Genomic DNA, 56,904 nt, shown 5'->3' with positions numbered 1-56,904 from the left:
CCTGAGCGCACAGGAATATAGCAGTTTGCCCACGCTTACGGATATTTTCGCCATGCCGCTCGAATCGGACCTGCAACAAATGTTTATGACTGGGTTTGGCCTCCCCATGATTGCATACCTTGTCTCGTGGGCTTACGGGACACTTATCAACTGGTTTAAGCCGTCCTACGATGAAACCTTAGGCGATTAACCATAACTTAACCAAAATTTGGAGTTTTACCATGCCAAAACAACGCTTTACTGCAAAACAAGCAAAAATTGCCCTAGCCGTGGTTGCGATTGCTGCTTCCACCCCATCAATGGCAGTAGATGCCACTTTGGATTTTTCCGGCATTACCGGAGCCGTTAGCGCAGGAACGATTGTTACCGCTCTTACTGCCGTGGCCGCTATCAAAATCCTGCCCGGCTTCGCGCGTTGGGGCTACAACAAGGTTATCGGCTGGTTCCGCTAATCTCCCAACGCTTTACGCTTACACCTAGGGGGGAGGGGCTAGCACCTCCCCTTTCTAATTTTAATCTGACGGCCATAAAAAAATGATTTTCGACGCACTGTTTTTTATCCTCGGCGTATTTACAGCTTATGCTGCCATAGCAGGTTTTAAAAATGGCTAAATTGAAAGTTAATCTTTTATTGTCTTCCGCGATTGTTTACGCGCTCTTTTATTCGCAGCAAACTTATGCCGCCAATAAAGAGCAATCATGGGCGGATTGTATAGCGGCAAGGGATGAGTGGAACACTTTCACGGGTAGCCAACAGTCGTCTTGGTGTACCGAATCCTCATCTACTGCCCCCACGGGTTTTGTTACGCTTACTTACTACAACGGAATGCCTTCCAAGGATTTTTTTTACGATAAGCTCTGTGCTATACCCTCCGAAAAGTACATTCCAGATTTGCACATCTGCCGCGCTGACCCGCATTGTCAAGCACCTGAGGTTTTAGATAACGATACTTATCTTTGTCGTACCTTGCCAGCTTGTCAGGATGCGCCTGACAACAATGTCTGCGCCCCTAGCGGTACTGAGTGCGCGGGCGCGTCTATTGTCGTTAAAAACGTGGCCAACTGCACAACCGGAAGCACTGGCGATACAAGCGGCACGGGTGACACGGGCGCAACTGGCACAACGGGCGACACAGGCGGCGGTGGCGACTCTAGCAACACAGGCGACACGGGCGGCGGTGGTGTAACGGGTGGTACAGGCGACACGGGCGGCGGTGGTTCAAGCGGCACGGCTGATGGTACAGGCGGAACCGCTGGGGGTGGTAATACAGGTGGCGGCAGTTATACGGGCAACACTGGAGACACTGGCTACACTGGAAACACTGGAAACACTGGAGACACTGGCTACACTGGAAACACCGGAGATACTGGCTACACCGGAAACACTGGCGGCGATTGCGGAAACACTGGAGACACTGGCTACACAGGCAACACCGGAGACACTGGCTACACCGGAAACACTGGCGGTGATTGCGGCAACACGGGCAACACGGGCGACACTAGCAACACAGGTTGCACAGGCTCAAGCTGTGACACCACCCCCGGCAATCCTCAAGGCCAAACTTCTGGCCTCGGCGGTTTTGAGCCTGTGCCGTATACGCCCGGCTCTGGACCTGGTACATCAAGCCCGACAGGCGCGACATTTGAACCGCGCGAACTCGGCGGCTCCGGTGATACAGGCTTTGCTCCTTTTGAGCCGTTTATTGATCCGCCGGATGAAGAGCTGGGCAAGTGGTACACCCCAACCGATGATACTTATCAAGAAGTTATCGAACAAACAGCGGACGCAGTTTCTAGTAATCCTCTTTTCACTTTTTTACCTGATGCCTTTGGTGCTGAGATACCGGGCGGCGGTGAATGTCCAACGTGGACGCTCCCAGCCGTAATGGGCATGGATTCTTATGATATTGCCCCCCTTTGCGATAGCTTCTTTACCGCATTTTTCCCGATGGTCGCCGCCGTGCTGATTGGTTCGTCTGCCTTTATGGGGCTTCGCATCATCCTGATGGCTTTTGTAGGGTAGGGGGCATCACATGCAAGCTATAGTTGATACTATCGTAAACGCTTACGCGGCGGTAATGGTCTTTTTCAGCGATTTAGGCCACGGCCTGAAATCCTTCTTTGATGCGGTCATACAGTCCTTACTTAACGTCTGGCTGATGTTGTCGGACTACTATACCGCCGTCTGTAATTATTTTGGTGATTTTTTCCTTGCCCTTTGGGATACCCTTAAAAACCTTTATAACGCCTTTATTGATTTTTGGATTAAGGTTTTTTTGTGGTCAGGTACATTTTTTACAGCTATTGGCGAATCATTAAAAAACTTCGCGGCCACGCTTTGGGTTTACTTCGTCAATGTATTCAAGTCGCTTTGGTACGCGCTTATAGATTTGCCCTTGGCTCTCTTCAAGCTGCTTTTAGACCCGCTTTTGTGGATTTTAAATTGGGCGGCAACTTCTTGTAGCTATTGTTTAGGCCTCGGCTCCGGTGGCGGCAATGGTTCGTCGTCTTTGCCCTCGGCCTTAGCTTCGGCATGGGCTGGGCTATCCCCAACAATTCTTTACTTGATAAACGCCACTGGCGTTCAACAGTGTTTGCAGGTTTTAACCTGCGCCTTGGTGATCTGGGCGGCGGTGAAACAATTCAAACTTTTATGGAGTGTAATCTTCAAATGAGAAATAAAATCGGACTTTGCTTGATTGCAAAAAATGAGGCGGGCGTTATCGAGCGTTGCATCAAAAGCGTGTTGCCGCTGATAGATTATTGCTTGGTGGTTGATACTGGAAGCACGGACGGCACCCAAGGCGTAGTTATGGCTTATCTCTCTGAAATCGGCTTGCAAGGCGAAGTCATAGATGAACCATTTCAAGATTTTGCGTATAACCGCACCTTTGCCCTTGACCAACTCCGCGCACATACTGACATTGACTATTGCTTAATGATCGATTGCGATGAGCAGTTAATCTTCCAGCAAGGCTTTGATTTTCAGGCATTCAAAGACAGTCTTACACACGGCGCGTATCAAATCCAGACACGGCACGGCGGCTGCTACTACAACCGCCCCCAACTGTTCAGCAACCGACTGCCGTTTTATTTTAAATCGGTGCTGCATGAATATTTAGAGTGTCGGGAACCGCACAAGCGCGAACAGGCCGAAGGCTTTTACAATCTTTACGGCTTGGACGGTGCGAGATCGCGGGACCCAGGCAAATATAAAAAAGATGTCGCGGTCTTGCTCCAAGCCCTTGAAACCGAAACCGACCCCTTTTTGCGGTCGCGCTATACCTACTATCTAGCTAACTCTTACCGCGATTCCGGCCAACTCGCGCTTGCTATCCCGCGTTATATTGATCGCGCCATGATGGGCTACTGGATAGATGAGGTATATCTGTCCACACTCACCGCCGCACGGCTTAAAGATCGCTTGGGGCATCCCGCGCCCGAAGTCCTGCAAGGCTATCTTAAAGCTATCGACATATTGCCAAACCGCGCCGAAGCCTATTTAAACGCCATGCGCCTGTGCCGCAACAACTCAATGCACACCACCGCCTATTTACTTGGCAAACAAGCCCTCACGCTGTCAATGCCCCCAAAGGGCGCGCTATTTGTCGAGGTTGCAGCTTACCAATACGCAGTAGCCGATGAGCTGGCCGTTGCGGCCAACAACACCGGAAACTTTGCCGAAGCCGCCCAACTCTGCGCCGCCCTGCTCGCCTCCGAACATCTGCCATTGGAGTGGTGCGAAAGGGTAGGGGCTAACCATCGCTACGCCCTGTCTAAGTCTCCGGTGGCTGCCACATGCTGATTTTTCACGAAGGCCTCCCAGGCTCTGGCAAAAGTTATTCAGCGGCCATAGACCGGATCATCCCGGCTCTTAAAAAAGGCCGTAAGGTTTACGCCTACATTGAAGGCATCAATCACGAAAAATTTGCCGAAGTGACGGGCTTGGCGTTGCCGATTATCAAAACTTTGCTCTTTCAAATCGAAAAAGAGCAGGTGCCGACAATTTACGAGCATGTTGCAAATGACTCGCTCGTGATTATCGACGAATTGCAAGATTTTTTCCCCGTTGGTACCCGTACCCTTAGCAAGCCTTTGACTGAATTTGTCACCCAACACCGCCACCGCGGTATAGACATTATCGGTATGGGTCAGAACCACAAAGACTGCCATCAGCTTTGGAAGCGGCGGATAGACCAACTCGTAACCTTTACCAAGCGCGACGCGGTTGGCTTCCCCAATCAATACACCTTCAGGGTTTACAAGCAAGACCGCGACAAGTTTACTCTTTTGACTTCCGGCGGCGGCAAATATGACCCCAAGTATTTTGGTCTCTACAAAAGCCATTCTGACGGCGTGGACAACACCGCCACCTATTCGGATGACCGCGCTAACATCCTTAAATCTAAAGCGTTCCGCGTCTACCTGCCGCTGTTTCTCTGCATAGTCGCCTATGCCGTTTATTACCTGTCCGGCATTTTTACAGGCCGTACCCAATTTGTACCCGCCGCCAGCAAGCCCGCCCAGACCCTCCAGCCGTCAGGCCAACAGGCCAACTTTGCCAAACTCGACAAACCCGCCACTACCGATATAAAGCCCCCGCCACCACCAAACCAGCCCCCGCCCGTCGAGCGTACCCCACAAGCATGGATGCAGTCCAAGCTCGAAAAATACCGCGCTCGTTTGGTCGGATTGATCGAAAACAAAGACCGAACTAAGATGGTGGCTTGGGTCGAATTTGTGGACGATTCAAACCGCGTTTATGAGCGTTTCGACGTGCCGCAACTCCAAGCTTTTGGCTATACCGTCGAGCGCAAGGCTTACGGTCTCCTGCTTACCTACATGGGCAAACAATACCCCGTGACCGCTTTCCCGATTGATCGGACCAGGGGGGTAACGACCGCCAACGGCTCCGCACGTCCTCCTGCATCCGCCCAACTCGCCCCGCCCGTCCATTTTTAGGCGCGGTCGGACCGGCAATTAACGCGGTGCCGCCCTGTCTTGAGCCGTCCGGCGGCTTAACGTTACGAAAATCCGCCCAACTCCCGATCTGTCCACTTTTAGGCGCGGTCAGATCGGGAATTAAGGCGGTGCTGTCCTGTCTTGTGCTATCCGGCTGCTTAACGTTACGAAACTCCGGCCAGAATTAAGCGCAACAACGGCACGTCACGCACAGCAAGTGAAATCCGCTTGCATCATTATCGCACCCTATCTCAATCAACCCGCGCCAAGCGCACTTGCCATGATGTGCGCTAGCATCATCATAGTAGCGAAGCGGAACCGATTAAACACTAAAAGCGTAGTGTAACTAGCTTTTATCAACACCGTAAGGATTGGCCAACCTCGCTTGCCCGATTGTTCCGCTGACACTACAACCCCGCCAATTTGCCAATCCTTGCCCCCATTCAACCGCCCTTTTACAAGCGCGGAAAGCGCGACACGCAAGCTGTAAAAGGGCGCACACGCCCAAGGCCAAGGCCGACAGTGACGACACTTTCACCCGATAGACTCTTAGTGAGTTGTCGCGTTTTTTTTTCGCCGATGAGTGTGTTTTTTTGGCGGGAACTTTTTGTGACAATAGGCGGAAGGGGCGCGCCCCCCCGCGTGTTGGATTTTCTTGCAGAGTGAGTTTACAAGCTCTTAGCGTCTTTTTTTTGGGGTGAGGTTGGAAAATCCGGCCACTTTTTTCATTAATTAGCTGTTTGAGACAAGGATGTCGAGTTTGGCTAATTAATTAAAAACGGGGGCGAGATTTTCCCCGAACCCTAAAAAAAAGATGCTTAGAGATTGTACGATTGATGCGGAAAAGACAAGGCGCGGGGGGGCGCGCCCCTTTTGTTTATTGGCACCTGTGACTGCCAAAAAAATACGCGAAGAGGCGAAAAAAAAAGGATTTAGTTTTCCGTAATCTCCTAGCGGGTGGTGCCGTCACAGACGGCCTAGGACAGCACACGGCGCACGATTTCCCGTTCTGTCGGCATCTGCCGGACGTTCCACCTGATAATGGTTATACCTGCCGAACTTAAGGAAAGGTCTTTTTTAGCGTCCGCTTTTTTTCTGGATTCCCTTTGGTGGCTCCGGTCGTCCAATTCAATACATGCAACGATGTTGCTCCGTCCGTCACAGACGACAAAATCAACGCTCATCCTGTTGATTTTGTTGAACCACTCGTACTCGCTGTAGCCGTCTTTAACCCCAAGGATGCGCGATAGTTGCACTTGCGTAAAAATATGATGTCCGGGTAACGCCCTGCACAGCGAATTGTACAAGGCCACCTCAGGCTCTGACATCAATTGCCGGGCATAATAGGGCAGGTCGTCTTCGTCATAACGGTTTTTTGAATACTTGCTGCTCGATGGCCTTTTCTTTTTTTGGTCTTTCATGCCTTCGATGATGCCCGATATGACACCGATTACAATCATAAGCATGATGACGTTTTTTATCATGGGGATTTGCATTAGGTCTTGCATTTTTTAATACTCTGCGCTTGCCTGCGGGGCGGCTATTGTCCTTTTTACGCGGGTTATCCGTCAATATAAACCTACATTGGTAATTTTTCACATTTTGGCGGGGCAGGGCGGTGTCGTCGGTTGCCCAGCACCCTTTTGCCTGATAAACTGCCCTTAAACCAAACCTTTACCCAATACCTACCATGACAGCATTTGCTTTTGACACCCACGAATTTTTTAACGAACTTAAGCAGGCGGGTTTCAGCGAACAACAGGCTGAATCCATCACGCGCTTACAGCGTCGGTCTGCGGATGCGACCATCGGCTACCTGCGCAATGAACACGACTTGGACAAACTGGTTACCGCCAAGGACTTGGATGCCAGAATTAAGGAAACCGAGCTTAAAATGGAGTTGGTTCGTGCCGAGCTGAAACGCGACATTGAAACGGTCAGGAGAGAAATTTCCGAAACCAAAGCCGAACTGGTTCGCTGGGTGGTCGGTGTCGGCATCCTTCAGGTGGCCGTCATCACCGCGCTGATGCTCAAGGTCATTTCGCACGCTTAAGGCGGTGCTGCCTTCAACCGCCCCAAGCGTCCGCTTACCGTTACGGAATTAACCGGCTATTTGTCGCCCCTTTTCCGAAATATCACCACATTATTCTCTTCCGGCAGGGTCAGCGGCGGGCTTTTTTCGCCGTTTTCGACCCGGCTTTTCATCGCCAAGCAAACCCGCGACCTGTTCAGCTCCGCCACTTGGTAGATGTAGGGCAGGGCATACACTTCATAGTGCCAAATGTGTTGGCCGTTGTCCGCTTGGATATGGTCGGGCATCAGCCGGAACCCCCGCCAAGGCTTGCCCAAAAAATCCAACCGCCCGCTAAAAATTTGCAGGCACAAAAAAACCGCGCGTGGCGGTTTCCTTTTGTTTTCCTCCCATGCCTTGACGGTCTTCTCGCTGACTTCAAACAGCTTGGCGCATTCTTTGATGCTGTATCCGGATTCTTTTCTCCAGTCGGTAAAAGTCCAGTTGGGGTTTACTTGGGTTCCTCGTCTCATTTGCTAGCATCTCTCAAACCCCCAAGGGTAGTAGCCCGCCCCGTTTTTGCTTCCCCCTATAATTTAACATAATATGCATTATGCGAAGTCTTATAGTATCCAGAATAAACCGGGCTAAGCCGCCAATATGGTTTTTTTAGGTTTTCTGCTATAGTTAAAAATTCCTGACCCTTAGGACTGATTGACTGTTATGGCGACTTACGGGAACGATTTTTACAGTTGGACAGTGAACTTGACTTGGCTAATCTCATTGAGGAAATAGAAAGCCTGGGCAGATCGGAAAAGCGTGGGCTAGAAAGCCGTTTGACTGCCCTGCTCCTGCATTTGCTGAAATGGCAACACCAGCCTGTCCGCCGTAGCAGAAGCTGGGAGTTAAGCATAGACGAGCAACGGGTCAAATTTTTACGCGTGCTTAAGGACAACCCCGACCTTAAAAGCCAGCTTGATGAAGTATTAGCCAATGCTTATGAAATCTCAGTCATTAAAGCCGCAAAAGAAACCAGCTTGGATAAAAAGACCTTCCCCAGCGCTTGCCCTTGGGATTTGCCGACCATAACAAAGACTGATTTTTATCCAGAAGATTAATTATAAATAAAACAATTAGTTGATGAAAAAAGAAGTTACTGTGGAAAAATATTCACCTAAAAAAGTAGTGAAAAACTAACGGATTAAAATCAGTTGATTGCAGAAAAAAAGAGAATATAGGCAAAAACCATGTGATTGATTTAAAATGATGTTTCTCAAACTTTGGATTAAGAGTCCACTGGTTATAGCGTTGTGGACTCTGCGCCTGAGCTGAGAAAATATGTTAGGCGACGACCGGAAAAGCAAGGGCAAAAACGGGGCGGTCAAGGCGGGGAGGAAACCGGATGAACTGATAAAGTGAAAATACCAAAAATGGTACAAAAAGACAGTACGTCCCCACATCGTTGCAAACCGTTCGTATTTAAAGCCATAAAGGAGAGACATGACCAATCAAAATATTATTTATATAACGGGAATCATCGCCTTAGCACTTGTCGTCATAATTGCTATATGGCGAACAAGACTAGTCGATTTTACCCTCAATAAAAAAGGAACAAGACTTAAAGCCAATAAAGATAGCGAAAAAGACACCGTATCGGTGACCAAAATAACGCAAAGTGCCGTGGAAATTGAAAACCGAAAAGGACAGGATGTCCGCGTTGAAGATGTCAGCGACACATCCAATGTCAAAATTAAGTGACTGGTGGCTTAACTTGACCGGGGCAAAAAGCGGCGGAGAAAAAACCTCAATACAGGTGAAACAAGTAGCCGACAGCACGGTGGTCATCGTCAGCGGGTCAGAATCCAGCGTCAATATCACCAACATGTATCGTTCGACCGATTATCAATCGTTGTTCTCCGGGCTGGAAAAAGCTCGGGAACGCGTCAAAAAATACCCTGATGACCTGGAGTTAAGCCAAGACCTACAAGAAATGCAAAAAAAACTGGAAGATTTCAAACACGACGTACAGAAGCTTGCCAAGGACTTCAACAAAATCCCCATCAACACCGAACGGCAGAGACTGGCCAAGCAGCATTTTGACGCTGGCGACTACCAAGCCGCCCGGACAGTGTTGGATACCCGACAAACTGACCAAGAGCAAAAATCACTGCTCGACAAACAACGGTGCTTGCAAGGCGAACAGGCTGAAGTCAGCAACCAATTACAGGACAACGCCAACGAATACCTGTTGATGGCCAAACTGACCGCGATTGATTACAGCCTGCCCGACCGGATCGGACAAGCCAGCGGGTTTTATGAATCCGCCCTGCAATCGGCCAGAACACCTGAAAACATCTTCGAGTATGCCAAGTTTTTACAAGATAACAAACAATTCCACCCTGCGGAAGCTTTATATTTGGAGGCCTTGGAGCTATACCAGAATCTTGCGATAGATGACCCGACAGCTTATGAACCGAGTTTAGCGAAGACGCTGAACAATTTAGGAAATATATTTGGTAAATGCAACCGAAGGATAGAAGCCGAAGACATATACCGGAAAGCCTTAGAACTTTACCGGAAACTGGCTGAGTTTGATCCAATTACACACAAACCAAACATTGTGTACGTTTTGAACAATCTAGCTACAGTTGTCAATATTGACAAAAGCCGCCAAGCAGAAGCGGAAACTCTATATCGAGAAGCCTTAGCGATATGGCGGCTACTGGATAAAGCAGACCCAGATGACTATAAGTGCAAAATTGCGGGCATGTTGTGTAATCTAGCAGAATTAACCGGTGCCGATAACAATCGTCAAATGGAAACCGAAACACTCTACCACGAAGCCTTGAAGTTAAACCGGGAATTGGCCAAAACCGATCCAGCGGTCTATGAACCTGAATTAGCATGGACATTAAACAACTTTGGGGCTTTTCTTTCTAAAGAAAACAGTAACAAAGAGGAGGCAGAAGCTTTCTTACGGGAAGCATTGGAAATACGAAGACGGCTTACCAGTGCAAATCCAGCGGCGTACGAACCGGAACACGCAAATACTGTACTTAGATTAGGAATATTAGTTAGTTCGAATATCGAAAGAAGTAAAGAAGCCGAAGCCCTATATTGGGAAGCTTTGAAGCTTTATCGGAGACTGGCCGTAGGCAACCCAAGAGTTTATGAAGCAAATTTAGCAGGAACGCTATGCCATCTGGCGAAGTTAATCTCTAATGACATAGAACGCCATTCAAAATCGGAAGAGCTATACCATGAAGCCCTGGATATTTGGCGGCATTTGGACAAAGCTGATCGTGCAGCATATGGAAAAGATTTAGTTAACACGCTTCATCACTTAGGGTGTTTAATTGCAGTCAAAATTGAACGTAAAAAGGAATCCGAAATTTTTTTTATGGAAACTTTGGAACTTTCTAGGCAACTATTTGAAAATGCCCCATTGGTTTATTGCGATAATTTGATACATGTCCTAGGAAATATTGGTTTAAATTACTTATCAAACTGGCAAGATCCAAATACTGCGCAAAAGTATTTCCAAGAAATGGCAATATTGGCGATGCAGTATGCCCAGCACAAAGATAAAAGCGAAGCTCTAACTGATGTTACGCAGAGCCACTAGATATAGTTATAAATTTCGGTGTCGAAACGCTATATCTTGAGGAAAAAATCAGCTACTGCGTAACATCAGCCTCTAATATAAAAAAAAGACCTCACATAATAGGGACTATGCAAAAAAATCCTGTGGACTGATATTATCCGCAGGGTTTTTTCTACATAAGCCTTGGGGTGCATTATGCGAAGTCTTATAGTATCCAGGATAAACCGCGCTAAGCCGCTAATATGGGTTTTTTGGGAGTTAAAAATTCCTAATCCTTAGAACTGATTGACTGTTATGGCGACTTACGGGAACGATTTTTACAGTTGGACGCAGCAACAAGCCGCGTTGCTTAAATCGGGGCAATCAGGATTACCTTTTTTGTAAAAAGTGCTATTGTTTGTCGGCAATCCACAAAACACCTTCCCAAGCCTATAAAATCAATAAGGGGTAACAAGCTATGAAATTTACAAAAATCGTACTTTTTGCAGGCCTCATCTTACCTAGTTTAAACGTTTGCGCGGCGACACTAAAAGCGACTTATCAATTCAACAATACCTTACTGGCTCAAGAATCCACCGCCCCTGCCCTGACAGAAACCAATCCGCTCGGCTTAAACGGCTTTGAAGATGCCGTTGTTTTCAACCGCCCCCTGCGGGTTTTTCATTGGGATGGTGACACCACACCAAACCTACAAGCAGGTTTATCTTTGGATACCCGTGGCCTTATTCCGGCCAACAGTTATTCCGTAGAAATGGCGTTTGAGTTCAGTGACATATCGACTAATGGCTGGCGGCGGATTATTGATGTGCAAGACCGCACTTCGGATGATGGCTTTTATGTCGACAGTTCTGACCACCTCAATATCTTCCCTGAACAAGGCGGCGCGGCTTTAGTGCCGTTCAATACCTTCCATCATATCGTCTTAACGGTCAACACGGCAGGCACAGTGCAAGCCTATCTCGATGGCAAACAACAGCTTAACTTAGCCACCACCCAAATGAACCTCAATACCCCCCACAGGATCATGAATTTCTTTTTGGATAACACGCTGGGGGGTGGTCAAGGTGAGTTTTCAGATGGCCGGATTGCTTGGCTGCGGATCTATAAGGGGGATTTGAAAGCCGCTCAAGTCAAACAGCTTTACACCTCTGGCGTGTCAGTCAGCGGCAGTGCCATAGATTTGGGCGCTTATAACGTATCCTGCAACAATCTTACGTCAGACAAAACCGTTAGCATAAAAACGCGTAGCAAATTTGATTGTGAACAACAGGGTCTAGCCGTCAAACCAGCCGATAATGTGACGCTTATTGCCCAAGGCAGTAAAGCGGATGCCACTAAAACGGTAAAAGGCACAATACTGGGTTTTAGCAAATTCAATCTGCAATGTGACAACCTCACCACAGGTGCGGCCATCACTGTTCCCGATGTCAAAAGCAGTTGGGATTGCGAGAGCGCCGGGTTAAGCGTTACTGTCGGCGATACCGTAAAAGTGACGGTTCAAGGTAACGCGCATTAGTTGGATGAGTGAGCATTTTATCGGCGACGCGGTAGGGGCATTTGGCGGATAACGGCGACCTCACCCCCCTGCCCTGCCCGTGCCTTTGTAGCCCGATAATTAGGACAGTCAGGCGGTTAATATCACCATAAACGTTCAGCCTTTAAAAAATTTCCGGCCTAACCAATAGTCGACACTTAACCAGCCCGCACCGCTACAAAACAACGACGCGAGCATCAACAGATAGAGCAGCGGCAATTTGTAATTGCCATAACCTTTATCGGTAATCGCGTAGCCTTGCCACAGTTCCGCTAAGGTTTGCCAATGGGCGGGCCAGTGGACGGCGGCAATGGCGACCACGGTCAACACCATTAATGCCACACTAAAAAACCGCGTTGCCAGACCCAAAACCAGCGCCAAGGGACCTAACAGCTCCAAGCCCATCGCCATATTCCAACTAGCCTCGGCGGACAATAGGTTAAAGGGAAACGGAAAGCTCAGGTTAGCGAACCAATTCTCGCCATGGTATTTTTCTAACCCCGCTTCGGCAAATTCGTAGGCTAAGAGCAGGCGTAAAAAAATCGGCGCATAACCGCCAGTATGCTGGGTAAACCAACGGGACGGCACGGCTAACATAGATCGGGTTTGCGTTAATAAGCAGCGGCAATAGGTATCATCAGTGTTTGTATCAGGGGTCATGATAGCTCCTAAAGAGTAACAGGTGTCATAAAGGTTTGGCCTGCAAGCCTAAAAGGGTTTTACAGGCCAGCCTCCTTACAGCGGTTTATTTTTTCGCGCCGCCACAACTGCCTTCGGGCATTTTGTCCGTACCCATTTTACCTGCCCCGCATTTGCCTTCAGCGGCTTTATCGGTCGCTGCCGCCGCCGCAGCCTCAGCTTGCTTTTGGGCTTTTTCAGCGCCGCATTTACCTTCGCCACATTTGCCTTCTTTGGCTTTGTCGGTCGCTGCCGGAGCGGTTTCGGCCAGTACGGTGGCATGGCCCAATTCGCTCATGCCAAAAGGATTGCCGTCGGCATAAGCCATAGGGGCGGCGGTTAAGGCTGTAGCGATGATGCTGCCGAAAGTGAAGCGCAAGGTTTGTCTGTTCATGGTCAATTCTCATAAGTTACGTTAAAAGGTTATAGGAAACGCCGCTTGACTACACAATGGCCTTCCTGGTTTATCAGTCGTAAGGACAGCCAAAACCTTACACTTTTTTGAAAAAAAACTTTCGGCAAACGTAGGGTTTAGCCTGATAAGGCGGGCGGCAACACTAAGACTGGGTCTATGTGCTTATGACATTCATTGTATGTTGCCGGATAATTCTCTATGATTGCCGCTCTGTAAGGGGTAACGCCCATACCAGATCACACCGGCCTCTAATAGCGGCCTTCATAGCAACGCAGTATCAGGAGATAAGATGAAACTCATAACCGCAATCATTAAACCATTCAAGATGGACGATGTGCGTGAAGCATTATCGGAAATTGGCGTGGCTGGGGTCACCGCTACCGAAGTTAAGGGCTTTGGCCGTCAAAAAGGCCATACCGAATTGTATCGGGGAGCTGAGTATGTGGTTGATTTTTTGCCGAAAGTAAAGCTGGAAATTGCCGTGGCGGACGATGTCCTGGAAAAAGCCATTGATGCCATTGTCAAAGCGGCCAATACCGGCAAAATTGGGGACGGCAAAATCTTTGTAACCAGCCTTGAACAAGTCATCCGTATCAGAACGGGTGAAACTGGCGAAGATGCCATTTAAGGGCTGGTAAGGGATAGGCAATGTTTTTTAAAAATAATTATAAAAGCCTTTTAATAGGCTTATGTTTGCTGCCCGGGTTGGCGTGGGGGGATGGTATTAACCAAGCCAATACTGTGTGGGTGCTAACGTCAACCGCGTTAGTCTTATTTATGACGATCCCAGGCCTGTCGCTGTTTTACGCAGGCTTGGTGCGCAGTAAAAATGTCTTGTCGGTGTTAATGCAATGTTTTGCCATCACCTGCTTAGTGTCCATTTTATGGTTGGCGGGGGTCTATAGCTTTATTTTCAGTGACGGCGGCGAACTGCAAAAATTCATCGGCGGGGCATCCAAACTCTTCATTGCCGATATGGCACCGAATTCCCAAACGGGTGACATTCCAGAAACTGTTTTTTTCATGTTTCAAATGACTTTCGCCATTATCACCCCGGCGCTGATTGTCGGGGCGTTTGCCGAACGTATGAAATTTTCCGCAATGTTATGGTTTAGTGCCCTCTGGTTGGTGATCGTTTATATGCCGATTTGCCATTGGATGTGGGGTGGCGGTTGGTTGGCCGATCTGGGGGCGATGGATTTTGCCGGCGGCATTGTTATCCATGTCAATGCGGGTATTGCCGCGCTGGTGTCGGCGCTGGTGCTGGGCAACCGTAAAGGCTTCCCTAACACCGCCATGCCGCCTCACAACATGACGATGGTAGTCACAGGTGCAGGCATGTTATGGGTCGGTTGGTACGGCTTTAACGCGGGCAGTGCCTTAACGGCTGACGGTCGGGCGGGCATGGCGATGCTGGTTACCCATATCGGCGCCGCTTCCGGCGCGTTGACTTGGATGACTATAGAATGGCAACGCTTTGGCAAGCCTAGTGTGCTAGGTATTGTTACGGGTATGGTGGCGGGTTTGGGTACGATTACCCCAGCTTCCGGTTTTATCGGCCCGTTCGGAGCCTTGGTCATTGGCGTTACCGCAGGCGTGGTCTGTTTTTATGCTACCCAATACGTCAAACGGACGCTAAAAATTGACGACTCCTTAGACGTGTTTCCTGTCCACGGGGTCGGTGGTATCACAGGTTCTTTGTTGACCGGCGTATTTGCCGCCAGCAATTTTGGCGGTTTGGGGCTTAAGGATGGCGTTAGCATTATGCAGCAAGTCAGCGTCCAGGCACTCGCCATTATCGTGACGATTATTTGGAGCGGCTTGTTCAGTTACCTGATCTTAAAATTATTGGATAACTGGCTAGGCTTGCGGGTCAGTGCCGATGAAGAAGTGCAAGGTCTGGATACGTCCCTGCACGAAGAAACAGGATATCTTGATTTATAACGGGATAACTTTAGGCATTTGGGTAAAAAGCGGCACTTAAACCACTAGGTGCCGCTTTTTTGGTTATAATCGGTATCAATCCCTGTTGATACAAGCAATCGCCTATGACTAGCCGCCTTCTTATCTTAAGCCTAAAAGCCTTACTGCTTAGCCTCGGTGTCTTAGTCCTAACCGTTTTGTTGGGTTGGTACAGCTTGCCTAGGTTACTGATTGACCAACTGCCCACGTTTATTGGTCAGCACACGGGCAAAACGGTGTCATTGGCATCGGCAAGCCTGCAATTATCGCCGCTGACGCTACGGCTACAGGGTTTTGTCATGCAGGAAAAAAACGGCCAGCCTTTCCTCGCCTTTGATACCTTATCGATACAGCTGGAACCTTGGCAAACCTTACCGACAAAGGCCTTACACCTCAAAAGTATAGTGCTGTCAAAACCCACGCTGAACCTGAGCCGGGGCCAAGACGGCAAAGTCAATATCCCAGATTGGATAGCGGGCGACCCGCAGTCTAAAGCTGCCGATAGCCCGGTATTGCCTGTACAGATCGGCCAATTGTCAATCACCGACGGCACAGTCGTCTGGCATGATGCCCAAACGGCCAAGCCTTGGTCAGAAACTCTCCAATCCTTTCAGCTTAACATCAGCAACGTCAGCACCTATGCTATTAAACCAACAGCCTTTAAGCTAAGCCTTGCCTTACAGTCAGGCGGACAAATGGCTTGGGAGGGCAATTTCAACCTGAATCCGGCCAGTTCACAAGGCCAACTTAAAATAAACACGCTAAATGCCGCTAAGTTCTTGGCTTTGTTTGCTCCTAATAGTGGCATTACCATTAACGGCAACAGCTTCACTGCCGATTATCGGGCGACTTATAAACAGGATAAACTGGCCCTAAGCTTTCCTAAGGCTACTTTAACGTTAGACAATATAGGCTATAGCCAAGCCGGACAGGCGCTGAAAATAGCCGCACTTCGGCACGAAACTGCCTTAACCTTGGATTATGCGGCTGGGCAGTGGCAACTGGCCGCTAAAACGGCTAAAGTCCAAGCCGATAATATCCGTATCCAAGACCGGTTATTGGGTAATCTTAAACGCTTTACCGCCGAAGCCAGCTACCAAGTAAGCCAACAGAAAAACCATGTTAACGTCACTGTTGACCAAGGTGCCTTAACCCTCACGGACTGGCAAATCGCAGACCAGGCAACCCGTCTTGGCTTTTTTCCGACCATAAAGTTACAGGGATTGCAGGTCAATCTGGATAAGCGGCAAATCAGGGCTGATTCACTTAACATTACGCAGGGCGAACTCACTGCTTGGTTAAATGCCGACGGCAGCGGCAACTATCAGGCTTTCGCCCAGCCCGCCGCACCTGACACACCCGTCACGCCGCCGGAGACGCCTTGGCGTATTAGCATTGATACTATTGCCGTTGACAACGGCACCGTCAATTTTGAAGACCGCACCCTGCCCAAGCCGCTGGCTATGGCGCTAAGCCCCATTAACTTACAAGTGCAGGGATATGACAGTACCTCCAGCACCAGTTTGCCCTTTCAGCTAAGCATGGGGCTTAATCAGGGCTCGCTTGCCCTAAAAGGTACGCTGCTGTTAGCGCCGTTCATGGCCGATATGATGGTGGTTGCCGATAACCTCGACTTGGAAAAATTTCAACCCTATTATGACCAATTCATCCGCTTGGATGTGATTGATGGCATGTTGGATATCAACGGCAAACTGTCAATTAATCGGCTAGTACCACTAGACCTCCAATTCAGCGGTGATAGTGCCATAGAAGATCTGCTTATCCGCGACCAACGTGTCCATAAAGATTTTCTTAAATGGGAACGCCTGACACTCAAAACCATCGTGGCCGATGTCTTGAACCAACATTACACGGCTGGAGAGTTGACGCTTAATAAACCCTACGCACGGGTCACTATCAGAAAAGACAAAACGGTCAATTTTGCTAATCTGCTGATAGATCAGGCTACGCCGAAACGACTGCCGTTCGCCCAACCGCTACCCCCTCAAACTAAACCGTTTTATTTTAAACTCGGTAAAATCCAAATTATTGACGGCTCCTCGGATTTTACCGACTTATCGTTGCTGCTGCCGTTTTCTGCCCATATCAAAAGCTTGGATGGGGGGGCCAGCGGCGTGTCTTCCGACAAAACCAGTCAAGTCCAAGTTGTCCTGAAAGGGAATGCCTACGATTTGGCACCTGTCGACATTACCGGCAATATCAGCCCGTTTTTGGGTGAATACGATGTCAAAATCAATTTCAACGGCCTGCCCATGCCGTTGGTTTCTTCTTATATGGTGCAGTTTGCCGGGTACAAAGTGGAAAAAGGCAAAATGACCCTAGACCTCCATTACCGCATCGCCGATAAAAAATTGACCGCATTCAATCATTTTCTGATTGACCAATTCGAACTGGGTGAGCGGGTTGAAAACCCTGATGCCATTTCTTTACCGCTAAAATTGGCAGTGACCTTACTGAAAGACCGTAATGGTAAAATAAAAATGGACGTACCCATTTCCGGTGATCTGGATAACCCGCAGTTTAATATCGGTTCGATTGTCACCGAAGCGCTGGTTAATGCCATCGGTAAAGTCCTCAGTTCGCCGTTTAGCGCCTTCGCTTTGCTGACCAGCAACCCTAGCAACGATTTAAGCACCATTAGCTTTAAAGCGGGCAGCGCCACACTGGACAAACCTCAGCAAAGCAAATTAGACGATATCGCCAATGCTTTAAACAGTCGGCCTGAGTTAATGCTGGAAATAAAAGGCCTGACCCGGCAAGAGCAAGATTGGCCGGCCATCAGCGACGATGCGCTTTATGACCAGTTAAAAATCCGTCGGGCCACGGAAATTAACCAGAAGACCGCCCGGAAAATCCGCGCCGAATATGTCGAGTTGTCCGCAGAGGATTATCGGCGTTTATTAGCCGATATGTTTATCGAAAAATTCCCGCTCTTAGCGGAACGGTCTTTACTGGGTACGCCCCGCCTTAAGGCCGCAAATGGGGGGGATTTTTATGAGGCCGCCAAACAAAAGCTCCAAGCGATTATCAATCCTGAACAGGAACGCTTAAAAGAGCTCGCTAATGAACGCGCCCAGGCTATCGCCAAATATCTGGTGCAGCACGGCGGCATTACCCAAGACCACATTTATATTGTAGATTCGGTCGTCAATACGGATAAGGACAACAAGGACATTGCTAGCCTATTATCCTTAAAGACCTATTAAAACAAGGCTAAGCACTTGGTTTTCGGCTAAAATTAACCGTCAAAAAAACGGGGTTTTACAGATTGGCCGACAGGCGATAGCGGCAATTATTAGGCAGTTAGTGATTTTTATCACAATTGCTGTTTTTTTAAAGGCAACGCCATGTAAAATAGCCTATCTGAGATCCAAATTAACGTTTACCCACCCATTAATTATTAAAATTTCAAATCAGGCGCATAATTTTTGTGCATCCTCCGAAAAGGCTACTATACTTTTTGAGTCCATTCATTTTATGGTTAAGCCCTATAAATAAAACAGTTGGGTATTGTTATCTATGGATCACATTAATGGTCACTTTTAAGGATATGTTATGAAATGGTTTAGTCATAAACAGAATACTGTTTTGAGTATTGACATCAGTACGGCAGCGGTAAAAATGCTGGAATTAAGCCGTCAAGGCCCACGTTACCGGGTCGAAAGCTATGCAGTTGCCCCTTTGCCTAAAGATGCTGTCATTGATAAAAACGTCGCCAATGTCAACATGATTGCCGACACCATCAAAATTGCCTTAAAACAATCTGGCACAAAATTAAAGCAAGCTACCGTAGCCGTAGCAGGCTCTTCAGTCATGACCAAAATTATCCCCATGGACGCTTCCCTCAGTGAAGACGAAATGGAAGAGCAAATCATGATTGAAGCTGACCAATATGTGCCCTATTCCCTTGATGAGGTCAATTTTGATTTTGAAGTACAGGGGTTCAATGACAGCAACCCCGGTATGGTTGATGTCCTGCTGGCGGCTTCCAGACGGGAAAATGTCGACAACCGTGTCGAGGCATTGGCAAAGGCAGGCTTAAAAGCCCAAATCGTCGATGTTGAAGCTTTTGCTATGGAAAATGCCTTTACTTTATTGGTCGAACAGTTTGCCGATTCCATAGAAGGCCAAACTGTCGCTATTGCCGATATTGGCGCTACCATTACCACCCTCAACGTCCTGCATAGCAGCCGCAGTGTCTACACCCGCGAGCAAGGTTTTGGCGGCAAGCAACTGACCGAAGAAATCCAACGCCGTTACGGGCTGTCTTACGAAGAGGCGGGGCTGGCAAAACGTCATGGCGGCTTACCGGACAATTACACCACTGATGTCCTAGACCCCTTTAAACGCGCTATGCTCCAGCAAATCCAACGGTCTTTACAGTTTTTTGTCTCGTCAAGCGCCAACCGTAGTATTGACCGGATTATCTTGGCAGGCGGCTGCGCTTCAATACAAGGTGTCGACCAGCTTATTGAAAAAAACTTGGGGATACCTGTTTACATCGCCAACCCATTCCTGAACATGAAGCTATCCAACAAAGTAAAACCCCAGATTTTAAGCAATGATGCACCAGCAATGATGATTGCCTGTGGCTTGGCATTAAGGAGTTTTGACTAATGGCAAAAATCAACCTACTCCCTTGGCGCGAAGAACTGCGCAAACAGAAGAAACAGGAGTTTTTAAACGCCCTAGCCTTAGGTGTGCTGGTTGCCATTATGGTTCTGGCGGTTATTCATGGGTATTTTGAGGGTTTACAAACCCATCAAGAGTCCAGGAATAAATTACTGGAGGGTGAAATCAGTTTGCTGGACAAAAAAATTACCGATATTAAGGATATTGAAGAGAAAAAAAGCAAATTGTTGGCAAAAATAGACCTGCTCCAAAAGCTTCAGGAAAGCCGTCCTGAAATTGTGCATCTATTTGACGACATCCCGAAAGTCACCCCTGACGGCGTGTTCTTGACCAAATTCACCCAAACGGCCGCAGACTTGGCTTTTGAAGGCAAATCTCAGTCTAATGCCCGAGTTTCGGCGATGATGCGCAATATTGAAGCGTCGCAATGGATGAATACGCCGACTTTGACGATTATCAAAATACCCGATAAAGACAGCCAAGACCAATTGAGCGATTTTGCCTTACGCGCCAAACAAGGTAAAAAACCGCCGGAAAACCCTAATGGTGATAAAAATGCCCCCACTGCCAAGAAACGAGGTCAACGATGAACCTATCGGACATAAATTGGGATTTTAATGCCGTTGGGCAATGGCCTTGGCCGCTCAAAGCCGTCGCCGTCACCTTAACCAGTGTTGCTGTTTTGGGATTAGGGGTTTACCTGCACACCTTCGACCAAATCAAAGCCTTGGAGGCGGCCGAACATAAAGAACAGGATTTAAAAGACAGCTTTGAAATTAAACAGAAAAAAGCCGTCAATTTGCAAGATTACCAAAGCCAGCTCACCCAGATTGAAGCCGAATTGTTTGAAATGATCCGGCAAATGCCGACCAAAGATGAGTTGGCCAGCTTGTTGACTGACATTTCACAGACAGCGTTAGCCAGCGGCTTAGAAATTAGGCTGTTTAAGCCTGGGGCTCCTATCCACAGGGATTTTTACGCAGAGCTGCCGATCAGCATCGAAGTTATTGGCCAATATCAAGAATTGGGGCTGTTTGTCAGTGGTTTGGCCTCTTTGCCAAGAATTGTCACCCTGCACGATATTAGCATTATTCCTCAAGTCAGTAGCGGAAAGGACGGCAAGCCTTTATTAAAAAAAGACGATAAACCAATAAGGCCAACAGGTGAAATGGTTATGAAGGCTACCGTGAAAACCTACAACGAAAGCACTGCCGCCGCGCCTGCCCCCAAAGCAGCCGATGCTAAAAAAGGTAAAAAATGATGAAACAGAAGCTCTCAGCATTGACTGTCCGAAAACCGACAACACCGCTTTGTTATCTTTTTTGCCTGTTATTCATTTCGGGCTGTAGCGACACTGGCACTGGCGATTTGGAAAAGTATATCAGTAGCGTTAAAGCCAGACCCAAAGGTGCGATAGAAAAATTGCCGGAAATCAAAATGGTCGAACCTTTTCTATTTCCGGTAGATACCTTGCGCGACCCTTTTAAGCCGCTGGAAGAACCCGAACCCAGCCAAAATGAAGGCCCTTCAACAGGTAATGGTTTAAAACCCGATTTCAACCGCCGTAAAGAAGAATTGGAAGCTTTTCCATTGGACGGTTTAAAAATGGCCGGTACGGTGGTCATGAAAAACCAATTGTGGGGCTTAGTAAAAGCCAGCGATAAAACTATCCACCGTGTCCGGGTAGGTAACTATATGGGCAAGAATTTCGGCAAAATCATACGGATCAATGCCGATAAAATTGAACTGATGGAAATAGTGCCTGACAAGCCGGGTACTTGGCGCGAACAACAAACTTCCTTAACATTGATACAGTGATTTTGGGGACAAAGAATGAATAATATACAAGGTAGCATTATGTTGAAAATAGAGTGGTTGTTGGCTCAGATGAGCTTGGTCTTATTGCTATGTATCTTTCACATTTCCCCTGTTAAAGCCAGTGACTTGACCTTATCTGGGATCGATGTCGCCACCTTGGCGGGAGATAAATTGCAGATACAACTGAACATGAGCGAGGCCGCGGTTGAGCCGACCATTTTTCATACCGAGAATCCGGCGCGGATTGCCTTAGATTTTCCTAACACTAAAAATGGCTTGGGGAAAAAAATATTCCAGGTCAACCAAGGTACGGCAACCAACATTTACATCGCCGAAGCGGGTGATCGGGTGCGGGTTGTCCTTAACCTGCTCGAAGCCACACCTTTTGAAACCAAGGTGCTTGGCAATAAGGTATTTCTTACCCTGAACAAAAGCCTTTCAAATACCTCGGTAAACCGCAGTCCTGCTAAAGCGGGCTTATACCCGGCCAGCCTGCAAAAATCCACTGCCGCCACCAACAGCCTGATGCCTAAGCAAACCATCAGTGGTTTTGATTTTAAACGCGGCGAAAAAGGCGAAGGCCGTATCTTGATTTCTTTGGCCAACCCTAACACTATTGTTAATTCCAAAGAAGAATCAGGCAACGTTATCGTCAGTTTTGTTAATACCGAAGTGAACAGTAATTTGGCAAAACGTCTGGATGTGTCGGAATTTGCAACGCCGGTAAAGTTTATTGATACGGTAGCAAAAGGCACCCAAACAACCATGACAGTAACCATGCAGAATAATCTGTACGATTACTCTTTAGTGCAGTCTGACGGCCTATTGACGGTTGAATTTAGGCCATTAACTAACGAAGAAAAAGATGTCTTAGAAAAATCCCGGGTCAAATATACAGGTGAGCGTTTATCTTTAAACTTTCAAGACATTGAAGTGCGTAGCGTCATTGCCATCTTAGCCGAGTTTACCGGCCAAAACGTTGTCGCAGGCGATGATGTTACCGGTACCATTACTTTAAAGCTTGATGATGTGCCTTGGGACGAGGCTTTAGATTTCGTCATGATGACTAAAGAACTGGGTAAATATGAAACCGGCAATGTCACTTTGGTTTCACCCCTCGATAAAATTAAAGACTACAAGAAAAAACAACAAGAAACCGAAGCTGTAGTTGAGCAGCTTGATCCTTTGATTACCGAATATATCTCAATCAATTATGCCAAAGCCGAGAATTTCAGAAACCTTTTGTATGGCTTTGATAGTGCGGCATTTAATAGCTGCGGTGTCAGGATGCGTGCCGGCGGTTCCGGTTTAAGCTCAAGCAGCAGTTCATCAACCTCGCAAACAACCCAACAAATGCCACAGCAGCAAATGCAACGGCAAGGCGCTCAGAATAACAATGCTAACAATACCCAAGCCGATGACAAATACCGCCTGCTCTCCGAGCGTGGCTCGGCAGTCGTCGATTCCCGCACTAATACCTTAATTGTCCGCGAAACTGCCAAACGCTTGGAAGAAATTAAAAAAATGATCCGCAAGCTTGACATCACCGTACGCCAAGTGATGATCGAATCAAGAATTGTTGTGGCCAGCAATTCTTTCGCTAAAGAACTGGGAGTCAAGTTTGGTACAGCTGGAGCGACACCAGGCAACTCAAACAATGGCGACACGGTTTTTGGTTTTGGCGGCAAAAATACTGCCGGTGCTCTGCCTACCAGCAGCAGCACCGGCACTTCGACCACCACCACGCCTGGTGGGGTTTATCTCGGTACACAAAGCTCGACTTCAAACATCCCTAACCAACTGGTCGACCTAGGCACAAGTGCCACGCCTTATGGTGCCTTAGGCATGACTTTAGTAAAGGGTGCCGATTATGTGTTGAACCTTGAATTATCGGCATTACAAGATGAAAAACGTGGCGAAATCCTGTCCAATCCCCGTGTTATGACCACTGACCGTTGCCAAGCCAATATCCAACAAGGTGTGGAAATTCCTTACCAAACGTCAAGCGCCAACTCAGGGGTTAACATACAATTTAAGGAAGCCGTGCTCAAGCTTGATGTGACCCCGCAAATCACGCCCAACGGCAGCATCATTATGGACTTGTTCATTTCTAAAGATGCCGTAGGCGATGTGGTTAATAATGTCCCCAGTATTGATACCCGCAACATCAGAACATTAGTTCGGGTCAATGACGGCGAAACGGTAGTCTTGGGGGGGATTTTTGAAGGCAGCACCACGAACAGCCTGAATAAGGTGCCGTTCTTTGCCGATTTGCCCGGTATCGGCTTTTTGTTTAAGCGGACTAACAATACGGATTCGAAGCAAGAATTGTTAATTTTTGTCACCCCTAAGGTAATGAAAGATGACATTGTCAGCAACTGAGGCCTTCTAGTTACCGTAAAAAGGGGGCATAATGCCCCCTTTTTATTATAATAGCGGCTAGGACAGACAATCTGTCCGAAATCCGCTGCAACAAGCTCTTTTTAACCATTCCCAAACTCTGGGAAATCAGACCAGCAAGGTATTTTGATGACGAAATCAGAAAATATATATTTAGTTGGCCTCATGGGTGCCGGAAAAACGACAATAGGCCGCCAACTCGCCAAAGCCTTGGCAGTGCCTTTTTATGACAGCGACAAAGCCATTGAAGAAAGGACAGGTGTGGACATCCCCACCATCTTTGAATTTGAGGGCGAAGAAGGTTTTCGGGATAGGGAGCAAAAAATGCTTCAAGAACTGACCAAAATGCAAGGCATCGTGCTGGCCACGGGCGGCGGGGTCATTCTCCGCGAAGAAAACCGCAACCTGTTAATAAAAAATGGCTTTATTGTCTATTTACAATGCTCTATAGAACGTATTTTAGAGCGTACCCGGCGTGACACCCAACGGCCTTTACTCAAAACCGAAAATCCGAGGGAACGCATAGAGACCTTATTTGTCCAACGCGAACCGTTATACTTGGCCTGTGCCGACTATAAAATCGACACGGGCATCATGCAGAGCAAAGAAGTCGTCGAGCATATCCTGACCGCTTACCGCGCCATCAACCATTAACCGCAATGAAAAATTTACTTGTTGAATTAGGTGACCGTAGTTACCCGATTTATATAGGCTCCGGCCTGTTACAGCAACCGGAACTGCTGCAAAAACACATTAGCTCCAAACAAGTGCTGGTGGTCACCAATAGCACGGTCGCTCCCCTCTACTTGGCAACGGTGGTCAACAATTTAGCCGGGCACACGGTGGCTCAAGTCATTTTACCCGATGGCGAGCAATACAAAACCTTAGAGCAAGTCAACACGATTTTCGATGTTCTATTGGCGGAAAAATTTAGCCGCAATGCCACCTTAATCGCTTTAGGTGGCGGAGTGATTGGCGACATGGGCGGATTTGCCGCCGCCTGTTACCAGCGCGGCATCGCTTTTTTGCAAATACCGACCACCTTATTGGCGCAAGTCGACTCTTCGGTCGGTGGCAAAACCGGGGTTAACCATCCGCTGGGTAAAAACATGATCGGAGCGTTTTATCAGCCACAATGCGTGATTGCCGATGCCGACGTGTTGGATACCCTAAATGACCGAGAACTGTCCGCTGGCCTTGCCGAAGTGATCAAATACGGTCTAATCCGTGATCTGGCCTTCTTTGAGTGGTTGGAAGCCAATATTGGCCGCTTAGCGGCAAGGGATAAGACGGCCTTGGCTTATGCCATTGAACAATCTTGCCTTAACAAAGCCGCCATTGTTGCCGAAGATGAAACCGAGACCGGGGTGCGTGCCACCTTAAACTTAGGCCACACCTTCGGCCATGCTATAGAAACGGGTATGGGGTATGGCACTTATCTGCACGGCGAAGCTGTGGCAATCGGCACTTGCCAAGCAGCTGACCTGTCCAGACGCAAAGGCTGGTTGTCCGAAGCCGATGTGGCGCGGATTATCGCCCTGTTTACCGCCGCAAACCTGCCTGTGACCCCACCCGCACAATTGGCCAGCGAACGTTTTGTGGAATTGATGACGGTTGACAAAAAAAATGTCGACGGCAAAATCCGCCTGATCTTGTTACAGCGGATTGGTGCCGCCACCTTACCCGACTATGTTGACCAAGCCTTGCTCGAAGAGACCTTAAACCACTATGGCAGATAGTGATAACCTGGGCGGTCTGGCACTGTCAGCAAAAAACGAAGCGGCTTATCCAGATGATTATTTCTTACTGACCTCAGAACGGTCGGCAAAATTGGATTTGTTAATCCACTTGCTGACCCATCTTAGCTCGTCTATCGTCATTTGCGGGCCTAAAGGCATTGGCAAGACCACCTTGCTCAAGGCCTTGCAGCAGCGGCTTGCCGCTTGGAATTACTGTGTCCTGACGGCAAGCCCTGAGCAGGATATGGCAAGCCTGAACGCGGCATTAGCAGCCTCCGCCAGCACCGCACCTACCCTCTTGGTTATGGACAATGCGGGCAGCCTGACACCCGGCTTTATCGCCGCCATTCTGCGGGAGTTTGCCGACCATCGCCAATTACGGGTGATTTTTGCCCTGACACCGGACGAACTGTATCTAAAAAACAGCTCTGATAGTTTAATCAGCGAATGCTCGGTGATCGAAATCCCGCCCTTGTCAGAAAAACAATGCGGCGAATTTCTCCAGTATTTGGCAGCCCGCCCGGACCGTCGTGTAGCCCCGCAGCATCTCAATGATACGGTTACTGCCAGCATGTACCGCAATACCCACGGCATTCCGGGCAATATCATCGCTGCCCTGCCCAGCGTTAACCGCCGTCCCCAACAGGATAAGACCTTAATCTTGCTCATTGCAGCGGTGCTGTTGCTGGTCGCTATCACCTTGGGGGTGCAATGGCTGAGCCAAACCAACCGCCTTACCTTCAGCCATCCTACGGAACCTAACCAGACAACACCTTAACTGACGTTACGCAGTAACGCACTTTACTCCCGTTTGCCGCGCCGAGCATCGCAGGTTTTGTCGGGATCAGCCCGAATACCCATAGGGCATAAAGGGGCGCGGCAGGGATGCCGCGCGTCGGCAAGTGGGCAGGAGCCCACTTTGCCGACCCCCGACAAAACCGAGAAGCGCAGGATCAAGCGGCAATCGGGCCGCCTTTTCTTTGGATACTTTCTTTTCGACTGCATGGATGCAGGAGGTAGAGCAATGCAGGAGCAATTGCCGAGACGGAGCAAAAGAAAGTATCTCGCCTTCGGGTGCGAGAACCCGATTAAAAAAATCGTCGCGGTAGCGACTCATTATTGTTTTTTTAAATTGCAGAATATGTCTGCTTAACATCAATTAAATAATTGTTACAATAGCCGCTTATTTCTTAACCTAAGGCGACACCTCATGTCAGAACAAGAAGAGCAAGCAGAGCAAATTGACGAACAGTTTTACCGCCGTGCCGATGCCATCATCCAGTTAGCGAATGAACAGCTTAAAGACAGCGAACGTGGCAAAGTCTGCGCATCGGTAATGTTCGCTTCGGCACGTTTTACGGCTTGGGTCAACGCCTGTGATGCCCAATCCAGCGAACTGATGGCGGGGCACCGCGACCAAGCCATCGCCTATTTTGTCGAACAGTACCGCCTGATGCTCGAACACCATATCGACGATTATACCGCCAATTTCGACAAGTACATGGGTGGGGCAGGCAGCCAACACTAACGGTAACGGGGGTATGGAAAGTTGCCGCCCCATACCCCTAGCCGACGGTTTTAGCCCGCCAACGCACAGCTAACATCGGCAACAATAACACCGACAACATGCCGGCACTCACCAAAATAGCGGCCCTATCCGGCGGCATCACCCCCGAAGACACGCCGATTTCACTGATGATGACAATCAGCGGCAACCCGGTCGCCGAGTATAAAGCGAAAGGCACTTTTTCCTCTGTCTTCAGCTCTTTCTTATACAACAACACCGGCACACCCCGGACAACAACCAACAAAACTAACAACAACGCCACTTGCAGTGGGGCAAGCGGGGCTGACCATAAGGCGCTGACTTCAAACTTCATACCGGCGACAATAAAAAAAATCGGTATCAGAAAACCATAACCGATCGCATCCAACTTCTGCCGCAACACGTCGCCGCCCGCCCCTTTTATCGCCATGCCGACAATAATCCCCGCCGTAAAAGCCCCTATGACGATATTGAGGCCAAATTTTGCGGCCAAGGCGACAAACAAAATTTGCAGCAATAGGCAAATCCTGACCGGAAGCTGGCCGCTGCTCTGCATCGTCCGCTTGAGCAGTTCCAGCACGCGTGACGAACGGGCCTTGAGGGCGATATGTGCCGCACCGAAGGCAATAATGACAAACGACACCATGAACAGCGTATGCACAGCCGTACTGTGGGTGGGGATCAACAGCATCGAAATGACCACCAAAGGCCCGAACTCGCCCACAGCGGCGGCGGCAACCATATAAGTGCCGAATTCGCTATGCAATTCGCCCCGGTCACGGAGGATAGGGGCCAGCACCCCTAAAGCGGTCGTCGATAACGCGACGGCGGCCAGAAAGGGCGGGGTCTGGAGTAAACCGATACTGCTGAAAAAGACCATACAAACCAAAGCCACCGATAGCGATAACAGCCAACCGCCGACCGCTAACGACAAGGGCCGACCACGAATCTTATCGAAGTCAATTTCAAGCCCGACCATAAACAGCAAAAAAGTCAGTCCCAGTTCCCCCAACGTACCGACCATGCCATCCGGGTCTGCCAAATCAAAAACATGCGGGCCGATCAATATGCCCAAGACCACTTCAAAAACAATGACAGGTACGCGGATATTGCGCGGCAATTCGCTGAGCAGCGGTGCCAGCACCGCCACAAAGGCAATCAAGAGCAATTCGGCGGGATAACTTTCCATAGGTGGCTCCAGAGTTGTTTATAATAGATGGCTGTTATTACAGATTGATTTTTATAGATTTAGTTCTATCCCTAGGACGTTTAGGTTAAAGCCGATTAGCCGAGTCATTGCTTCGGGGTCTCCTGCTTTAACGCCCGCCGCATCAACGCCTCATAAATTGGCTCAATCCCCAGCACATCGGCAATACTGTACGCCGCAAAACAGGCCACAAATAACGGCAACACCAGCGTATAGCTGCCCGTCATTTCCATGACCAGCACCATAGCCGTTAACGGCACTTTTATCGCCCCGGTAAAAAAAGCCGCCATCCCGGCAGCGGCAAACGCTGCCGGAACAACGCCCAACCCAGGCACCAGCAGTTGGACAATACCGCCGACCGCCACCCCCGAACACGAACTGCCGACCGTCACAACAAAGCGGACTACAAAAAATAAGGCGAGCGTATTGAATGCCAACGCCCTACCCGTCAGCAGACTGTCGATAAAATTTTGCCCGCCGCCTAATAATTCGGGTAGCCACCAAGCCACAGCGGCGACCAACATAGCCAACCCCCACCACCATAGCCAACGCAAACCGACAGGTAACTTGATCAGCATTTGCCCAGCCAGTAACGCCTTATTAAACAGCCCGCCCAATAGCCCTGCGACCAAGCCCACCGGCACAAAAGCCGCCAGCACATTTAAAGGTGGGGCTTGACTAAGGGTAATATGAAAACCTGGCCCCTGCCCAAGCCCCCAGCGATAAACCATATCGGCGCTAAAACAGGCAATGGCGGCGGCAAATAAGCCGGATGGTATACCGCGCAACCCTAAGTCCTCAAACGCAAACGCCAACCCTGCCAATGGGACATTAAACGTGGCGGCCAAACCCGCCCCGCCGCCCGCCGCCACCAAAACCGCTTGGTTTTTAACGGTAGCGTCCGGCCATAAATCACTGACACCTTGCCCCAGCGCCGCCCCGATATGTACCGACGGCCCGCCACGCCCCACCATAAAACCTGCGCTCGCCCCGATCAAGGTACTGGCGAATTTAATGGCCAGCACCCGCAACCAACGGAAAGTCCGATGGCCTTGCATGACCATTTTTACATGCGGGACACCGCTACTCGCCGCCTCAGGGGCAAACCGGAACACCAATCCGGCTGATAGGGCTAGGCTAGCCAACGCGGCAACCATAAGCCGATGTCAGGATAGTGATGCGCCAAACCAATGGCTTGGTTACGGATAGCTTCCCCATAAGCCAAGGCAAGCTGGAATCCGACCGAAACCAGCCCCGCCAACACCCCCAACACGAAAGCCGGCAAAATTAGGCACTGCCGCCGCTTTGCCCCCAATGATAGGGTATCTTCCCCATTAATTATCTGATTAGTAATCACTTCCTCCTCATAATCTGTACCTGGCCATTCCTACCCCCGAAACCGACAGGCCTAAGCCAAATACCTCACTGACGTTCGCAGTAACGTGCTTTATCCCCTTACCGAACACCGCAGATTTTGTCGGCATAAGCGCAAAGGGACGCGGCCAAGATAGACAGCACAGCGGCAGGTGTGCGCCAGAAAGCCGACCCTACCCAAACGCCACTTGACTATCCAACACTACTTGGCAACCGCACATCCCCCAACAGCAATATAGCGTTCACATTAAAAAATGTTTATACAAACATAAATAAACCCTAAACAGCGGCTTAGCAAAACGCATAGAACCATTTAAAAATAATCGCTTAATGACAATAAAAACCAACGGCTATAAGGGTCGTGATTACGCATCGGTCAGGCCACTTAAAAACGCCGCCGACACTTAGCCGTTTTTTTTCATAGCCCGCTTTTTTGGCGAAGGATTGATCGGCTGCATCGTCGCTTCATCATCTTTTATCGCCATTTCTTTCACCAACATATCAAGATGCTCATTAAGGGCCTTAAGGGCATTTTCCGGCAATGCAAATATTGCGTGCTGCAATATGCCCTGCGGCGGCGCAGGTGCCTTGGCCATTAACGCCTCACCCGCAGCGGTCAGTGTTACCGTAACGACCCGCTGGTCGGCACTGGCGCGCTCCTTCTGGATGAGTTTTTTCTTAGCCAATTTATCCAACAAATTACTGGCGGTAGAATGGTGTATGGACAAAACCTTAGCCAATTCCGTCACCCGCAGGCCCGGTTGTTTGGACAACTCCCACAGCATCCAGAGCTGGGCGCTACTCACCCCGCATTGCGTTTCCACCCACAACGAATGTTGCTGGGTAGCCTTAAAAATCAACCGGAACTGCTTAAGCACCTCATAAGACCATTGTTTGGGGTCATCTGGCAACGGGGCGGTTGTTGGGGCCGCCTCTGCCCCGGTATCACATTTCATTGTTAGCCATATCCAAAGCTTTATTATTTACCAATCGATTACAAGATATTTTTCGTAACCGGAAACAGCCAAAAACAGGGGCGACCTATAACAGATAGCTTAAAAAATAGAGCTATTGGTATTATTTATACCATCCAAACATTGTTTGCGCAAACATAATTTTTTAATTAAAATGCCCGGATAACTCGGAAAAAAGTAGCCGCATTGCTATATTTATCAATACCGTCTTTTGTATTGAGGATTGCATTCGTTACGGCTAGCACCGCCTATCCCTAGATAGCAAACGCTTTAAGCTTGGGGAAAGCCTTTCGGGAACTACCCACCAAGTAGGGGGAAAAGCATACCAACTTATCGTCTATTGCCATTTTATGCCCGCAAAAAACGATGCCCTGAATTTTCGGGCTTAATTTTAAAAAACTAGCCTGCTTAACTAAATCTTGCCTATTTTGAAATCTGTAGTTTTAAGCAATTCTTAAAGCGATGTAATTTAAAGGACAGCATCAGTTAATCCTCGCCTTCACTGCCTATTGATGCGCTATTGAAACTACTGATTTCAATATGAACGGGGTATAATGGGTAACGGTTCATTTTAAATTACCATGTCTCGCGGTAGCCCAGCCTGTAGGCCGGACAGCCCTTGAAATGAAAACAACAAAACCGAATTGGCATTCATTATGTTTATATTTGCAAAATATGTCCTTTACCCCTTATCAATAGCGAACAGCCAAGGAGAGATTATGTCCAATTCTGATGCCAGCGGCAGCATTACCACCATAATAGAAGATTATGCCGCATTGCTCCGCCAATTTGATGCGTTCAGCAAAAACGCCACCTCACAAAGCGAAGCCTTAGGCGCTATCTGCGTAGGCCAACCGAACCCCAGTTATGGCGAATTTAGCATCAAAATCGCCGGACATACGCTTTTTTTTACCCTAACCAGCTTTCTTGACAGCGATAAAAAGCTGATGGGTGCCGTGGAATGCTATCAAGAAAAAAAATACCCGCACCTTGAAAAAATAAAATTGGGCCGATTTACCTTCAACCCAAAGGGAGACACCAGCGAAAGGGAGCTTAGCCAAGATATCCAGCTTAGCATTGAAGAAGAAGCGGACGCGTTATACCTAATCCTCCCGTTTATCAAAAAAAGCTTGGCGTGAGCGATACCCGCCCAAAACGCGCACCATAAGGCCTAATGGTCCGGGTACCCTTTATACTAACAAACCCCGCACTATCATAAACTCCACGCTTATCTGACCCAGCCGAAAACTATCGCCGCCCTTCTTAACCTTTATAAAATGATTGACAGCCTTAGCAATAAGGGCTAAAAGTTATAAACTACTATCGGCCCGAAAGTGGTTTGTGGTACTCCGGTGACCCAATTAATTTAGTAAAAGTGGTGGCGGCAATGATGAGATTAGTGATGGAAGCCACGATGGTCATAGCCATTGTGTCAATTCTGGTGTTTTTGACAAAAATAAGCGCTAACGAGAAAACGCCTGCTAATACGGGGCGCGATGAAGACCTTATCGACCACGAAGGCGACCGGGAGACACCGGAAAATGATAGTGAAAAACCGTAGCTGGGCAAATAGCGGTGTTTATTTGGCATGAGTCTGTAAAAAAACAGAGGCATAACATAATTGACCCTCCGACACCTACTGAAAGTAGGTGGTTGTTAAGTTCCGCATAATCAAAGGAAAATCAAAAAGTCTAAAGCATTAAGCAACAGTTCAGCTTAGCTATGAGAAACTGGCTCCAACTTAATAACTTTTCAGCACAATTGATGTTTGAGCGAGGATTTTTAGCTATGAAAAAAATAGTAATAATCGGTTTTATAATGATGTGTGCCAGCGGCCCAGTAATGGCCTACGATGCGGTTGACGAAATGGCCTATAGGGAAATGGCCAACATTAACGCGCAAGAGCAAGCTAGCGTCATGCATGAAGTGAGGGAAGGTGATTTTAGGGCGGCCCAACAAATCATTCAGTATGACGAAGCCATGAAGAACGAGATACGCCGGGAAGAGGCTATGTATGACAGGGCTAGGGATATGAACCAATACAATTCTGGTTATTATGGCTCTCCTGGTTACTCTGGTTACTCCAACTCATCGGGCTACTCCGGCTCTCCTGGTTATTATGGACAGTATTGAAATCCGTAGCTTCAAGCCATTCTTAAGATGATGTGGCGCCCGTTAATCCGTTCGTGCCCCCTCTTCGACAGACTCCGCCACAAGGGTGGGGACTGGTGGCAGTCGGACAGTTAATTCTACTTGGCTTAATGGTATTGAGGCACGGCTTACACAATCACCGACAAACACAACACAAGCCCAATACTTAACCGCGCACAAACTTACCTCTACGCCAAGGTAAACCATACAACATCACCAGCCAAAACAGCGTACCGCTACCCAGCCCCATCAACACCCTCGGCATCATGCCAAACAGCGGGTTAGGCGAGACAAAGCCCTCGATAATGCCCGCCACCAGCAAAAACGGCGTGGCGGCCAGGAGAACTTTACCCGTATCGGTGCAAGTGGCCTGAAACGCCTGTAAGCGGCTGCGCGTACCCGGACGGATTAAAGCCTCGCCCAGTTGCAACCCCAAGCCCCCGGCGATGATGATAACGCTGAGCTCAACCACGCCATGGCCGATAATAAAAGCGAACAGCCGCCCGTCCAAGCCATAACTGGCGGCAAAAGCAAACGCGCCGCCCAGCATCAGGCCGTTAATGCCGATCATGTACAAGGTACCGACCCCATAAAAAACCCCCAAGCCAAAAGATAATAACGTCACACTGATATTATTGGCGGCGATGCCGACCGACAATAACGACGACGGCGCCACATTGAGCAAACCATCCGTCCACAAACGTCCGGCGTGGACTTCGCGGATCATCGCGGGCGAGGCAAACAGGTTAATCAGTTCCGGGTACGCGCTGACCAAGACCCAACCGACCAGCAAGGCGACGACAAACACCGCCAGCGAAGCGTATAAGGCCCTCTGCATCCGGCGCATCAGCAACGGCACGTCGATATGGTACAAATCCCCCAACCTACCCCAAAAATGGGGCGCGGGGCGGTACAGTTCCTCGTGAGTTTTTAAAAAAAGATTTTCCAAATAGCGGGTGATCAAGGCCGTTCCCTGTAGCCGCCGCGCCAGCGACAAGTCGTTCATCACGCCGCGATAGCCCACCAACAGCTCGCGGGCTTCAGCCAAAGGTTGTTCAGAGGGGCTTTGCTGAGGCTTAAGCTGGGCTTCCAAGGCATCCCAATGGACTTTACGCGCGGTCAACCAATGGGTCAGGGCTTGCTGGGATGTATCCATAGCTACCTCAAGAAGGGGGTAAAAGCTTTTCTAAGGCCTTTTTAAACGCCAGATCCGGCTTAGCGTCAGGCGGCGGCATCGGTTGGCCGATACGCGCCAGAAACTGCCCGGCAAAGCGTATCCGCACCTCGACCGACAAGCCATCCCAACGTTTAAGCAAATCCAGCAACAAGGCTTGGTCGTCGCCCGACAAATCAGACGACAACGCCAAGCGGGTCATTTGTTCCAAGGTTTTCGCCGGGAGGCGGTTGTCATAGACCAACACCAGATCAGCCGCCAAATCGCCGATCCGCACCTTATCGCGGGTAAAGGCCACCGCTAATAACCCCACCAAATAAATGCCGGGCAACGCATCAACCATCCGCAACACATTCCTGAGCAGAATAGCCCCGATGCTGGGGGTATGGCCGAGGTGGTTGACTAAACGTACCCCCGCCATACGTTTGCCGGGGGTACGGCCCGCCATCAGCACTTCCAGCACCGGATGATAGAGAAAATACAGGCAAAACGCCGGGAGAAGAACGATCAGTTGCCTTGACGACATCCAACCGTACCTAGGCAAGCTATGCAGTTGATCCAACAAAGATATTCCCCCACTCACCAACAGCACCCACGTCAAAGCCAACAAGAAGCGGATATGCAAATCAATGATAAAGGCATGGCTACGCGCCCCTAGTCCGGCAATGTCCAATTGATAGTCTAAGGCATCGGGCGACTGTACTTCTAAGCGGTTAAATAATCCAGCTTGCGGTTTGGGGGGTTGCTGCATAACTTATGCTTCTCATCATTAGGCCAGGCAGCCTTGTTTAAGGTTAAAAAATACGGCCCAGAGTGGAGTGCAATGGCTTTTAGCCATTGCACGATAGCGCGTACACAGACACTAAGCCGCAAGCAACCCTTCCGTCACGCCCCACCAATGCGCTCCCGATGGTTTTGATAATACGTCAATATCTGCTGATCTAACTGCTCAGGCACGGCGCTAATAATAGCCACCCCGGTGCGTTGCAGTTGTTGGCGGGTCAGGGCGCGGCCACGTTGGTACTCCAAGGTGGCGAAATGCCGATACGGGTCTTGCCAGTGGCGGGCGGGGAGGCTTAAGGCCGCACCGATGGTCGGGTCATCCAAACTCGCCACCAACACCTGATGCTTACCCGCCAATAACTGTGCGGCTTGCAGCAATTGCGCCGCCGCCCCAGGCTGCTCGATTTCTGTTAAAAACACCACTAAGCCGCGCCGCTTCAGCAGTTGCTTCACCGCCAACGCGGCATTTAAGGCATTACTGGTTTCGTTAGTCGCCGCCGCTTGTCCTAAAAGCTGGCGCACCTGTTTGACCGCCGCCCACCCGCCCGCCAAAGGGGTTTGCCCCAACGGCTGTTGCGCATAAACCAGACAAGCAATCCGGTCGCCCTGCAAGGCGGCAAACTCACTGAGTTTTGCCGCGACATTGACGCTGTGCTGCAAACGCCCTAAACGCCCACATTGGAGACGGCTACCGCGCCCGCAATCCACCACCACGACCATTTCCAAACGGTGTTCGCGGGTAAAACTGCGGACAATCGGCTTACCGCGCCGGGCAGTGGCCTTCCAATCCATACTGCGCAAGCTATCACCCTGCCGATAATCGCGCAACTCCAGCAACTCCACGCCGCTGCTGTGCGGCTGGCGGCTATAACGGTTGCCCGCGTCGCGCCGCCCAGCTAGGTTAGCGTGGGCAGTCAAACGCACAGGTTCCACGGTAAACGCCACGGCCTCAGTCAGCGGACGTGTCCACCAGCATAAGCCAAAGCCGCCCAGTTGCCGCACATACAAGCTACCCAACGCCGCCGCCCCCAACTGTGTCGGGGTGATGCTAAACACTCGGCTTTGTTGCTCATCGGCAGCAACACGCCATGCTTGCAAGGCGTTATCCGCCACCAGAGCGGTCGGATAATCGGCTTGGGTCTCTATCTGCAACACCCTAGCCGACGGGTTGGCGACGCTTAGCGTGTAATTGACCGGCTCACCTAAGGCGACCGTTTTAGGGATGTGCCGACTAATCACCAAACTTGGCGGCAAGCGTAACCGCTCCCAAACCAGCAACATCAACACCACTAAGGTCGGCCAACGCCAGACCCCTGCCCAAGGCTCACCCAACCAAATCCCCAACACCGCCACCGCGATAATCGCCGTGCCGATGATAAACGCCCAGCGGGATAAGGACATTAGCCCGCCGCCCCGCTACGCGGCACGGCAATCTGGCTATCCAATTCCTGATAGATTTGCAATGCCGTATACCCTTCCAGCATCGCCTCGGCGGTCGGCAACAACCGATGCCCGACCACCCACGGCGCGACGGTTTTAATATCATCCGGCAGTAGATAACTGCGCCCCTGCAAAGCCGCTTCAACGCGGGCGCAACGCATCACCGACAACGCCCCGCGCGTGGACAGCCCCAAGCTTAAACGCGGATGGTTGCGGCTAGCCGCCGCCACTTGCACAACATACTGGTATAACGACGTATCCACATGCACCGCCGCCGCTTCGGCGCGGGCTTGCGCCAACAGGCCGTCCGGCAACGCGCAGATAGTCGGCAACACCGCACCATGCCCGCCGCCCGGCTTATCGTAACGGCTCAGCACCGCCATTTCGGTGTCGGCATCAGGATAGCCCAGTAATAGACGGATTAAAAAACGGTCAAGCTGGGATTCCAACAGCGGATACACACCTTCAAAATCATAAGGGTTTTGCGCGGCAATCAGAAAAAACCCCGCCGCCAACGCATACGTTTGCCGATCAATGGTGACAAAATTCTCTTCCATCGCCTGCAATAAAGCCGATTGGGTTTTCGGCCCCGTACGGTTAATCTCATCGACCAACACCACTTGGTTAAACAAGGGCCCCGGAACAAAATCAAAACTGTTTTGGTGGCTGTTAAACACATGCAGTCCCGTCATATCGGTGGGCATCAAATCCGCCGTGCCTTGAATACGGCCAAAACTGCCGCCGATCAATTGCGCCAAGGCTTTTGCCAACAAGGTCTTACCCAAGCCCGGCACCCCTTCCAACAACACATGCCCGTTCGCCAACCAAGCAATCACCAGCCCATGCAAGGTATCGTCCATACCGAACACCACTTTGCCGAGTTCTTGCCGCAGGTGTTGCTCCAATTGTTGCGCCGCATTGCTAGTCATAAAGTCACTGTCCTGATGTAAGTAAGGGTATGGGTTAAGGGGATTAACGCTAGCCGCTGTCCGGCGTAGGCTTGCTTAAGGGCCGCCAATTGCCCGGCGCTGATCCGGCTATGTTGGCCTAACCAAGCGAGGGCAGCGGCCTCGTCGGGCAAATGGCGTTGCTGACACACATCTTGCAGCAAATGCTTGACCAACGCGTGCGCCAGTTGGCGCGGGGGCAAGCGGCGGGCGAAAAATTCCGCTGTGACAATGATAAAATCCTGTGCCGATAACGCGGGTGTACGGCTGCGCACCGGCGCTAAACGGTTGGTATAACCCAGTACATACAACAGCCACAGCAAGCCTAAGCAAAACAGGCTCTGATGCAAACGGCTGTCACTAAAAAAATGCTGGGGATCGTAAAGTGCCGAAAGGCCAAAATGGTAATCGTCAAACAACACCTGCCCGCCGGGGGCTAAGGTTTGGGCGAGCAGATGGTCGAATAACCGGGCATTATCGGCATGGTTAAGGAGACGGTTGCTGAATAAGTCCGGGATCAGCACTAACAGGATCTGCCCTTGTTCCGCACTGATTTGCCAAGCCACTGTCGTGTCTGTCCCTTGGAGGGTTAGTAGCCGTAACGCCAGATTATCTGAGCTGTCACTCGCCAATTGCCAAGGGCTCTCTAACAGAGAGGCCGCGATGTCCGCTTCCGCACCGTGCAGATCCGCCAACCACGGCACACCGGGCAGCGGCACTAGCGTCTGCGGCTTCAGCGCGGCACTGATAGCATCCCGCATTTGGTTCACAACGCCTTGAAAGGTTTCTGGCTTAGGTTTAGCAGATTCTGGCTTAACCGGCGGGGCTTTAGGTGGCAACGGCTCCGCAGGGGCGACGGGTGCATGGTCTGCGGCGTTGTCATCTTCATCCTCATCTGACTTAGCATCCTTGTGCCCTTCTCGAGCAAGCCGCCAATGCTGTAGTGATAACAGGCTGTTTATTTTGCAAAAACAGTCACGATACATCGACCAAGCGGGATACTGGTAAGCGGCCGCCATCACCAAGACCGTATTGCCTTTAGCCAGCCACTTAGCCAGAGCCGCCCATTCGGCGCGGGAGATGTCTTTGTGCGAAGGCAGGCTCATCAGCAATACATTACCACTAGCCGCCTGATCGGGATGCTGCAACAATGCCGTATAAGGCTGACGGAAACTGCTGCTAGGCACTTGCTCGCGCTGTAACCACACCAACAGCCCTTTCAGGCCGTCCCGTCCGCTGTCCTCCGTACTCGGTACGGAAATAAGTTGCTGCCTCTCAGACGGGGATAACAGAAAAACGACCGCGACCAAGGCCGCCACCGCCAAAGCGAAGGTAAACAAGCGATCTTTCATGATACCTGCTGAGCCAATAAGGCTTCGGCATCACGCCGATAAGCCGCCAAGATTTGCGCATCGGCGGCTTGTTGGCCGAACACAATCGGCTCGGCGGTGGCGACTAAAGCGGTAAACGCCGCCGGATTAACCCCACGGGTTGGCTTAAGATGGCGGAGCAGTTGCCGATACGTCAGCGTCGCATCACGCGGGATGGCTTCCCGCACCGCCAAGGCCTCCACCACCTGTGCCAATAAGGCGGCGATTTGCTGGGGCGGGCTTAAGCCGCCGAAATCCGAGGGGGCTGAAACTGCCGCCAACACCACGCCCGTTTGTTGGTCAGCTTTGCGCCGCCCACCCGACCAGCGGGCAAAAACCTCCGCCAGCCATAATTCATGCGATACCAAGCCTAACGTTACCAACACCAGCAACGCTATAAGGCCATAAAACAAATGCGCCAACGTTTCATCAGACAATGTCATGCCGTTCAACAGACCGCTAAACCACTGGAATTGGGTATCGTAATCTTTGCCTTTCAGGCTATCCAACCACTGTAAAAATCGTGTCCACCACTGCTTTCGGGCTTCTTCGGCACTGGGGTCAAAAATCCCCGCTAATATACCGTCAAGACCGCCCAGGTTAAGGGCAGTTGTACGCACAGGCTGTTCGGCTTTCGCCCAAAACTGCAATTGCCCCGCTTGCACACTATGGCTGTCGGCTTGCGCCACCACCAACGCTTGCCAAGGCTGTACCAATGCCGGACAGGCCAGCGTCAAATCCACAGGCTTACCCGACTGTGGCGGAACGGCATTTAAGCAGTCCCGCACCGCATCCGCGGCGTACCCTGGCATTGCCAAACAGCACAGGTACAAGAGCAACCAGCGCATTATCCAGCCAAACGCGCCGCCAAATCGGCACCGGATTTGCGCAGTTTCAGATCATGGAATTGGACGTAGATCACCGTCAAAAAAAACGGCGTAGAGGCAATGGAGAATAAATTAATGATGAGTTCAGCTATACCATCAATGCCAGCAAATTTAACAATAAAACCCAACGACCTCATTAAAATAAAATAAAACAGCGACAGCAACACCGTCGGCACTGTCAACCCCCCTGCTGTCCGCCACCAATTGCCTTTCACTAAGGCATAACTGGCTTTTAAAGATTCATAAGCCCTCTTAGCATCCAAAACAATAAAATTGACATAAAATAACAGCGATAAGCTCAGTATGATACCCGGCACCAGCAACAAGAGCGTTCCGACACCTAGGGACAACCTCAAAAGACCAGCCGGCACCAGCAACAAGAGCATTCCGATACCCACCGCCAACATATAGAGGAAAGTTGCCAACACGATGGATGGCGTTTTTCTGATACCCAGTTGCAAAGCCTCCATAAAGCTGTCTTGACGCTGATGGGCGGCATTATCCAAGCGATAAATAATCGCCGCATAACCTGCGGCAGAACACACGACCACTGCTACCATAATGCCGAAGAACCACGGAGCCACTTCAGCTAACGCCGCCGCACCGGCCATTCCGGGCAAGGTATGTTGTCTGATGAACCAGTTAAAGCCTAGGCTTAACAGCCCTAACACCGTGCTAAAACTAATCCATTTAGTAAAACTGGCGACATACAGCTTAATGCTGATGTCCAATATCTTGGCGAGACTCACCGGCTCGTCAGCTAAAATCTGCATAACACCTTCCCCCCTAAGTTAATGTTGGCGGCTATCCGCTGGGCAATAACGGCAACATCCGCACCGACAGCCACCTTAAGCATAGCCAATTTCCCGCAAATAACCAAGGTGCTTAGCAAAAAAACGTTTCCCACCCTACCCGCCGCCCCCAGTAAATCCGCCGCGTCAATCCGGCATTGCAGAAGCTAGCAGGGCAATAACGTCGGCACTATCCATTTGCACAATCTGTGCAATCGTCGCCACCGGCACGCCCGCCTGATGGGCGCTGAACACAATTGCCCGGCGGCTTTCAGCAATACCTTCTTGCTTGCCCAGCTCAATGCCTTCCTGCTTGCCCAGCTCAATACCCTCCTGCTTACCTTGCCGGATCGCCATATCCAAACTGGCCTGGACAATGACGATAAATTCGCTCTTGCGGTGTTGCAGTTCCAGCTCTTCGGGGCTTAGGTTGGCTTCGTTGGCTATCCCGAAGGCCTTTACCAAATCCCGCCCGCAGTTTTTTGGTATATCGTTCAGCTTAGCGGCATTTTTGATGAAATACAGCCAGTTGTCCCGCTCGGTCTCCAATTCCATCTCCGTTTTGTTAAACTTGGGCAACTCGATAAAGACCAGCTCAATATCATCGCAGTATTCGATGAAATCACGCTTTTCTAACAGCTTAAAGCAGTTCATCAGGCGCGGGCTATCGGGGAACATGACAAAATCGGTCAAGGTCAGGGCAATGACCGGATTCAACAAATGGTAGGCCTGGCCTTGAACCAGTTGCGCGGAATAGTTTTTTGCCGCATTGTACAATACCCGCTTCTCAAAACCGTCGTGGTTGAGGATCTGCATCTCAATAATGACGCGGGTGCCGTCGCTAAGCAACGCTTTGACATCGACAAAAGTGTCTTTCATGCCCTTGAGCATGGGGATGTTATACGGGTCGACAATGGTCAGGTCGGTAATACGCTTGCCATCGTCAAACGGGAGGACAGCGTTCAGAAAGCTCAATAAAATATCTTTCGAGCCTTCACTGCCGAAGACTTTCTTAAACGCAAAATCGGTGCGGATATCGAGAAAATTCATAAAGGACGCTAATAACGGGAAAATAAAACCATCGTCCTTAATGACCGAAAAGTCTTAGCCGAGGTTCCGCTAACGCCTCACCCTCAGGCGGCTTTTCTTAACAACACATCTAACCAAGCCGCAGGCAATATCCGTTTTAAAAACCCAAACAAATAGGTCGGGAAGGTGACGTAATAACGGATTTTTGGCCGCTTAGCTTCCAAAGCGTGGACGACTTTTGCCGCCACCGCCTCAGCAGGCAGGGTAAACGGGGCGGCGGGGCCTTGTTTTTGCAAACGTGCCGCCAGTGCCTGATAAGTGCCGTGGTGGTAACTCTGGCTAGGGTCGATATTGGCCTGATACAGCGCAAAGGCGTTTTTGCGGAAATCGCTGCGTATAGGCCCCGGCTCTATCAGCGCAATATGGATACCCGTACCGTGCAACTCCAAGCGCAAGGTATCGGCAAGGCCTTCCAAAGCAAACTTACTGGCATTGTAGGCACCGCGATAGGTCATGGCGACCAAGCCCAATACCGAGCTGTTATAAATGATACGGCCATAACCTTGGCGGCGCATCACCGGGATCAGCAAATTGGTCAGCTCTTGGGTGCCGAAGACGTTAGTTTCAAACTGCTGGCGCAACACCTCGCGCCCCAAATCCTCAACCGCCCCAGGCTGGCCAAACGCGGCATTATTAAACACCGCATCCAATCTGCCGTCCGTTAACGCCAACAGCTCGGCGACCGCCGACCGGATACTGGCACTGTCAGCCAAATCCAAGCGCAACGCAGTAAAGCCCTCCGCCGCCAACCGCGCCACATCGTCGGGTTTACGCGCCGTGGCGAAGACCCGATGACCGCGCTGTTTCAGCACTTGCGCGGTCGCGTAGCCGATACCGCTGGAACAGCCGGTAATCAGAACCGTTTTTGCCGTCACCATTATTTGCCCAGCTCTTGCTCGTTAAAATAAAAGGTTTTGGCGTTACTGCAATCGACCAGAAACACTAACGACTCTGGGCTGGATTTTTCATTCAGCTCCGACGATTCGACGCGGTTACACTGCCCGGTCGCCAAGGCTTTTTCCGCCGCCGCCCCGCGCAGCCGTTCAATATCGACTAAACGGCCTTCAAAACGCTTGACTAACGGCAACAAATTATCCACATCATAAGGCGGGATAGCATAAGCCGAAAAATCATGGGGACGGGCTTTAATCAGCACCTGGTTCTTTTTTCCCGCCTCGACAATCTGCTGTTTGCGCTGCACCGCTTGCTGGCGCTGAAGTTCGGCTTGCTCTTCGCGCTCTTGACGTTCCTTTATTTTTTGCAGATCAGATTTTTTCTCTGCATCCAGATCAATGCTGACACCCGTTTTCAGGTCAATCTGGATATTAGAGCCTGCCACACAGGGCGTGGAACGGTACACTTTATTGCCGCCAGAATCGGTACATTTATAGACCTCGGCCTCCGCATTAAAAGCCAAAAAGCCGGTTAATAGCAAGACTAAATATTTCATGTTCTCTCGGTTGGTTAGGGGTATTAGTTTTACTGCTATCTGCTTCAAGGCCTTTATACACCTGCCCGGGCTTATTCCACCGTCACCGATTTGGCAAGGTTTCTTGGCTGGTCAACATCCGTCCCCTTCAGTACCGCGACATGGTAGGCCAATAATTGCAAGGGTATGGTATAGAGTATAGGTGAAATTTCGTTATCCACCTGCGGCACTTTAATCATTTGCACAGCGCCGTTGACCGCCGGCACCAAAGTCTCGTCCATAAAGACAATCAACTGCCCGCCCCGCGCACTGACTTCTTCCATATTGGACTGAAGCTTTTCCAACAGGCTATTGTTAGGGGCAACGGTAATTACCGGCATATCGGCATCAATCAACGCCAAAGGCCCGTGTTTCAACTCGCCCGCCGGATAGGCTTCGGCATGGATATAAGAAATTTCCTTTAACTTTAACGCCCCTTCCATCGCTATCGGATAATGCGCCCCACGTCCTAAAAACAAGGCATTATTCTTTTCGGCAAACTGCTCGGACAATAACCGGATAGGGTCATTCAGACGCAATACCTTGTCGATTTTCTGCGGCAAACTGAACAACTGGGCGGTAATTTTTGCCTCCAACGCGGCATCCAATTGGAAACGCCGCCCCAACGCCATCACCAACAGCATCAGCGTGACCAGTTGGGTGGTAAAGGCTTTGGTTGAAGCCACACCGATTTCCGGACCTGCGCGGGTCATCAGCACCAGGTCGGACTCCCTGACCAAAGAGCTTTCCGGCACATTGCACAACGTTAAGGAATACTTCGCCCCGAGTTTTTTCGCTTCCTGCAAGGCCGCCAAGGTATCGGCAGTCTCGCCGGATTGGGAAATAGTCACCACCAACGTATCCGCCGCCAACATCGGCTTGCGATAACGAAATTCACTGGCGACCTCGACTTGGCAAGGTATCCGCGCCAACTCCTCAAACCAATACCGTGCCACCAAACCCGCATGATAACTGGTTCCGCACGCTAAAATCTGCACCGCCTTAACCTCGTCAAACATCTGCGCGGCATTATGGCCGAAAGCGCTTTCCTGCAAACGGTGATTGATGAAACGTCCCTCTAAGGTTTGCGCAATAGCGGTAGGCTGTTCGTAAATCTCCTTCAGCATATAATGCCGATACGCGCCCTTATCGACCGCATCGGGGCTGAGCAGGCTTTCCCTAATAGGCCGCTCGACACGCTGACCGTCAGCATTATAAATCTCTACCGAACCTATCCGCAACGCGGCAATATCACCCTCTTCCAGAAACATAAACCGCTGCGTCACCGGCAACAAAGCCGCGACATCGGATGCGATAAAATACTCGCCGATACCCACACCAATCACCAAAGGGCTGCCCTTACGGCAAGCAACCAGCACATCCGGCTCATCGGCGCTGATAATCCCCAAGGCATAAGCACCGGACAATTTTTGCACCGCTTGCCGAACCGCCGCAAGCAAATTGCCCGCCGTGCGCAAAGCCCCGAATACCTCATGGACAATGACCTCGGTATCGGTTTGCGAAGTAAATTCATAGCCTTGCGCCAATTGTTCGGCCTTCAGCACGGCATAGTTCTCAATAATACCGTTATGCACCACCGCCACCTTATCACCACTGGTATGGGGATGGGCATTAGCGGTGCTGGGTTTACCGTGGGTCGCCCACCGGGTATGGGCAATACCCAGCAAACCCGGCATCGGGTCGGCCTCCACCAACGCCGCCAAGCCCTGCACCTTACCCAGTTCGCGTTTACGGTGGAGCTCGCCGCCATTGACCACCGCCAACCCCGCCGAATCGTAGCCACGGTATTCTAAACGCCGCAAGCCTTCCAATAAAATAGGTACGACATTACGTTGGGCGATACCGCCGACTATTCCACACATACTTAACTCTCCTTTTTGCTTGGCCGTTGCCAACCAGGAACAGAAAATTGCTTACCCCTGCTTAAAGTCAATTGGCCTTCAGGGGCATCGCGGGTGATGGTCGAACCGGCACCGATGGTGGCATTTTTACCGATAGTGACCGGGGCGACCAATTGGCTGTCGGAACCGATAAACGCCCCGTCGCCGATGACCGTCTTAAACTTATTCGCACCATCATAATTACAAGTGATGGTGCCCGCACCAATATTGACCTTACTGCCGACACTGGTGTCGCCAATATAACTTAAATGATTGATCTTACTAGCTTCGGCAACTGATGATTTTTTTAGTTCAACAAAGTTACCAATATGCACATTATCGGCCAAAACCGTTTCTGGCCGCAACCGCGCATAAGGGCCGATACGGCTGCCCTGCCCTATGACCGCACCCTCCAGCACACAACAGCCAAAAATTTCAACATCATCGGCGATTTGGCAGTCCTTAATTTGGGTGTTCGGACCAATTTTAACACGGTTTCCGATACTGACCGCACCTTCCAAAATCACATTGACATCAATCTCAATGTCCTGCCCCAAGCTGACCACCGTGCCGCGCACATCAAAACGCTGCGGGTCGCGCAAAGTCACCCCTTGCGCCATCAGTTCTTCGGCTTGGCGCATCTGGAAAAACCGCTCCAATTGCGCCAACTGCATCCGGTTGTTCACCCCCAACACCTCTTCTTCCCTATCCGGCTGGCTAGTGACGATACGCACTCCCGCCGCCACCGCCATTTCGATAACATCGGTCAGATAATATTCCTGCTGGGCATTCTGGTTGGTCAACTGCCCCAACCAGGTTTGCAACTGCCCGCCACTGACCGCCATAATCCCGGTATTGACTTCACAGATAGCCTTTTCGGTCGCGTCGGCATCTTTTTCTTCAACAATTTTCAGCACTTGCCCGTCAACATCCCTGACAATCCGCCCGTAACCCGTCGCGTCCGCCAACGTGACCGTCAATAACGCCAAGGTTTGCGGACTGACATCCGCCAACAATTGCCGGACAGTCGCCAATTTTAACAACGGCACATCGCCGTATAAAATCAACACCGTATCATCCGCGCCGATAAACGGGCTGGCTTGCTGCACCGCATGGCCCGTGCCCCATTGCTGGTGCTGTCCGATCCAATTGACCCGGCAGTCCGCCAACGCCTGTTTGACCTGCTCCGCACCATGGCCAACGACAATATGGATGCTATTGTCCGCCACTTGGCTGCTCATATCATAGACATGCCGCAACAACGGCCTACCCGCAATGCCATGCAACACCTTAGGCAAATCCGAACGCATCCGCGTCCCCTTACCCGCCGCCAAAATAACCGTAGTGATTTTCATTTCCTATCCCGTTAAATAAAAAAGCCCGATAGCGCTTACACGTTACCGGGCTTTGATAAACTGTTTTAACATGATTGCTAAGGGTGACAATCAAGCATCAGTGTTCATAACTTATTCGCCACGCTTTCTCAGCCTGTCCAATGTCCGCAACTGCATGATAGCCTGCAACAATTGGGCATGGGCGGATTCATAATCGATCTTACCCGACCTGTCCGCCAACGCCTCTTCGGCCCTTGCCTTCGCTTCCATCGCCGCCGCCTCATCAATATCTTTCGCCCTGATGGCGGTATCCGCCAACACGGTGACCAGATGCGGCTGCACTTCCAGAATACCGCCGGAAATAAAGAACGGATACTGTTCCTTATCCGAGACCTTCACCCGCACTTCACCTGGGTTTAACTTAGTAATGAAAGGCGCGTGGCGCGGGGAAATACCTACTTCGCCTAATTCAGCAGGCGCAAAGAGCATTTCCGCCAAACCGGAAAAGATTTCCTTTTCTGCGCTTACGATGTCTACATGTACGGTCATGGTCATTGATTTTACCTAAACTGACATTAAGCTTTCATGGCCTTTGCTTTTTCCAACACTTCCTCAATGGTACCGACCATATAGAAAGCCTGTTCTGGAATCGCATCGAACTCGCCGTTAATAATGCCTTTAAAGCCCGCAATGGTATCTTTCAAAGACACATACTTACCCGGCGAACCGGTAAAGACTTCAGCAACAAAGAAAGGTTGTGACAAGAAACGTTGGATTTTACGCGCCCGGGCAACGGTTTGCTTGTCTTCTTCCGACAACTCATCCATACCCAAAATGGCGATAATATCACGCAACTCTTTATAGCGTTGCAAAATTCCTTGGACTTTACGCGCCACATCATAATGCTCCTGACCGATAACCAGCGGATCCAATTGGCGGCTGGTGGAGTCTAAAGGATCAATCGCCGGATAAATACCCAGCTCGGCAATTTGCCGTGACAATACCACCGTCGCGTCCAAATGCGCGAAAGTTGTCGCAGGTGACGGGTCAGTCAAGTCGTCGGCAGGTACATAAACCGCTTGGATAGACGTGATAGAACCTGTTTTGGTTGAGGTGATACGTTCTTGCAGAACGCCCATTTCCTCAGCCAAGGTCGGCTGATACCCTACCGCAGACGGCATACGGCCTAACAGCGCCGACACTTCGGTACCCGCCAAGGTATAACGGTAAATGTTATCGACGAAGAACAACACGTCGCGGCCTTCATCACGGAAATATTCCGCCATAGTCAGACCGGTCAACGCCACGCGCAATCTGTTGCCGGGCGGCTCGTTCATCTGACCGTAAACCAACGATACCTTGTCGATAACGTTAGAGTCAGTCATTTCATGGTAGAAGTCGTTACCTTCACGCGTACGTTCACCGACACCGGCGAACACCGAATAACCGCTGTGCTCGATAGCGATGTTACGGATCAATTCCATCATGTTAACGGTCTTGCCCACACCCGCACCACCGAACAGACCAACCTTACCGCCTTTGGAGAAAGGACAGATCAAATCGATAACCTTAATACCGGTTTCCAACAGCTCATTAGCCGCCGCCTGTTCCGCATAGCTCGGCGCTTCACGGTGGATACCCCATTTGACTTTTTCGCCGATAGGCCCCTTTTCGTCGATAGGCTCACCCAGAACGTTCATAATACGTCCTAAGGTCTCTTGACCGACTGGCACAGAAATAGGCGCGTTGGTATTGTTAACGGTCAGGCCACGACCCAAACCGTCGGTGGTACCCATAGCAATCGCCCGGACCACACCATCACCAATTTGTTGCTGGACTTCCAGCACCAAACCATTTCCTTCTACAATTAAAGCATCATAAACTTTGGGCAATTCTTCTCGTGAAAACTCCACGTCGACGACCGCACCAATAATCTGAACGATTTTACCCGAACTCATTAAGTTGTCCTCTTAGTTTTTTATCATTTTGCTAGGGCGTTAGGCAAGGTACGGGACCTTTAAGCCAAGCCGCCAATTCTGCCATCCCTTGCTTAGGCACTTGGGCATAACGATCCCCGCCCGTCGCTTTAAACGGCTGCGGCGCCGGCAACAATTTCGGAAATTTCCTGCGTAATGGCAGCCTGCCGGGCTTTGTTATAAACCAACTGAAGCTCTTTAATCAGCTTGCCCGCATTATCGGAAGCCCCTTTCATCGCCACCATTCTGGCGGCCTGTTCGCAAGCATTGTTTTCCACCAAACCCTGATAGACAATGGCTTCGATATAACGTGTCAGCAGATGGTCAAGCACCTCTTTGGCATCGGGTTCATAAAGGTAATCCCAATGGCCGCCCAACTCGCCTGCAATCTCATCGGCAGCGACCGGCAACAGCTTTTCGGCAGTCGGACGCTGGGTCATGGTGTTGACAAACTCGTTACTGATGACATGCAGCTCATCAATGCGGTTTTCCGCAAACGCATCCAACATTATCTTAATGATACCGATAATGTCGCTAAGATGCGGCGCATCACCCAGCTTACCGGCTTGGCCTACCAGCTTGGCATGTTTCAGGCCGCTAAAAAAACTGGCCGCTTTTGTGCCGATGGTGCACACATCCACTTCAACGCCGTCCTGTTGCCATTGCGTCAACAACCCTAATGACTTTCTGAACAAGTTGGAGTTTAAGCCGCCACACAAGCCCCTATCGGAACTGACGACAATCAGCCCGACCCGTTTGACATCACGCTTAACCAAAAAGGGATGCTTATATTCAGGGTTTGCTTGCGCCAGATGCTTAATGATCTGCGCCATTTTTTTCGCATAAGGGCGTGTTGCCTGCATTCTGTCTTTTGTTTTACGCATTTTACTCGCGGCAACCATCTCCATTGCGCGGGTGATTTTCTGAGTATTCTTGATACTCGCAATCTTGGTGCGTATTTCTTTACCAACAGCCATTTTGAGACCCTTTTACCAACTATGAGTTTTAATGAAGGTTTCTATAGCAGCCTGCATACCCTGTTTGATTTCATTGCTAAAATCACCCGTCTCATTAATGGAATCCATCAGAGCGGCGTGTTCGGCTTTCATGTAGCCATGTAAGGCCGCTTCAAAATCCAGCACCTTATTGACTTCAACCGAATCAAGGAAACCCTCATTGGCGGCAAACAAAGAAACGGCCATTTGCGCAACTGACATCGGCGAATATTGATTTTGTTTCATCAATTCCGTAACCCGTTGGCCACGCTCAATTTGTTTTCTGGTGCTTTCGTCAAGGTCAGACGCGAACTGGGCAAATGCCGCCAACTCACGGTATTGCGCCAAGTCCAAACGGGTACCGCCACCTAACTTTTTAATGATCTTGGTTTGTGCCGCACCGCCTACCCGCGATACCGACAGACCCGCGTTAACCGCTGGCCGGATACCCGCGTTGAACAGGTTGCTTTCCAAGAAAATTTGTCCGTCGGTGATGGAGATCACGTTAGTCGGTACGAAGGCCGATACGTCACCGCCTTGGGTTTCGATAATCGGCAACGCGGTCAACGAACCGGTTTTGCCTTTCACCTTACCGCCGGTCAGCTTTTCGACTTCGTCGGCGTTGATACGCGCGGCGCGTTCCAACAAGCGCGAATGCAGATAGAACACGTCACCCGGATACGCTTCACGGCCTGGCGGACGGCGCAACAACAGCGACACTTGACGGTAAGCCCAGGCTTGTTTGGTCAAATCGTCATAAATGATCAGTGCGTCTTCACCACGGTCACGGAAAAACTCGCCCATTGAACAGCCGGTATACGGGGCAATGAACTGCATAGCCGCCGATTCGGAAGCGGAAGCCGCGACGATGATGGTATGCTCCATCGCGCCATGCTCTTCCAACTTACGCACCACGTTGGCGATAGATGAACGTTTTTGGCCGATAGCGACATAAATACACTTAATGCCGGTGCCTTTTTGGTTGATGATGGCATCAACGGCGATAGCGGTTTTACCGGTTTGGCGGTCGCCGATGATCAGCTCGCGCTGGCCGCGGCCAACCGGAATCATCGCGTCAATGGATTTCAAGCCCAATTGGACGGGCTGGTCAACCGATTGGCGGGCAATAACGCCAGGGGCAATCTTTTCGATAGGTGCAGTTTCGTTGGTGTCAATCGGGCCTTTGCCGTCAATCGGGTTGCCTAAGGCATCGACGACGCGGCCTAACAACGCTTCACCGACCGGGACTTCCAAAATCCGTCCGGTACACTTTACGGTGTCGCCTTCGGAAATGTGCTGGTAAGAACCTAAAATAACCACACCGACGGAATCCCTTTCAAGATTCAACGCCATACCGAAGGTATTTTGCGGGAACTCTAACATTTCCCCTTGCATTGCTGCGGAAAGGCCATGAACCCTGACGATACCGTCAGACACACTGACCACGGTGCCTTCCGTATGAGATTCAGAACTCAAATCAAAGCTTTCGATCTTCTTTTTAATCAGATCACTAATTTCAGATGGGTTTAATTGCATGATTTTTTCTCACTCTCACTGAAGAGTTTTTTGCATGTGTTGAAGCCGGCCTCTAATAGAACCGTCAATTACTTGATCGCCAGCGCGTACCAGAACACCGCCAATGAGTGATTTGTCTACGGCTACATTCATATTAATTTTTTTGCCCAGCGATTTTTCCAGAGTGTCGGCAAGCCCTTTATGGGCGGCTTCTGACAGCTCATAAGCGGATGTCACCTGGACATCAAGATAACCTTCATACTCCGCCTTATACTCTTCAAACAGCTTGGCAATTGTCGGCAACAAAGGCAGACGACCGTTTTGCACCAGCAATTTAAGGAAATTAGCCGCTTCTTCATCAAGTTGGCCTTGACAAATATCGAGCAAAAGAGTAGCTACGCTTTGCTTACCGATCTTAGGGTTATCAACTACGCCAGAAATGTCCCCACTGCCGATAACCGCCGCCATAAACGCCAAACCTTGCGACCAGCTTTGCATAGCCGCCGTCTCTTTGGCGCGTTTAAACGCCGCTACCGCATAAGGTCTTGCCGATGTCGCCAATTCGCTCATGGTGCTTAACCTAATTGATTAGAGACATTATTAATAATGTCCTGATGCTTAGCCGCGTCGATTTCCGCACCCAAGATTTGTTCGGCGGCGATCAGCGCCAACTTAGCAACTTCTTGGCGCAGGCCGTCTTTGGCTTGCTGCATTTCTTGCTCAACTTGTGCGCGTGCTGCCAGAACCAAACGCTCGCCTTCTTTTTTGGCGGCATCTTTCGATTCTTCAACAATTTCGTTCGCACGTTTTTGCGCAAGGCTGACAATTTCCGCAGACTGCGTTTTGGCCTCTTTCAAATAGCTTTTGGCTTTTTTCTCGGCCAACTGCATTTCTTCCTGACCTTTTTCAGCCGCCGCCAAACCTTCGGCAATTTTCTTTCTACGTTCTTCTAAAGAGTCAAATAAAGGTGGCCAAATGTACTTCATGGTAAACCATACCAGAAGTGCAAAGGTAATCATTTGCCCAATCAGAGTAGCATTGATGCTCACGATGCGTTCCTCTTGTCGCTATTAAAATTAGACTGTTTAATTAGCCTGCCGCAGCAGCTTGGACAGCAGACAAGAACGGATTTGCAAAGGTAAAGAATAACGCCAAACCGACACCGATCATGGTTACCGCGTCCAACAGACCGGCGACAACGAACATTTTTACTTGCAGCATAGGCACCATCTCTGGTTGGCGGGCCGCACCTTCCAGGAATTTACCGCCCAACAGACCGAAGCCTATCGCAGTACCTAAAGCGCCCATACCTAAAACCAGACCTACTGCGATAGCAGTCATACCTTGCACATCAGCAATCAATCTTGCAATTTCCATGAAACCTCCAAAACGTATATCAAGTTATAAAAAAGTGTAAAAAATTAATGGTCTTCGTGCGCCATACTCAAATAAACAATCGTCAGCACCATAAAGATGAACGCTTGCAGGGTAATGATCAGAATATGGAAAATGGCCCAAGGAAAACTCAAAACCGGTTGGATATACCAAGGCAGTAAAGCGATCAGGATAAAGATCAGCTCGCCCGCATATAAGTTACCGAATAACCGCAGCGCCAGTGAAATGGGCTTGGCCAGCTCTTCGACCAACTTCAGCAACAGGTTAAACGGCAACAGCCACGGCCCGAACGGCTGCAAGGTCAGTTCTTTGGTAAAGCCCCATACGCCCTTAATCTTGATGCTGTAAAAAATAATCAAGAAAAATACGGAAATGGACATGGCAAACGTGGCGTTCAAATCGGTACTCGGCACCACCCGCAAATAATCGATGCCCATTAAGGAACCGATCAGCGGCAAAATGTCTACAGGGAACAAGTCCATAAAGTTCCACAAGAACACCCAGCAAAAGATGGTCAACGCCAGCGGCGCGATCAGTTTGCTATGGCCGTGGAAGCTGTCTTTGACTTGCGTGTCGACAAACTCAATGAGCATTTCGGCAAAACTTTGCGCCAAACCCGGCACCCCGGCGGTGGCTTTATCGGCGGCGGTCTTAAAAAACCAAACGAACAAGCCGCCTAAAACCGCTGAGAAAAACAAAGTGTCAAGATGTAATGACCAAAAGCCTTCGCCAACCCGCAGCGCAGTCAAATGGTGAATAATATATCCGGTTGCACCTTCGGCAGCGTGAGCTTCGGTAGCCATTGTTCCTCTCTTTAAATAGTCAATGTCAACGCATTAATAGCGCGAACCAAAAAACGGCTATTGCCGCCATATAGGTGGACAATAGTGGAAATATGTTTATGTTAGGAAGCTGAAAAGCCGCAGCAAACAAGATAACCGTCAGCGCCCATTTACCCGCCTCACCCAAGTAAAAGCGGTTAATGAGGATTTTTGCGGACTTGCCGGCCGGATTGCGCATTTGCCAACCAAAAAACGCATTGGGGATAAACGCCACCACCCCGCCCACAGCAGCCGAACCCGCCTGTTGCCATCCTAATACGACAGCAAAGCCGAAAACGGCAGTTGTTATTATCAGAAATTGATAAATAAGCACTTTGCTGACAGTAGATAATTTTCTAGCTGCCACCTGACAAACTCCAAACATAAAAGCTGTTGGATTATAACGACCTGTTTTGATTAAATCAAGGTCGGTGTGTCGGCAATTGCTTTAGGCTGCCCCTTATCAACGCCTTACACGGCTTTTTTCTGCTTTATTTTTCAAAATATTAGCAATTTCACCACGTTTTTGGCAAAATGGTGGACACCCTAAATCCTTATAAAAAATAAGGTATATAGCGGACGGTTATTACCCCACAAGATAAGCTCCGCACAGCTAATCCTTCCCCGCATCGGCCACTCAAGCCTGACCAACCGCTAAACGGGAAAACAATATGACGGGTATCCGAGAGCGGTAATTTTTGTTTAAAAAACGTCTCTCACAAAGAACAGGGACAAATTGATTGATAAGCAAAAAACAGCCTTCATACAGCCCGCAGTTAACGCCGTTGAATCTACGGATTCCAGAGCCAATGCGTTTTAGGGAAAAGAATTTAGCATATCGCAAGGACATTGACCAGACAAAAAAACCGCAATAGGACATACAAAGCCAAAACTACGCGATAAAGCAATCGGAACACTGCTTTTGTCATTCATACCCTACATCCACAAGCCTTTGCCCCTACGCCAATCTATGCGATTATAAGTCCATCACCGACCGATCAGGACTTATACCATGCAGGGCCAACTGAAAAAAATGTCCGGGCAACTCGCCTCGCCCATCTTATACGACCTACCGCTAAACGACACCAAAATCCCCCTCAACCCGTTCATCGGCCAGCCCATCAAACTGACCAACACCGGCAAAATCCTCTGCCTGCACTGCGGCAAAGCCATTAAAAAGACCTATAACCAAGGCTATTGCTACCCCTGCTTCATCTCTTTGGCGGAATGCGATTTGTGCATCGTCAAACCCCATACCTGCCATTATGCGGCGGGGACATGCCGGGAGCCGAGCTGGGGCGAAGCGTTTTGTTTCCAACCGCATATCGTCTATCTGGCCAACTCCAGCGGCATTAAAGTCGGCATCACCCGTGCCACCCAAATCCCGACCCGTTGGATAGACCAAGGCGCGAGCCAAGCTTTGGCAATTTTTCAAACGTCATCGCGCCAGATTGCCGGATTGGTGGAAATGGTGTTGGCCCAGCATATCAGCGACAAGACCAACTGGCAGCAAATGCTGAAAAAAACCGCCGAGCCTATCGACCTGCCGGAACGGCGCGACCACTTGTTGCACTTGTGCGCCGCCGAGCTGGCGGCCATCAGCGAACGCTTTGGCGTAGGAGCGGTTGAACCGCTAAGGGGAGACGTGGTGGAATTGGCATTTCCGGTCAGCCAATACCCCACTAAGATCAAATCCCTGTGCCTGATCAAAACCCCGGAAATTTCCGGCATCCTATTAGGCATAAAAGGACAATATTTGCTGTTAGACAGCGGCGTGTTAAATATCCGCAAATACACCGGCTACGAAGTAGACTTCCAAGCCTAAGCATTAAACGGGAGCGCGGGCATCTTGCCCGCACAAGAGCGGGTAAGATGCCCGCGCTCCAAAGAGACAGCAGGCCGGGCAAACCCCGTTAACACTTAGGAACGTATATGAAATTAAGTGGACGTTTATTACACCTCAGCGTATTAAACCCCACCCCAGCCCTTGACAGGGGAGGGAGCAAATGGCTTCCCCGTCATGCAGGCGAACATTAGAAGAAAAGCCCCTCCCCCTGCCAAGGGGGAGCCCTTCGGCTTCGCTCAGGAGGGAGGGGGTTGCCGTACTTTCGCCTGTACAACAGGTTTTTATTTCATGCAAATCCCTTAGTGGATAATACCCTGCTCTTTCAACGCGCCATGAATGTCATCCAGTGATTGCGTGTCGGTATCGAAGGCACTGTCCGCCAGTTCGGCAGGGCAAGTGGTGCAAATCGCCACCAAGCCGGCATTCTTCAGCGCCAGCACCAACTCGGCATTGGCGGTTTCCAGCACCGTGGTCGCATGGCCGTTATCAAACAGCTTTCTTTCCAACTGATAGGCCACGGTTGCGCTGTCCGCACCCGTCAACAAAACCGCCGCCGGGGTTTGGCTAAAGCGGGACGCGCGTTCTTCGATACTGACCGATTGCAGGCCTTCATCATCAGATACGCCGATAATCATCCCCGCACCGACCGTACCGTTCGTCAAACGGTCGATGATAATAAATGACCCCGTGCCACGGCTGGTTTTATACGCATCAAACACCACTGGCGATGTCACCGACACTGTACAGCAACCGATTTCGTTCAGCTTAACCTCGGTCGCATCATGATGCTCCAAGGTATTGACATCAATACGGTGATGGATCAGCGACACCGAACCGAACACACTGCGTGTCGCCAGCTTAATGACGTATTGGCGGCCTGGGGTCAGGGCTTTTTCGGTCATCCAAACGATATGCGCCTTAAACTTATCGGCCACCACCGCTGAGACCAGCTCTTTGCCGACCAGCATATCGCCACGGCTCACGTCAATCTCATCTTCCAAGGTCAACGTCACCGACATCGGCGCGAACGCCTGCTCAATATCGCCGTCATAAGTCACGATAGATTTGATCTTACTGCTTTTACCGGACGGCAGAGCGGTGACCAAATCGCCTTTATTGAACACACCTGCCGCGACCGTACCGCAAAAGCCCCGGAAATCCAAGTTAGGACGGTTGACGTATTGGACAGGGAAACGGGCATTGTCAAAATTGCGGTCATGGGCAATCACCACCGTGTTCAACGCTTCCATCATCGGCACACCGGTAAACCACGCCATGTTCTCGCTAGGGTTTACCACGTTATCGCCGTCCAGCGCCGACATCGGGATAAACTGCACGTCTTGCAAATCCAAAGTGGCAATAAAATGCAAATAATCGGCTTTGATTTGCTCAAACTTCGCTTCGCTGTACTCAACCAAATCCATTTTGTTAATGGCGACGATAACGTGCTTAATGCCCAGCAACGACGCGATAAAGCTATGGCGCTTGGTTTGGGTTTGCACACCGTAGCGGGCATCGATCAAAATGATCGCCAAATCGCAAGTGGACGCGCCGGTCGCCATATTGCGGGTATATTGCTCATGCCCAGGGGTGTCAGCGATGATGAACTTGCGGGTAGAGGTCGAGAAATAACGGTAAGCCACGTCGATAGTGATGCCTTGCTCACGTTCGGCCTGCAAACCGTCCACCAACAACGCCAAATCGATTTTACCCGCACCCGTGGTGCCGGACTTGACGCTATCGGCCTGCACAGCCGCCAATTGGTCTTCATAAATCATCTTCGAGTCGTGCAATAAGCGGCCTATCAAGGTGCTCTTGCCATCGTCAACGTTACCGCAAGTTAAAAAGCGTAACAGCTCTTTACGTTCATGTTGTGCCAGATAGGCGTTAATATCAGTGCTGATCAGATCGGATTGATGGGACATGGTATTAGATTCAAAGTAAAAGGTTCAAGATAAAAACTGACGTTACGCAGTAACGGGCTTTACCCCCGTTTGCCGCGCCGAGCATCGCAGGTTTTGTCGGGATCAGCCCGAAGGGGCGCGGCAGGGATGCCGCGCGTCGGCAGGAGGGCAGGAGCCCTCTCTGCCGACCCCCGACAAAACCGAGAAGCGCAGGATCAAGCGGCAACCGGGCCGCCTTTT

General features: G+C 50.1%; 57 protein-coding genes (1 of these 57 only partly in view). 27 read left to right on the top strand and 30 right to left on the bottom strand.

What is annotated here, in order from left to right; all coding sequences use genetic code 11:
- The 6 genes from AADEFJLK_RS01555 to AADEFJLK_RS01535 all read left to right on the top strand — a co-directional run.
- On the top strand, nt 1-190 hold the 3' portion of the coding sequence (locus AADEFJLK_RS01555; RefSeq protein WP_103973070.1) for a hypothetical protein. Its footprint begins 116 nt before the window's first position; 190 of the gene's 306 nt are visible here — the last part of the coding sequence; its start codon lies beyond the left edge, outside the window; its stop codon occupies nt 188-190.
- 31 nt (nt 191-221) lie between these two features.
- A complete protein-coding gene (locus tag AADEFJLK_RS01550) occupies nt 222-452 on the top strand; it encodes a hypothetical protein (protein WP_103973069.1) in 231 nt (76 codons plus the stop codon).
- Between the two features lie 152 nt (nt 453-604).
- A complete protein-coding gene (locus tag AADEFJLK_RS01545; RefSeq protein WP_103973068.1) occupies nt 605-2,023 on the top strand; it encodes a hypothetical protein in 1,419 nt (472 codons plus the stop codon).
- Between the two features lie 136 nt (nt 2,024-2,159).
- A complete protein-coding gene (locus tag AADEFJLK_RS24305; RefSeq protein WP_170065005.1) occupies nt 2,160-2,675 on the top strand; it encodes a hypothetical protein in 516 nt (171 codons plus the stop codon).
- 20 nt (nt 2,676-2,695) lie between these two features.
- Nucleotides 2,696-3,805 carry a glycosyltransferase gene (locus tag AADEFJLK_RS01540; protein ID WP_170065004.1) on the top strand — a complete coding sequence of 370 codons (1,110 nt, stop codon included), beginning with the start codon at nt 2,696-2,698 and terminating at the stop codon, nt 3,803-3,805.
- The gene (locus AADEFJLK_RS01535; protein WP_103973066.1) at nt 3,799-4,962 is read left to right on the top strand and encodes a zonular occludens toxin family protein; all 1,164 of its coding nucleotides are present in this window, start codon (nt 3,799-3,801) and stop codon (nt 4,960-4,962) included. The genes AADEFJLK_RS01540 and AADEFJLK_RS01535 overlap by 7 nt, the downstream gene beginning before the upstream one ends.
- Nucleotides 4,963-5,939: 977 nt before the next feature.
- Here AADEFJLK_RS01535 and AADEFJLK_RS01525 read toward each other — a convergent pair.
- On the bottom strand, nt 5,940-6,428 hold the full coding sequence (locus tag AADEFJLK_RS01525) for a DUF2726 domain-containing protein (protein ID WP_211299127.1): 489 nt from the start codon (nt 6,426-6,428) through the stop codon (nt 5,940-5,942).
- A gap of 224 nt (nt 6,429-6,652) precedes the next feature.
- On the opposite strand from AADEFJLK_RS01525, the gene AADEFJLK_RS01520 reads away from it, so the two are divergent.
- The gene (locus AADEFJLK_RS01520) at nt 6,653-7,015 is read left to right on the top strand and encodes a CCDC90 family protein (protein WP_103973063.1); all 363 of its coding nucleotides are present in this window, start codon (nt 6,653-6,655) and stop codon (nt 7,013-7,015) included.
- Between the two features lie 56 nt (nt 7,016-7,071).
- Here the strand turns inward: AADEFJLK_RS01520 and AADEFJLK_RS01515 are convergent, their stop codons facing one another.
- Complete coding sequence (locus AADEFJLK_RS01515; RefSeq protein WP_103973062.1) at nt 7,072-7,506, bottom strand: hypothetical protein; 435 nt, start codon at nt 7,504-7,506, stop codon at nt 7,072-7,074.
- A 219-nt stretch (nt 7,507-7,725) separates the two neighbouring features.
- Here AADEFJLK_RS01515 and AADEFJLK_RS01510 point away from each other — a divergent pair, with 219 nt between their 5' ends.
- From AADEFJLK_RS01510 to AADEFJLK_RS01495, 4 genes are all read left to right on the top strand, one after another.
- Entirely contained in the window at nt 7,726-8,091 is a 366-nt protein-coding gene (locus AADEFJLK_RS01510; RefSeq protein WP_170065002.1) for a DUF29 domain-containing protein, read from the top strand.
- A 382-nt stretch (nt 8,092-8,473) separates the two neighbouring features.
- Nucleotides 8,474-8,731 (top strand): hypothetical protein, encoded by a 258-nt coding sequence (locus tag AADEFJLK_RS01505; protein WP_103973060.1) that lies wholly within the window; start codon nt 8,474-8,476, stop codon nt 8,729-8,731.
- Nucleotides 8,715-10,598: a tetratricopeptide repeat protein gene (locus tag AADEFJLK_RS01500; protein ID WP_170065001.1), complete on the top strand. Its 1,884-nt coding sequence runs from the start codon at nt 8,715-8,717 to the stop codon at nt 10,596-10,598. The genes AADEFJLK_RS01505 and AADEFJLK_RS01500 overlap by 17 nt, the downstream gene beginning before the upstream one ends.
- Before the next feature lie 436 nt (nt 10,599-11,034).
- The gene (locus AADEFJLK_RS01495; protein ID WP_103973058.1) at nt 11,035-12,093 is read left to right on the top strand and encodes a LamG-like jellyroll fold domain-containing protein; all 1,059 of its coding nucleotides are present in this window, start codon (nt 11,035-11,037) and stop codon (nt 12,091-12,093) included.
- Nucleotides 12,094-12,228: 135 nt separating this feature from the next.
- On the opposite strand, the gene AADEFJLK_RS01490 is transcribed toward AADEFJLK_RS01495, so the two are convergent.
- Together AADEFJLK_RS01490 and AADEFJLK_RS01485 are read right to left on the bottom strand one after the other, a co-directional pair.
- Nucleotides 12,229-12,771: an HvfX family Cu-binding RiPP maturation protein gene (locus tag AADEFJLK_RS01490; RefSeq protein WP_249027952.1), complete on the bottom strand. Its 543-nt coding sequence runs from the start codon at nt 12,769-12,771 to the stop codon at nt 12,229-12,231.
- Nucleotides 12,772-12,856: 85 nt separating this feature from the next.
- Nucleotides 12,857-13,183 (bottom strand): HvfA family oxazolone/thioamide-modified RiPP metallophore, encoded by a 327-nt coding sequence (locus AADEFJLK_RS01485; protein ID WP_088620366.1) that lies wholly within the window; start codon nt 13,181-13,183, stop codon nt 12,857-12,859.
- Between the two features lie 310 nt (nt 13,184-13,493).
- Here AADEFJLK_RS01485 and glnK point away from each other — a divergent pair, with 310 nt between their 5' ends.
- The 12 genes from glnK (at nt 13,494) to AADEFJLK_RS01420 (ending at nt 27,304) form a co-directional block, all read left to right on the top strand.
- Nucleotides 13,494-13,832, top strand: a complete 339-nt coding sequence (glnK, locus tag AADEFJLK_RS01480; protein WP_088620365.1) for a P-II family nitrogen regulator — start codon at nt 13,494-13,496, stop codon at nt 13,830-13,832.
- 20 nt (nt 13,833-13,852) lie between these two features.
- Entirely contained in the window at nt 13,853-15,148 is a 1,296-nt protein-coding gene (locus AADEFJLK_RS01475; RefSeq protein ID WP_088620364.1) for an ammonium transporter, read from the top strand.
- A gap of 104 nt (nt 15,149-15,252) precedes the next feature.
- Nucleotides 15,253-18,393, top strand: coding sequence for a DUF748 domain-containing protein (locus AADEFJLK_RS01470; protein WP_103973057.1), 3,141 nt, complete (start codon nt 15,253-15,255; stop codon nt 18,391-18,393).
- A gap of 349 nt (nt 18,394-18,742) precedes the next feature.
- Nucleotides 18,743-19,804 carry a pilus assembly protein PilM gene (locus AADEFJLK_RS01465; protein WP_088620362.1) on the top strand — a complete coding sequence of 354 codons (1,062 nt, stop codon included), beginning with the start codon at nt 18,743-18,745 and terminating at the stop codon, nt 19,802-19,804.
- Complete coding sequence (locus tag AADEFJLK_RS01460) at nt 19,804-20,409, top strand: PilN domain-containing protein (RefSeq protein ID WP_103973056.1); 606 nt, start codon at nt 19,804-19,806, stop codon at nt 20,407-20,409. Before AADEFJLK_RS01465 ends, AADEFJLK_RS01460 begins: the two co-directional genes overlap by 1 nt.
- Nucleotides 20,406-21,080, top strand: coding sequence for a type IV pilus inner membrane component PilO (locus tag AADEFJLK_RS01455; protein ID WP_103973055.1), 675 nt, complete (start codon nt 20,406-20,408; stop codon nt 21,078-21,080). Before AADEFJLK_RS01460 ends, AADEFJLK_RS01455 begins: the two co-directional genes overlap by 4 nt.
- Nucleotides 21,080-21,637 (top strand): pilus assembly protein PilP, encoded by a 558-nt coding sequence (locus AADEFJLK_RS01450; RefSeq protein ID WP_088620359.1) that lies wholly within the window; start codon nt 21,080-21,082, stop codon nt 21,635-21,637. The genes AADEFJLK_RS01455 and AADEFJLK_RS01450 overlap by 1 nt, the downstream gene beginning before the upstream one ends.
- Nucleotides 21,638-21,652: 15 nt before the next feature.
- Nucleotides 21,653-24,019 carry a type IV pilus secretin PilQ gene (locus AADEFJLK_RS01445; protein WP_103973054.1) on the top strand — a complete coding sequence of 789 codons (2,367 nt, stop codon included), beginning with the start codon at nt 21,653-21,655 and terminating at the stop codon, nt 24,017-24,019.
- A 147-nt stretch (nt 24,020-24,166) separates the two neighbouring features.
- Entirely contained in the window at nt 24,167-24,691 is a 525-nt protein-coding gene (aroK, locus tag AADEFJLK_RS01440) for a shikimate kinase AroK (RefSeq protein ID WP_088620357.1), read from the top strand.
- Between the two features lie 5 nt (nt 24,692-24,696).
- Nucleotides 24,697-25,776 carry a 3-dehydroquinate synthase gene (gene aroB, locus AADEFJLK_RS01435; RefSeq protein ID WP_088620356.1) on the top strand — a complete coding sequence of 360 codons (1,080 nt, stop codon included), beginning with the start codon at nt 24,697-24,699 and terminating at the stop codon, nt 25,774-25,776.
- Nucleotides 25,766-26,554 (top strand): ATP-binding protein, encoded by a 789-nt coding sequence (locus AADEFJLK_RS01430; RefSeq protein ID WP_103973053.1) that lies wholly within the window; start codon nt 25,766-25,768, stop codon nt 26,552-26,554. The genes aroB and AADEFJLK_RS01430 overlap by 11 nt, the downstream gene beginning before the upstream one ends.
- A gap of 432 nt (nt 26,555-26,986) precedes the next feature.
- Entirely contained in the window at nt 26,987-27,304 is a 318-nt protein-coding gene (locus AADEFJLK_RS01420) for a DUF3144 domain-containing protein (protein WP_103973052.1), read from the top strand.
- Between the two features lie 37 nt (nt 27,305-27,341).
- On the opposite strand, the gene AADEFJLK_RS01415 is transcribed toward AADEFJLK_RS01420, so the two are convergent.
- The 4 genes from AADEFJLK_RS01415 to AADEFJLK_RS01405 all read right to left on the bottom strand — a co-directional run bounded on the left by AADEFJLK_RS01415 (nt 27,342) and on the right by AADEFJLK_RS01405 (nt 30,859).
- Nucleotides 27,342-28,511 (bottom strand): cation:proton antiporter, encoded by a 1,170-nt coding sequence (locus tag AADEFJLK_RS01415; RefSeq protein ID WP_103973051.1) that lies wholly within the window; start codon nt 28,509-28,511, stop codon nt 27,342-27,344.
- A gap of 104 nt (nt 28,512-28,615) precedes the next feature.
- Complete coding sequence (locus AADEFJLK_RS01410; protein ID WP_170065000.1) at nt 28,616-29,674, bottom strand: chloride channel protein; 1,059 nt, start codon at nt 29,672-29,674, stop codon at nt 28,616-28,618.
- A complete protein-coding gene (locus AADEFJLK_RS23800) occupies nt 29,662-29,886 on the bottom strand; it encodes a hypothetical protein (protein ID WP_146054485.1) in 225 nt (74 codons plus the stop codon). The genes AADEFJLK_RS01410 and AADEFJLK_RS23800 overlap by 13 nt, the downstream gene beginning before the upstream one ends.
- A 421-nt stretch (nt 29,887-30,307) precedes the next feature.
- Complete coding sequence (locus AADEFJLK_RS01405; RefSeq protein ID WP_103973049.1) at nt 30,308-30,859, bottom strand: MarR family winged helix-turn-helix transcriptional regulator; 552 nt, start codon at nt 30,857-30,859, stop codon at nt 30,308-30,310.
- Nucleotides 30,860-31,596: 737 nt separating this feature from the next.
- Here AADEFJLK_RS01405 and AADEFJLK_RS01400 point away from each other — a divergent pair.
- The 3 genes from AADEFJLK_RS01400 (at nt 31,597) to AADEFJLK_RS01395 (ending at nt 33,010) form a co-directional block, all read left to right on the top strand.
- Nucleotides 31,597-32,016 (top strand): hypothetical protein, encoded by a 420-nt coding sequence (locus AADEFJLK_RS01400; protein ID WP_103973048.1) that lies wholly within the window; start codon nt 31,597-31,599, stop codon nt 32,014-32,016.
- Nucleotides 32,017-32,264: 248 nt separating this feature from the next.
- Nucleotides 32,265-32,438 carry a hypothetical protein gene (locus tag AADEFJLK_RS24300; RefSeq protein WP_170064999.1) on the top strand — a complete coding sequence of 58 codons (174 nt, stop codon included), beginning with the start codon at nt 32,265-32,267 and terminating at the stop codon, nt 32,436-32,438.
- A 161-nt stretch (nt 32,439-32,599) separates the two neighbouring features.
- A complete protein-coding gene (locus AADEFJLK_RS01395) occupies nt 32,600-33,010 on the top strand; it encodes a hypothetical protein (protein WP_103973047.1) in 411 nt (136 codons plus the stop codon).
- A gap of 184 nt (nt 33,011-33,194) precedes the next feature.
- Here the strand turns inward: AADEFJLK_RS01395 and AADEFJLK_RS01390 are convergent, their stop codons facing one another.
- The 21 genes from AADEFJLK_RS01390 to AADEFJLK_RS01290 form a co-directional block, all read right to left on the bottom strand.
- A complete protein-coding gene (locus tag AADEFJLK_RS01390; protein WP_103973046.1) occupies nt 33,195-34,184 on the bottom strand; it encodes a stage II sporulation protein M in 990 nt (329 codons plus the stop codon).
- 7 nt (nt 34,185-34,191) lie between these two features.
- Complete coding sequence (locus AADEFJLK_RS01385; RefSeq protein ID WP_103973045.1) at nt 34,192-34,953, bottom strand: RDD family protein; 762 nt, start codon at nt 34,951-34,953, stop codon at nt 34,192-34,194.
- Nucleotides 34,954-35,087: 134 nt separating this feature from the next.
- The gene (locus tag AADEFJLK_RS01380) at nt 35,088-36,386 is read right to left on the bottom strand and encodes a DUF58 domain-containing protein (protein WP_103973044.1); all 1,299 of its coding nucleotides are present in this window, start codon (nt 36,384-36,386) and stop codon (nt 35,088-35,090) included.
- Nucleotides 36,386-37,354: an AAA family ATPase gene (locus AADEFJLK_RS01375; RefSeq protein WP_103973043.1), complete on the bottom strand. Its 969-nt coding sequence runs from the start codon at nt 37,352-37,354 to the stop codon at nt 36,386-36,388. Before AADEFJLK_RS01375 ends, AADEFJLK_RS01380 begins: the two co-directional genes overlap by 1 nt.
- A complete protein-coding gene (locus AADEFJLK_RS01370) occupies nt 37,351-38,724 on the bottom strand; it encodes a DUF4350 domain-containing protein (protein WP_103973042.1) in 1,374 nt (457 codons plus the stop codon). The genes AADEFJLK_RS01375 and AADEFJLK_RS01370 overlap by 4 nt, the downstream gene beginning before the upstream one ends.
- Nucleotides 38,721-39,554, bottom strand: coding sequence for a hypothetical protein (locus tag AADEFJLK_RS01365; RefSeq protein ID WP_146054483.1), 834 nt, complete (start codon nt 39,552-39,554; stop codon nt 38,721-38,723). Before AADEFJLK_RS01365 ends, AADEFJLK_RS01370 begins: the two co-directional genes overlap by 4 nt.
- 35 nt (nt 39,555-39,589) lie before the next feature.
- Nucleotides 39,590-40,402: a DUF7847 domain-containing protein gene (locus AADEFJLK_RS01360; RefSeq protein WP_103973040.1), complete on the bottom strand. Its 813-nt coding sequence runs from the start codon at nt 40,400-40,402 to the stop codon at nt 39,590-39,592.
- A gap of 165 nt (nt 40,403-40,567) precedes the next feature.
- Nucleotides 40,568-41,470, bottom strand: coding sequence for an Rpn family recombination-promoting nuclease/putative transposase (locus tag AADEFJLK_RS01355; RefSeq protein WP_103973039.1), 903 nt, complete (start codon nt 41,468-41,470; stop codon nt 40,568-40,570).
- 83 nt (nt 41,471-41,553) lie between these two features.
- Nucleotides 41,554-42,387, bottom strand: coding sequence for an SDR family oxidoreductase (locus AADEFJLK_RS01350; protein ID WP_103973038.1), 834 nt, complete (start codon nt 42,385-42,387; stop codon nt 41,554-41,556).
- Nucleotides 42,387-42,959 (bottom strand): DUF4124 domain-containing protein, encoded by a 573-nt coding sequence (locus AADEFJLK_RS01345; protein ID WP_103973037.1) that lies wholly within the window; start codon nt 42,957-42,959, stop codon nt 42,387-42,389. The genes AADEFJLK_RS01350 and AADEFJLK_RS01345 overlap by 1 nt, the downstream gene beginning before the upstream one ends.
- A gap of 71 nt (nt 42,960-43,030) precedes the next feature.
- The gene (gene glmS / locus AADEFJLK_RS01340) at nt 43,031-44,860 is read right to left on the bottom strand and encodes a glutamine--fructose-6-phosphate transaminase (isomerizing) (protein ID WP_088618172.1); all 1,830 of its coding nucleotides are present in this window, start codon (nt 44,858-44,860) and stop codon (nt 43,031-43,033) included.
- 2 nt (nt 44,861-44,862) lie between these two features.
- Nucleotides 44,863-46,233, bottom strand: a complete 1,371-nt coding sequence (glmU, locus tag AADEFJLK_RS01335) for a bifunctional UDP-N-acetylglucosamine diphosphorylase/glucosamine-1-phosphate N-acetyltransferase GlmU (RefSeq protein ID WP_103973036.1) — start codon at nt 46,231-46,233, stop codon at nt 44,863-44,865.
- A 111-nt stretch (nt 46,234-46,344) separates the two neighbouring features.
- The gene (locus AADEFJLK_RS01330; protein ID WP_088618170.1) at nt 46,345-46,767 is read right to left on the bottom strand and encodes a F0F1 ATP synthase subunit epsilon; all 423 of its coding nucleotides are present in this window, start codon (nt 46,765-46,767) and stop codon (nt 46,345-46,347) included.
- Nucleotides 46,768-46,787: 20 nt separating this feature from the next.
- On the bottom strand, nt 46,788-48,170 hold the full coding sequence (gene atpD / locus AADEFJLK_RS01325) for a F0F1 ATP synthase subunit beta (RefSeq protein ID WP_088618169.1): 1,383 nt from the start codon (nt 48,168-48,170) through the stop codon (nt 46,788-46,790).
- Between the two features lie 128 nt (nt 48,171-48,298).
- On the bottom strand, nt 48,299-49,165 hold the full coding sequence (gene atpG / locus AADEFJLK_RS01320; RefSeq protein WP_103973035.1) for a F0F1 ATP synthase subunit gamma: 867 nt from the start codon (nt 49,163-49,165) through the stop codon (nt 48,299-48,301).
- 12 nt (nt 49,166-49,177) lie between these two features.
- A complete protein-coding gene (atpA, locus tag AADEFJLK_RS01315) occupies nt 49,178-50,719 on the bottom strand; it encodes a F0F1 ATP synthase subunit alpha (protein WP_088618167.1) in 1,542 nt (513 codons plus the stop codon).
- A gap of 15 nt (nt 50,720-50,734) precedes the next feature.
- Nucleotides 50,735-51,268, bottom strand: coding sequence for a F0F1 ATP synthase subunit delta (locus tag AADEFJLK_RS01310; protein ID WP_088618166.1), 534 nt, complete (start codon nt 51,266-51,268; stop codon nt 50,735-50,737).
- Nucleotides 51,269-51,273: 5 nt separating this feature from the next.
- A complete protein-coding gene (locus tag AADEFJLK_RS01305) occupies nt 51,274-51,747 on the bottom strand; it encodes a F0F1 ATP synthase subunit B (protein WP_088618165.1) in 474 nt (157 codons plus the stop codon).
- 40 nt (nt 51,748-51,787) lie between these two features.
- Nucleotides 51,788-52,075, bottom strand: a complete 288-nt coding sequence (gene atpE, locus AADEFJLK_RS01300; protein ID WP_019864635.1) for a F0F1 ATP synthase subunit C — start codon at nt 52,073-52,075, stop codon at nt 51,788-51,790.
- 44 nt (nt 52,076-52,119) lie between these two features.
- On the bottom strand, nt 52,120-52,896 hold the full coding sequence (gene atpB, locus AADEFJLK_RS01295) for a F0F1 ATP synthase subunit A (protein ID WP_088618164.1): 777 nt from the start codon (nt 52,894-52,896) through the stop codon (nt 52,120-52,122).
- A 25-nt stretch (nt 52,897-52,921) separates the two neighbouring features.
- Entirely contained in the window at nt 52,922-53,281 is a 360-nt protein-coding gene (locus AADEFJLK_RS01290) for an ATP synthase subunit I (protein ID WP_232463758.1), read from the bottom strand.
- 645 nt (nt 53,282-53,926) lie between these two features.
- On the opposite strand from AADEFJLK_RS01290, the gene AADEFJLK_RS01285 reads away from it, so the two are divergent.
- Nucleotides 53,927-54,739 (top strand): DUF2797 domain-containing protein, encoded by an 813-nt coding sequence (locus AADEFJLK_RS01285; RefSeq protein ID WP_103973034.1) that lies wholly within the window; start codon nt 53,927-53,929, stop codon nt 54,737-54,739.
- Nucleotides 54,740-55,059: 320 nt separating this feature from the next.
- Here AADEFJLK_RS01285 and cysN read toward each other — a convergent pair whose 3' ends face one another.
- A complete protein-coding gene (cysN, locus tag AADEFJLK_RS01280; protein WP_103973033.1) occupies nt 55,060-56,685 on the bottom strand; it encodes a sulfate adenylyltransferase subunit CysN in 1,626 nt (541 codons plus the stop codon).
- Between the last annotated feature and the right edge of the window lie 219 nt (nt 56,686-56,904).

Source organism: Methylovulum psychrotolerans (genome assembly GCF_002923755.1).
GTDB lineage: Bacteria > Pseudomonadota > Gammaproteobacteria > Methylococcales > Methylomonadaceae > Methylovulum > Methylovulum psychrotolerans.
Note: the sequence above shows the minus strand (reverse complement) of the source record. Positions and strands in the feature narration are given on the sequence as shown.

What these genes read in the sequence shown, in the direction of transcription:
- AADEFJLK_RS01355 (WP_103973039.1), bottom strand. Translation starts at nt 41,470, where the DNA reads ATGAATTTTCTCGATATCCGCACCGATTTTGCGTTTAAGAAAGTCTTC.
- AADEFJLK_RS01380 (WP_103973044.1), bottom strand. Translation starts at nt 36,386, where the DNA reads ATGTCCTTATCCCGCTGGGCGTTTATCATCGGCACGGCGATTATCGCG.
- AADEFJLK_RS01520 (WP_103973063.1), top strand. Translation starts at nt 6,653, where the DNA reads ATGACAGCATTTGCTTTTGACACCCACGAATTTTTTAACGAACTTAAG.
- AADEFJLK_RS01465 (WP_088620362.1), top strand. Translation starts at nt 18,743, where the DNA reads ATGAAATGGTTTAGTCATAAACAGAATACTGTTTTGAGTATTGACATC.
- AADEFJLK_RS01475 (WP_088620364.1), top strand. Translation starts at nt 13,853, where the DNA reads ATGTTTTTTAAAAATAATTATAAAAGCCTTTTAATAGGCTTATGTTTG.
- glmS (WP_088618172.1), bottom strand. Translation starts at nt 44,860, where the DNA reads ATGTGTGGAATAGTCGGCGGTATCGCCCAACGTAATGTCGTACCTATT.
- AADEFJLK_RS01330 (WP_088618170.1), bottom strand. Translation starts at nt 46,767, where the DNA reads ATGACCATGACCGTACATGTAGACATCGTAAGCGCAGAAAAGGAAATC.
- aroB (WP_088620356.1), top strand. Translation starts at nt 24,697, where the DNA reads ATGAAAAATTTACTTGTTGAATTAGGTGACCGTAGTTACCCGATTTAT.
- AADEFJLK_RS24305 (WP_170065005.1), top strand. Translation starts at nt 2,160, where the DNA reads ATGTTGTCGGACTACTATACCGCCGTCTGTAATTATTTTGGTGATTTT.
- AADEFJLK_RS01485 (WP_088620366.1), bottom strand. Translation starts at nt 13,183, where the DNA reads ATGAACAGACAAACCTTGCGCTTCACTTTCGGCAGCATCATCGCTACA.
- AADEFJLK_RS24300 (WP_170064999.1), top strand. Translation starts at nt 32,265, where the DNA reads ATGATGAGATTAGTGATGGAAGCCACGATGGTCATAGCCATTGTGTCA.
- AADEFJLK_RS01350 (WP_103973038.1), bottom strand. Translation starts at nt 42,387, where the DNA reads ATGGTGACGGCAAAAACGGTTCTGATTACCGGCTGTTCCAGCGGTATC.
- AADEFJLK_RS01545 (WP_103973068.1), top strand. Translation starts at nt 605, where the DNA reads ATGGCTAAATTGAAAGTTAATCTTTTATTGTCTTCCGCGATTGTTTAC.
- AADEFJLK_RS01490 (WP_249027952.1), bottom strand. Translation starts at nt 12,771, where the DNA reads ATGACCCCTGATACAAACACTGATGATACCTATTGCCGCTGCTTATTA.
- atpB (WP_088618164.1), bottom strand. Translation starts at nt 52,896, where the DNA reads ATGGCTACCGAAGCTCACGCTGCCGAAGGTGCAACCGGATATATTATT.
- atpA (WP_088618167.1), bottom strand. Translation starts at nt 50,719, where the DNA reads ATGCAATTAAACCCATCTGAAATTAGTGATCTGATTAAAAAGAAGATC.
- AADEFJLK_RS01415 (WP_103973051.1), bottom strand. Translation starts at nt 28,511, where the DNA reads ATGGAAAGTTATCCCGCCGAATTGCTCTTGATTGCCTTTGTGGCGGTG.
- AADEFJLK_RS01395 (WP_103973047.1), top strand. Translation starts at nt 32,600, where the DNA reads ATGAGAAACTGGCTCCAACTTAATAACTTTTCAGCACAATTGATGTTT.
- atpG (WP_103973035.1), bottom strand. Translation starts at nt 49,165, where the DNA reads ATGGCTGTTGGTAAAGAAATACGCACCAAGATTGCGAGTATCAAGAAT.
- AADEFJLK_RS01455 (WP_103973055.1), top strand. Translation starts at nt 20,406, where the DNA reads ATGAACCTATCGGACATAAATTGGGATTTTAATGCCGTTGGGCAATGG.
- AADEFJLK_RS01505 (WP_103973060.1), top strand. Translation starts at nt 8,474, where the DNA reads ATGACCAATCAAAATATTATTTATATAACGGGAATCATCGCCTTAGCA.
- AADEFJLK_RS01375 (WP_103973043.1), bottom strand. Translation starts at nt 37,354, where the DNA reads ATGACTAGCAATGCGGCGCAACAATTGGAGCAACACCTGCGGCAAGAA.
- glmU (WP_103973036.1), bottom strand. Translation starts at nt 46,233, where the DNA reads ATGAAAATCACTACGGTTATTTTGGCGGCGGGTAAGGGGACGCGGATG.
- AADEFJLK_RS01420 (WP_103973052.1), top strand. Translation starts at nt 26,987, where the DNA reads ATGTCAGAACAAGAAGAGCAAGCAGAGCAAATTGACGAACAGTTTTAC.
- AADEFJLK_RS01390 (WP_103973046.1), bottom strand. Translation starts at nt 34,184, where the DNA reads ATGGATACATCCCAGCAAGCCCTGACCCATTGGTTGACCGCGCGTAAA.
- AADEFJLK_RS01525 (WP_211299127.1), bottom strand. Translation starts at nt 6,428, where the DNA reads ATGCTTATGATTGTAATCGGTGTCATATCGGGCATCATCGAAGGCATG.
- AADEFJLK_RS01550 (WP_103973069.1), top strand. Translation starts at nt 222, where the DNA reads ATGCCAAAACAACGCTTTACTGCAAAACAAGCAAAAATTGCCCTAGCC.
- aroK (WP_088620357.1), top strand. Translation starts at nt 24,167, where the DNA reads ATGACGAAATCAGAAAATATATATTTAGTTGGCCTCATGGGTGCCGGA.
- AADEFJLK_RS01470 (WP_103973057.1), top strand. Translation starts at nt 15,253, where the DNA reads ATGACTAGCCGCCTTCTTATCTTAAGCCTAAAAGCCTTACTGCTTAGC.
- atpE (WP_019864635.1), bottom strand. Translation starts at nt 52,075, where the DNA reads ATGGAAATTGCAAGATTGATTGCTGATGTGCAAGGTATGACTGCTATC.
- AADEFJLK_RS01365 (WP_146054483.1), bottom strand. Translation starts at nt 39,554, where the DNA reads ATGCCAGGGTACGCCGCGGATGCGGTGCGGGACTGCTTAAATGCCGTT.
- AADEFJLK_RS01285 (WP_103973034.1), top strand. Translation starts at nt 53,927, where the DNA reads ATGCAGGGCCAACTGAAAAAAATGTCCGGGCAACTCGCCTCGCCCATC.
- AADEFJLK_RS01310 (WP_088618166.1), bottom strand. Translation starts at nt 51,268, where the DNA reads ATGAGCGAATTGGCGACATCGGCAAGACCTTATGCGGTAGCGGCGTTT.
- AADEFJLK_RS01405 (WP_103973049.1), bottom strand. Translation starts at nt 30,859, where the DNA reads ATGAAATGTGATACCGGGGCAGAGGCGGCCCCAACAACCGCCCCGTTG.
- AADEFJLK_RS01400 (WP_103973048.1), top strand. Translation starts at nt 31,597, where the DNA reads ATGTCCAATTCTGATGCCAGCGGCAGCATTACCACCATAATAGAAGAT.
- AADEFJLK_RS01370 (WP_103973042.1), bottom strand. Translation starts at nt 38,724, where the DNA reads ATGAAAGATCGCTTGTTTACCTTCGCTTTGGCGGTGGCGGCCTTGGTC.
- AADEFJLK_RS01515 (WP_103973062.1), bottom strand. Translation starts at nt 7,506, where the DNA reads ATGAGACGAGGAACCCAAGTAAACCCCAACTGGACTTTTACCGACTGG.
- AADEFJLK_RS01450 (WP_088620359.1), top strand. Translation starts at nt 21,080, where the DNA reads ATGAAACAGAAGCTCTCAGCATTGACTGTCCGAAAACCGACAACACCG.
- glnK (WP_088620365.1), top strand. Translation starts at nt 13,494, where the DNA reads ATGAAACTCATAACCGCAATCATTAAACCATTCAAGATGGACGATGTG.
- AADEFJLK_RS01445 (WP_103973054.1), top strand. Translation starts at nt 21,653, where the DNA reads ATGAATAATATACAAGGTAGCATTATGTTGAAAATAGAGTGGTTGTTG.
- AADEFJLK_RS01495 (WP_103973058.1), top strand. Translation starts at nt 11,035, where the DNA reads ATGAAATTTACAAAAATCGTACTTTTTGCAGGCCTCATCTTACCTAGT.
- AADEFJLK_RS01535 (WP_103973066.1), top strand. Translation starts at nt 3,799, where the DNA reads ATGCTGATTTTTCACGAAGGCCTCCCAGGCTCTGGCAAAAGTTATTCA.
- cysN (WP_103973033.1), bottom strand. Translation starts at nt 56,685, where the DNA reads ATGTCCCATCAATCCGATCTGATCAGCACTGATATTAACGCCTATCTG.
- atpD (WP_088618169.1), bottom strand. Translation starts at nt 48,170, where the DNA reads ATGAGTTCGGGTAAAATCGTTCAGATTATTGGTGCGGTCGTCGACGTG.
- AADEFJLK_RS01385 (WP_103973045.1), bottom strand. Translation starts at nt 34,953, where the DNA reads ATGCAGCAACCCCCCAAACCGCAAGCTGGATTATTTAACCGCTTAGAA.
- AADEFJLK_RS01430 (WP_103973053.1), top strand. Translation starts at nt 25,766, where the DNA reads ATGGCAGATAGTGATAACCTGGGCGGTCTGGCACTGTCAGCAAAAAAC.
- AADEFJLK_RS01360 (WP_103973040.1), bottom strand. Translation starts at nt 40,402, where the DNA reads ATGCAGATTTTAGCTGACGAGCCGGTGAGTCTCGCCAAGATATTGGAC.
- AADEFJLK_RS01500 (WP_170065001.1), top strand. Translation starts at nt 8,715, where the DNA reads ATGTCAAAATTAAGTGACTGGTGGCTTAACTTGACCGGGGCAAAAAGC.
- AADEFJLK_RS01345 (WP_103973037.1), bottom strand. Translation starts at nt 42,959, where the DNA reads ATGAAATATTTAGTCTTGCTATTAACCGGCTTTTTGGCTTTTAATGCG.
- AADEFJLK_RS01460 (WP_103973056.1), top strand. Translation starts at nt 19,804, where the DNA reads ATGGCAAAAATCAACCTACTCCCTTGGCGCGAAGAACTGCGCAAACAG.